Below are 45,411 nucleotides of genomic sequence, written 5' to 3'. Positions count from 1 at the left end.
TTGCAGCCACGGAATCAGCGGTGGGCGGCCACCAGTAGCATCATTGGGCGCTCAAGCTCTTCTGCAAGTGCGGGGCGGGCTTTCAGGTCCGCTTCGCTCGGGCCCCACTCGTCGACATGAGTCAGGGTAAACCCCGCCTGGATCAACAGCGTCAGCAACGTGCCTACGGTGCGATGTTGCTTGATCACACCCTCCGCCAGCCAGTTTGTCACCCGTGGTCCTTGCAACTGGTAGCTGTCCACCGGCCAGCTCTTGCGCCCTTGCTCATCAATCAGCCAGCCCGGCTGCCGTGGCGCCATGAAGATCGGATGCTCGATGGAAAATACCAACCGCCCGCCCGGGACCAAAGCCTGATGGATACGCGCGAACAGGCCCTTAAGATCGACGATGTAATGGAACGCCAATGAGCTATAGGCCAGGTCGAAAGCGGCGTCAGGCAGCTCGAGTTTTTCCAGGTCGGCAATGGCGTAGGTGATGGCCGACGACGAAGTCATCTCCTCTGCCCGCGCCAGCATTTTTTGCGAGACATCCAGCCCCAGCACCTGTTCGGCGCCCTGCTCCTGCGCCCAGCGACTGAACCAGCCGTAGCCGCAACCCAGGTCCACCACTTTCAACCCTGGCATCGGCGGCAGCATGGATTGCAACGCCGGCCACTCCGGCGCGCCGGCGAGGCCTTCTACCGAGCGGCCCATTTTGCTGTAGCCCTCGAAGAAAACCTCGGTGTCGTAGATGTTCTGAGTCATGACGCTGCTCCGTGCTGAATGGCGACTATTCTGCCGAATCAGCCCTCGCTCAACAACGCATCCACTTCAGCCGTGCCCGGTGAGGTGGCCGGCCCCCAGCGCGTGACCGCCAAGGCCGCCGCCGCGTTCGCGCGACGTGCCGCGACAGCTGGCGCCAAACCATTGGCCAGGCCGGCGATAAACACCCCGGCGTGAGCATCGCCGGCACCGTTGCTGTCCACCGCCTTGACCTTGAATCCCGGCACATGCTCGGCCTGGCCATTACGGCTGATCCAGCAGCCATTCGGCCCATCGCGCACCACCAGCAAGGTGTCGGCGGGCAAGTGCTCGTTGAGCTTGAGCAATGCCCCCGCCAGATCGCTCGCGCCGGTGAAGGCCAGCGCTTCCGGACCGTTGCTGGTCCAGATGTCGATACGCGGCAACAGGGCGACCATCAAGGCCGAGTCCGGTGCCTTCACCAGCGGGCCCGGATCGAACACCACCGTGATCTGGCGCGGCAATGCCAATAGCCAATCGAGCAACGCCTGCGCCTTGCCTTCCAGCAGCAGGCTGTAGCCACTGACGTACACGTAGTCGTCGTCGCGTGGTACCGCATTGGCCAGGTCTTGCGCCAGCAAGTCACCCTCAGCGCCGATATGGGAAATGAAGGTGCGCTCGGTAGTGGCTTCGGTCAGGGACACACACAGGCCTGTGTCCTTGTCGTCGCTGGCGGCCAGGGCCATTTCAATGCCCTCGGCCTGCATCGCCGCGCGCGCCAGGTCGCCGAAGCGGCCGGTGCCATGGCGGCCCAGGTAGACCACCGGCAAGCCGTTGCGTCGGGCCGCGGCCATCACGTTGAAGCCACCGCCGGCTTCGAAGCTGGCGGAGTTGGCCAATACATCGCCGCCGGTGGCGGGCAATGTGTCGAGGGACATGACCAGGTCGACGATGACCTGGCCGCTGTGCAGCAATCTAGACATTAGCGCTCTCTACCAAAGCCGGACGACGATCAGCCGCGCCACCCAGTACCGCATAAATCCCGCCGGCCACCAGGAAGGTGACGATCCAGCCCAGGCCGTTATGGCCCAGCCACGAATCGGACAGCGGCCCGGCGAACCAGATGTTCTCGGCCGTGGTGCCGATGGTGGTGAAGCTGAAGCCCAGCACGATCGCAATCGCCCAGGCGCCAAATGCACGCCATTCAACCCCGCCGCGGTACCAGTAGGCGCTGCTTGGCGTTACGTCCAGCAGGTCTTTGGGGCTGTAGTAGTGGCGATGAATCAGGTCGACGACAAAGATCCCGACCCAGGCGGTGATCGGTACCGCCAGCAGCGAGATGAAGGTGATGAACGGGCCGTAGAAACTGTCGGCGATCAGCATGAAGTAGATCGAACCGGCGAAGATCGCGACGATGTCGACGATCACTGCGTGCACGCGCTTGACCTTCAAGCCGAGGGTCAATGTGGTGAGGCCCGCCGAGTACACCGACAGGTTATTCGACAGCAACAGCCCGCCAAACGCGGTGATCAGGTACGGCACCGCCATCCAGGTCGGCAGCATGTCGCGGATCGCGATGATCGGGTCAGTGGCCGACGCCAGGTCATTGTTGCCCACCGACAGCAAGCCGCCGAGGGTGATCAACAGCACCAGCGGAATCCCCGCACCGAATGCCGCGGAGGCCACCAGGCGCACGGCCTTGACGCTGCGGTGCTGGTAGCGCGACATGTCGGCACCGGCGTTGGCCCAGCCGATACCGGTACCGGCGGCCATGGTGCCGACGCCGATGATCATCGCGCTCAACGGCGCAGGCGAGGCGTTGAATACCGCGCTCCAGTCGATGGTGGCGCAGAGGAAGCCGCCCACCAGGATATTCAGTGCGCCGAACACGTAGGTGGCCCACTTCTGGATCACCAGCAAGGTGGCATGGCCCAGGCCCGACACGGCGAGGGTCAGCAGCACGAAGATGCCGATGAACAGCAGGGTCAGTACCGGAGCGCTTTTGGCGGCAACCGGCGAGTTGAACAGGATCGAGCACAACGACAACAGCACGAACGCAGCCGTAGTGGTGTTGACGGTTTCCCAGCCGAGGCGCGACATCAGCGACACCAGCGTCGGGCCGATATTGCCGCGTACGCCAAAGATCGCCCGGGACAGGGTCAGGCTCGGTGCACGGCCACGACGGCCGGCGATGGAGATGATGCCCACCACCGCAAACGAGCCGGCGGCGCCGAGGATCGCCACGATGATTGCCTGCCAGATCGCCAAGCCGCGAAACGCTACGAGGGTCGCGCCCAGGGGCAAGCCGAGGATGCTGATGTTGGCCGCAAACCAGACCCAGAACAGTTGCAGCGGATGGCCGTTGCACTCGCCTTCCGGGACCGGCTCGATGCCGCGTGTTTCCAATTGCCCGGCGCTTTGGCCGGAAGAGGACGTACTCATGGTGGGGTGCTCCTGATGCCTGTTTTTTTGTGGTTGTGGCAGGTTGGCAAGTTGAATCTGTGTGCCGGTCTTCCTGACTCGACTGGATCAATGTGGGAGCGGGCTTGCTCGCGAAAGCGGTGTGTCAGGCAACGCATGTGTCACTGATGCACCGCTTTCGCGAGCAAGCCCGCTCCCACATTTTTTAATCTGCGGTGCTCAGCGCAGCTCGAGCAGGCCTTGGACCAAGGGTTCCAGGTCCAGGCGGTTAACCTGCTTGACCTGTTCGATCATCGCCTCAGGCCAGCACTGCATCCCCAGGCACGCACCGAGCATCGCGCCGAGAATCGCGGCGATGGTGTCGGTGTCGCCGCCGAGGCTGGCGGCCATGCACAGGGCTTCGATGGCGTTCATTTCACCCACCGCGACTTGCTGCGCGAGGGCAAACGACACGACCACCGATTCCTGGGACGCCACGGAGGTGCCGATCAATTCGTAAAGCAGGTCGGTAAACAGCGCCTTGTCGCCGCTGTCGACACTCAAGGTGCGCGCCCAACTGATGCGGGTGGCGATGCGCCCGCCGGCAATCCAGTGGCCGTGGTTTTCCGCCTGCTGGGCGATCTGCGTGCCGATGTTCAGCGCTTCGCCCAGATCGACGCCGTTGATCCCGGCGGAAACCACCGCCGCCACCGCCGCCGCGCTGGAGATGCCCAGGTTGGTGTTATGGGTGACCTGGCACGCCTGGATCACCGCCTGGATAAACTGCGCCGGGTCGTTGACGTCCGCCGCGATGCCCACCGGGGTGATACGCATGGCGGCGCCGTTGGTGGTGCCGTAGCGCCCGGACTCTTCCGGGGTATGGCCCGCCAGGATCATGTCGATCGCCCGTTTGGTTGACGGGCCCAGCAAATCCTGGGAGCCCTTGGCGCGCATCACCGCTTCCCAGTCGATCAAACGTTGGGCGAGTTCGGTGGGTTCAATCCTGCCCTGCCCGTCCACCAGCAACTGGCCGACGAGGATCGCCTGTTCGGTGTCATCGGTGATCGAGCCCTTGGGCATGTTCGGCGCGATCGGCTGATCGGCGTCGGCATCTTCCAGGCCGGTGATCGCGCCGAAACGCGCCTTGACCTGCTCGCGGCTCAGGGACTGGGTGGGCATGCCCAACGCATCGCCCAAGGCCAGGCCGTAGAAGGCGCCGAGGGCGCGGGTGGTGGCGGTCATGTCGGTGTTCCAAATTGAAGGTGCAAGCGGAAATGCAGAGGGTCGAGCAGGCTTTCGACGGATTCCATGAAGCGGTCCTGGCGGTCGTAGGTGGTGCGCAGGGCCTTGAGGAACACTGTGCCCACCGGGCGCCCCAGGAGTTGGGCGTCTTCTTCGTTCAGAGGCTCGGCACCGATCCATTGGTTGCCGGTGGCGCCGACATAGCCATAGGCCGCCAGGGTGATGGTCAGGGAATTATCGATCAGGCCGACTTGCGGCAGGCTTTCCAGGCCACCCGAGGCCGGCATCAGCGAGCGCTCCAAGGACACGAACGTGCCGTCGGCAGCGCGACGGCGGCGGTCGAGGGCGATGAATTGGTCGCTGCCGTGACGGCTGAGCAGGTCCGGGCGGGTGACCGCTTCCAGGCGCAGGATTTCGGAGGTCACCACCGCGCCGGTGTCGGCCAGGGCTTGGGCCCAGCCGCTGCGCTGGTCGAGCACCATGCCGTCGAAGGTGACGATGGAGCCGACACCGCTTTGGGTGGCGATGTAGCTGCGGCGCTTGAGTTCGGCCAGGGCTTCACGCAGGGTGCCGCGGCTGACAGAAAACTCTTCGGCCAGTTGGTGCTCGCCCGGCAGCAGGACACCGTCAGCCATCACTCCACCCTCGATACGGCGGATCAGCTCGTCGACGACGCGTTTTTTCTTATCAAATCGGACATGTCTAATCATGTACAAATTGATAACCGAAAGCGCCCGGCTACAGCAAGCGAATTATTTCAGGGAGAGCGAGAAATCAGCCTCAGGGCTCCAGGCCGATGGGGAAAAATACCCCGCCGCTCCAGACGCCAAGCCAGTTCTTACCGTTGATCGGACGGGTCACCGCCAGCTCCACCAGCTGGTAGAACGCATTGCGGTGAACCAGGGCTTCGAGGTTGGTGCGCACCCGCAGGTATGGCGAGGGTTCCTGGGTTTCCGGGTCAATCATCACCCGCAGCGGATGTTCGATACCGGCTTCGACCTGTTCATCGACATTGGTGGTAAAGCGCAGGACTTGGCTCTCGCCCTGCCCTTCGACTTCCAGGGTCACGGCGACAAAGGGCGCGTCATCGACCTTGATCCCGACCTTTTCCACCGGGGTGATCAGGAAATAATCATCGCCATCGCGGCGAATGATATTGGAGAACAGCTTGACCATCGGCTTGCGGCCAATCGGCGTGCCCATGTAGAACCAGGTGCCGTCGCGGGCGATGCGCATGTCGATATCGCCGCAAAACGCCGGGTTCCACAGATGCACCGGCGCGGGCCCCTTGCCCTTGGGCAATTGCGCCAACAACTCATTGGCCTTGGCCGAATCGGTCATGCTGCTCTCCTTGTGTCTTACTGATCGCTCATGCCCAACAGGCTGCGCGCGTAGTGCGCCAGGGGCTTGCCGATCAGGTCATCAGGCTTGTTGTCGTGGAACGTCAGTAAACCGCCACGGCTGTGAATCCGCACAGTATCAATCAAATACTGGGTGCTGGTCTCAATCAACATGACCTGAATGGTGCCGGTGTCGATACCCAGGCGATCCACCGCCTCCTGGTCAGACCATTCATCGGCGTTGCCGATACGGTCATCCGCCTGGGCGAAGCGGCAGTACAGCAGGTAATGCGCACCCGCCGCGCGGGCTTCCGACATCGCCTGCTCGAGGCCTTCCGGCTTGCGGGCGCGGCGGACCATCGGAAAATATTCGACAAAGCCGTTGAAGGCTTCCTCGGCCACCACGTTAGGCCGTGGATAAGCACTGCCCGGCGGGGTGAAGGCGCCCTGGGCGATGAAGACGAAGGAGTCCGGCTGTATGCGGACCGAATTGACGCGGCGAGTATCGCTGTGGTCCAGCAGCCCGGCATCGCTCATCTGATAGCGCGTGCCTTCGGCCATATCACTGACGGTCATGCAGCCACCCAGCGCGAGTGACGCCAGCACCAAAACCAGACTACGCATCCTAATTCTCCAAAGGCCGGTGACGGAAAACCGGCGAATGGGCACGAGATGCAGATTTTGCGCCAGCTTGCGGGACTAGCCGCCGATGATCTTCATGATGGTGGCGCCGCCGGAGAAGGCCACTTCCTGCTTGTCACCCAAGGCCTTGACCAACAAGCGCTGCAAGGCCGGCAGGGCCTGGTGGCGGGGTTTGTCCAGCAGGTCGCCGACGTAGTGGCGGTTGCTCGACGACAGGCAGCCATGCAGCCAGCCGGTGGACGACAGGCGCAAACGCGAACAGGTCCGGCAGAACGGCACGCTTTCGTTGGCGATGACACCGAAGAAACCTTTGCCGGGCACTTCGTAGCGCACGGCAGTGGCGTCCACCGGGGCGTTGGCTTGCAGGTATTCGTACTGTTCGCCGATCAGGCTGAGCAATTGCTGGAGGCTGACGAACTGCTGGAGGAATGCGTTGGAATCGGTGGCCAGATGGCCCATGCGCATCAATTCGATAAAGCGCAACTCGTAGCCACGCTCCAGGCAGTAGTCAAGCAGCGGCATCACCTGGTCGAGGTTCTGGCCGCGCAGCGGCACCATGTTGACCTTGATCTTGATTCCGGCGGCGCTCGCCTGGTCCATGCCATCGAGCACGGTGGCCAGGTCGCCACCGCGAGCGATGCTGCGGAAGGCGTCGGCGTCCAGGGTGTCGAGGGACACGTTGATCCGGCGAATCCCGGCGTCCACCAGCAGCGGCAGTTTGCGCGCCAGCAGTTGGCCGTTGGTGGTCAGGCTGATATCACTGAGCCCCATCTGCCCCACCGCGCCCATGAAGGCTTCCAGCTTGGGGCTGACCAACGGTTCACCGCCGGTAATCCGCAGGCGCTCGATGCCGGCGGCCTCGATCAGGTACTCGACACCCCGCGCCATCGCCTCGGCCGACAGTTCGTCCTGCGCAGCCACCAGCCGCTTGCCGTTGGGCACGCAGTAGGTACAGGCGTAATTGCAGGCTGAGGTCAGGCTGATCCGCAAATTGCGGAATCGCCTGCCTTGACGATCAACGATCATGGATCACTCCGGCAGAGGATAATTCGGGCGCACTAAAACCTGACTGAAAAATCAAGTTTTAGCAAGGTCCTTGCCTGAGTATATTCCTGGGTTACTGCGCTGGGCAGGAAATCATATCGCCATCACGCTGGCGAATGATTCAAGTGGCCGGCGTTTCGGCGTTCGGCAAATCAGTGCTGTGCTTGCGCTTGTTGCCCATGCGCACGCCGATGTCCATCAGGAACTGGAAGAAACCTTCCTGGTCTTCCAGCACATTGCTCCAGAACGGCGAGTGGTACAACGCCACCGCGCCGTGCACCAACGCCCAGGCGGCGCAGTAGTGGAAATACGGTGGCACGTCTTCGAGCTTGCCTTCGCTGATACGGCCCTTGATCAGCAGGGTCAGGCGTTCGAAGTTCGAGGCACGGATCTTGTGCAGCTCCTCGACCATTTCCGGCACCTGATGGCCCTTCACCACTTTTTCTTCCAGGCGATCAAACAAGCGGTAGCGCTGCGGGTCACGCATGCGGAACTCGAAGTAGGCGCGGGACAGCGCTTCCTTGTCCTTGTCGACATCGGCCGAGTGCAGCAGCTCGTTCAGGTCGCGCTCGTAGTCGAGCATCAGGCGCAGGTAGATCTCGGCCTTGGACTTGAAGTGCTTGTAGATGGTGCCTTTGCCGATACCCACGGCATCCGCAATCATCTCGACGGTGACGCTGTCTTCACCCTGGTCGAGGAACAGCTTGAGTGCGGTGTCGAGAATTTCCTGCTCGCGGCGGCGAAACTCACGGACCTTGCGGGGTTCTTTGTGCATAAGAAAAAGGTCTGCAGAGATGGATATTGGAAGGGCGTTCGCTCCCCAAGCCGTGCTTGTCGGAACGTTTTACCCGGTGCGCGGGATTATCCCGACTGAACGGTCGTTGGGCAACGCCTATATGAACAACCTTTGCACTTAACTTACAACACGCCAACGAATGTGCCGATTCGAGTCAGAAATAAAACAGGTGATTGGCGCGTGTGCATCGCATCCAATGAGAACTCAACCGAAGCGGGCGTATTCCAAATCTGTTTAAAAAACGATCAGATGTGGCTGGACTGAATCGGATACTGATCAATACTTGAAATGTCGGCGTGGCATCTCCCCCAAGTGACGCGTCGACCTGGGTACCGACGGACTGCGTACCCTTGTTTTACTCCTAATGGTCTTAGCCCGGATTCACCCCCCAGAACCCGGGTTTTTTTTGCCTGCGATTCAGTGGCCGACGTGGGCCAGCGGGAACAGGCGCTTGAAGTTCTCGGTGGTCTGCTCGGCAAAGCGCTCGTAGGACTCGCCCCGCAGCATCGCCAGGTAATCCGCCACATCCCGTACATATTCCGGCAGGTTGGGTTTGCCGCGATGAGGAATTGGCGCCAGGTACGGCGAATCGGTTTCCACCAGCAGGCGGTCTGCCGGGACCTGGCGTGCAACATCGCGCAGGGCATCGGCGTTGCGGAAGGTCACGATGCCCGACAAGGAAATGTAGAAACCAAGGTCCAGCGCGGCCTTGGCCATGTCCCAGTCTTCAGTGAAGCAATGCAGCACACCAGCCTGGGGCAGCGCGGCTTCGCGCAGCAGGGTCAGGGTGTCGGCACGGGCGCCACGGGTGTGGACGATCACCGGCTTGCCAGTCTGCTGGGCGGCTTGCAGGTGCAGACGGAACGACGCCTGCTGCAACTCGGCAGCTTCCGGTTCGTAGTGGTAATCCAGGCCGGTCTCACCGATGGCCACCACGCGCGGGTGATTGAGTTCACCGAGCAGCCAGTCGAGGGCCGGGGCTTCGCCGGGCTTGAGGTCCAGCGGGTGAATGCCCACCGAGCAGTCGACATCGGCATAACGATCGGCCAGGGCTTTGACGTCGGCGGCGTTTTCCGCGCTGACGCCGATGCACAGGAAGTGCCCTACCCCACGCTGGCGCGCAGCTTCAAGGGCGGCGTCGAGGGAGCCGCCGTGCTGGGCCAGGTCGAGGCGATCAAGGTGGCAATGGGAATCTACGAGCATAGGGATCTACAACTAGAGTCACGGAAAGTGTCTGGCCAACGATACACCCGTCGGCCACTGAAATTAACGGCGGCCGAGCAAACCGACCCACTGCACCAGCAAGGCCTCAAGCAACAGCACGCGATTGAGGTTGGCCTTGCCGAGGACCTTCTGGCGTTGGGCGAGGATCCAGTCCTGGATGTTCAGCACCTTGTCCTGGGCGCTCTTCTGCGCCAGGTATTGCACGACTTTGCGCATGTCCGGCAGCCCAAGGCCGTTTTCGTCCTGGGTCAGCTGGTAGCGCAGGATCAGGCTCGACCAGTCGCAAAACCAGTCGAACAGCAGCAGCAAGGGAATGTCTTTCCAGGCGCTTTCGGCCAGTTGCGTGGCCGACACTTCCTGCTTGAGCAGTTTCTTCACCCCGTCCACCACCAGCGCACGCTGTTCACGCACGCCCTGGGCCTGGAGCTTGACCGCCGCCAGAGGCGAACCGGCCGCCAGGGTCAGCAACTCGACGCGCTCCGCCTCGCCGCAGTCCGGCAACGCCTGGGCCAGCCACTGCAGGCTCATGGCTTCGCTCGGCAACGGGCAGGCCTGCTGCACGCAGCGGCTGCGGATGGTCGGCAGCAGGCGGCTGGACTGGTGGCTGACCAGCAGCAGTACGGTATCGCCGGACGGTTCTTCCAGGCTCTTGAGCAAGGCGTTGGCGGCGTTGATGTTCATCGACTCCACCGGTTCGATCAGCACCACCTTGCGCCCGCCCATCTGCGCGGTCTGCACCACGAAGCTGACCAGATCACGCACCTGGTCGACCTTGATCGCCTTGTCGGCCTCTTCCGGTTCCAGCAGATAGTTGTCCGGGTGGCTGCCGGCCTTGAGCAGCATGCAGGATTTACATTCGCCGCAGGCTTCCAGGCCGTTGGGCCGCTGGCACAACAAGCTGGCCATCAGCCGCTCGGCCAGGGCGCGCTTGCCGATGCCCACCGGGCCGTGGAGCAGGTAGGCGTGGGCGTGCTGGGCACGGCCCGCCAGTTGCTGCCAGAGGCTGTCCTGCCACGGGTAGGCTTCAGCCACGGACACGCTCCACAAGCTTCGGCAACAGGGCGTCAATGCACTGCTGAACCTGAGTCAACGGTTGTGCGGCGTCCAACAGGTAGTAACGAGCGGGGTCGGCTTCGGCGCGCTTGAGGAACGCGCTGCGCACAGCTTCAAAAAAGACTCGGGTTTCCAGTTCGAAACGATCGAGGCGACCCCGGGCGGTGGCACGGGCCATGCCGATTTCCACCGGGAGATCGAACACCAGGGTCAGGTCGGGCCGCAAATCGCCCTGGACGAAGGTTTCCAAGGCCGCAATGCGCTCCAGGGACAAGCCACGACCGCCGCCCTGATAGGCATAGGTGGAATCGGTAAACCGGTCACAAATCACCACGGCGCCCCGGGCCAGTGCCGGGCGAATGACTTCGGCCAGGTGCTGGGCGCGGGCGGCGAACACCAGCAACAGCTCGGTGTCGGGGTTCATCTGTTCGTCGCCCGGCGTCAGCAGCACTTCACGGATACGCTCGGCCAGTGGCGTGCCGCCAGGCTCACGGGTCAGCAGCACCTCGATACCTTCGGCGCGCAGGCGCTCGGCCAGGTATTCACGGTTGGTGCTCTTGCCGGCGCCTTCCGGGCCTTCCAGGGTAATAAACAAGCCAGTCACAGGCAGTCCTTAGTCAGAGTCATTGCGGGCTTTGCGGTGCGGCGTCATCGGGTGCCGGAGCCGGCTCGGCGGGCGTATCCAGCGGCGCGTCCGCAGGCTTTGCCGCCGGCGCCGGGCTGGAACGGTAATCGGCGCGGCGCTTCATCTGGAACTCACGCACTGCTGCGTTATGCGCATCCAGGTTATCCGAGAAAATATGGCTGCCATCGCCTCGGGCAACGAAATACAGGCTGCTGCCCGCCACCGGGTTCAGCGCAGCATGAATCGCCTCACGCCCGACCATGGCGATCGGCGTCGGCGGCAGGCCGGCGATCACGTAGGTGTTGTAGGGCGTGGCTTCCTTGAGGTGCGCGCGGGTCAGCTTGCCGGTGTAGCGCTCGCCGAGGCCGTAGATCACCGTCGGGTCGGTTTGCAGCAGCATGCCGATCTGCATGCGCCGCACGAATACCCCGGCGATCTGGCCGCGCTCTTCCGGCACGCCGGTTTCTTTCTCCACCAGCGAGGCCATGATCAGCGCTTGATAGGGGTCGGTGTACGGCGCATCGGCCGCGCGCTTGCTCCACTCCTGGGCGAGGACATCGTCCAGACGGTTGTAGGATTTTTTCAGTAGTTCAACGTCGCTCATGCCACGCACGAAGCGGTAGGTGTCCGGGAAGAAGCGCCCTTCAGGAAATACGCCCGGGTGGCCGAGTTTTTCCATCACCTCGCTGTCACTCAGGCCGGACAGGGTCTGCTCGATCTTTTCATGCTTGGCCAGGGCCGCGCGCACCTGGCGGAAGTTCCAGCCTTCCACCAGCGTAATGCTGTACTGCACCACTTCGCCACGCTGCCACAGGCCGATCAGGCCCTCGGCGGTGAGGCCCGGGGTCATGCGGTATTCGCCGCTGTGCAGCGGCTGGCCGTCGAGGTTGAAGCGCCAGTAGAGACGCAACCAGAACGCATCCTTGAGCACGCCGTCATTTTCCAGGCGATTGAAGGTGCCGGTGGGCGTCGCGCCAGCCGGTACATCCAGCAATTGCTCCTGGGTCAGACTCAGGGGCTGTTCAAGGGCCGAGTTCAGCTTCCAGGCCGAAGCGCCCAGCAGCAAACCCGCCAGGACCAGACCGATCTCCAGCAACAATACAAATTTACGTCTCAAATCAAATATCCAATAGTGCGCGAACAATGCCCTGCAGTTTACGGGTGAGCGGCCCAACCGGCCAGCTCATCGCAGCACATCCGCGCACCGGCCAAATGCCATATACGCTGTTGCACACCAAGACTTCATCGGCCTGTTGCAGCTGCTCAAGGCTGATATCGGCCACGCTTGTCGGGATGCCCAACGCCTGCGCCTGGGCCAACAGCTCGGCCCGCATGACGCCGGCGACGCCGCAGCGTTTCAGATCAGCGGTCAGCAACACGCCGTCACACACCAGGAACAGGTTGCTGAACACGCCTTCGATGACTCGACCGGACATATCCAGCATCAAACCTTCGGCGTGATCGGCATCCTGCCACTCGGCGCGGGCGAATACCTGTTCCAGGCGATTGAGGTGCTTGAGGCCGGCAAGCAACGGTTGCTCGGACAAACGCGTGGTACACGCAAACAGGCGAATGCCTGACGCTGCATGTTCCGGGGGATAAGTGGCAGGTGGACTGCCTTGCAGAATGCGCCGCGCCGGAGCGCCAGCACTGATGCCATAACCGCGCTGGCTGTCGCCACGGGTCAGGATCAACTTGAGTACACCGTCACCGAGGGCAGCGGCGTAGGCCAGCAATTCGCTGCGGATCAGGGGTTGATCCGCAACAATCGCCAACCGCCTGCAACCTTCTTCAAGGCGCTGCAGGTGGCGGTCAAGCAGCACGGGCTGCCCGGCCTTGACGGCAATGGTCTCGAACAGCCCATCACCGTATGCCAGGCCACGGTCTTTCAGGGGCACTGCGCCCGCCGGCTGACCGTCGACCCAGCTCTCCATCACTCGGCGAACCGGCGGAACACCAGGGAACCGTTGGTACCACCAAAACCGAACGAGTTGGACAGCACCACGTCGATCGGCATCTTCTGCGGCTCGTGAGGCACGAAGTTCAGGTCGCAGCCCTCATCCGGTTCATCGAGGTTGATGGTCGGCGGAGCGACCTGATCCTTGATGGCCAGCACGCTGAAGATTGCCTCGACCGCGCCCGCCGCACCCAACAGGTGCCCGGTCATGGACTTGGTGGAACTGACCGCCAGCTTGTAGGCATGCTCGCCGAACACCGACTTGATGGCCTCGGCTTCCGCCAGGTCGCCGGTCGGGGTCGAAGTGCCATGGGCATTGATGTACTGCACCTGGTCAACGTTGACCTTGGCATCACGCAACGCATTGGTGATGCAGCGTGCAGCACCCGCGCCGTCCGACGGAGGCGAGGTCATGTGGTACGCATCACCGCTCATGCCGAAACCAATCAGCTCGGCGTAGATGGTGGCGCCACGGGCCTTCGCGTGCTCCAGCTCTTCGAGTACCAGCGCACCGGCACCGTCGGCCAGAACAAAACCGTCACGGCCCTTGTCCCACGGACGGCTGGCACGGGTCGGCTCGTCATTGCGGGTCGACAACGCACGGGACGCGCCGAAGCCGCCCATGCCCAAACCGCAGGCGGCCATCTCGGCACCGCCAGCGATCATCACGTCGGCCTCGTCATAGGCGATATTGCGCGCCGCCATGCCGATGCAGTGAGTGCCCGTGGTGCACGCCGTGGAAATGGCGTAGTTGGGCCCCTGGGCACCCAAGTGGATGGACAGGAAACCGGAAATCATGTTGATGATCGAGCCAGGCACGAAGAACGGTGAAATTCTGCGAGGGCCGGACTCATGCAGGGTGCGGCTGGTTTCTTCGATATTGGTCAGACCGCCAATACCCGAACCCATGGCCACGCCGATGCGCTCACGGTTGGCGTCGGTGACTTCCAGGCCGGCATTACGCACCGCCTGAAAACCGGCTGCCAGGCCGTATTGAATGAACAGGTCGAGTTTGCGGGACTCTTTGACCGAGAGATATTCCTCGACATTGAAGTCCTTTACCGAGCCGCCAAAACGGGTGGAATAGGCAGAAAGGTCCGTGTGTTCGATCAGACCAATACCACTGCGGCCAGCCAGAATGCCCTGCCAACTGCTCGGCACATCCGTACCCAGTGGCGACAACATACCCATACCGGTGACTACGACGCGTCTACGCGACACAGCACTCTCCTTTTTCTAATGACGACACTTTGCATCAGGCTTAAAGGAAAAAACCGCACGCCATAGGGCAGTGCGGTTTTTCCATCACAGCAAGCGACGATTACAAACTATTACGCCTGGTGGCTAGTAACGTAGTCGATAGCAGCTTGAACGGTAGTGATTTTTTCAGCTTCTTCGTCCGGGATTTCGGTCTCGAATTCCTCTTCCAGAGCCATCACCAGCTCAACGGTGTCAAGGGAGTCGGCACCCAGGTCTTCAACGAAGGAAGCGCTGTTGGTCACTTCTTCTTCTTTAACGCCCAGTTGCTCGGCAACGATTTTCTTGACGCGCTCTTCGATGGTGCTCATACCTTGTTTTCACTCCTAATGGACAAATTCAGGCAGCTGGCCAGTGGGTAAGTGTATAGAAAGACTTTTCAGCTTTTCAACTGAAAGCTTCACCCTCGTACCCTATTGGCCATCTGCCTATAAATAGATTGCAGCTTTATAACGGATTTTAGACAGCTCGTATGACATTTTTTTGAAGCGATCCGTCACAATTTAACTCATGTACATCCCGCCGTTCACCGGGATTGTAGCCCCAGTCACGTATGCCGCACCGTCGGATGCCAGGAAAGCGACCACATTCGCGATCTCTTGAGCCTGGCCCAGACGGCCCAGCGGAATCTGCGTCAGCAACGCTTCACGCTGCGCTTCAGGCAATTCGCGGGTCATATCGGTGTCGATGAACCCTGGGGCCACCGAGTTGACCGTAATCGACCGCGAGCCTACTTCACGCGCCAATGCACGGCTGAAACCTTCCAGACCGGCCTTGGCGGCTGCGTAGTTTACTTGGCCTGCGTTGCCCATGGCACCCACAACAGAGCCAATATTGATAATTCGACCCCAACGAGCCTTGGTCATGCCGCGCAAAACACCCTTGGACAGGCGAAACAGACTGTTCAGGTTGGTATCAACGACGTCATGCCACTCGTCGTCTTTCATACGCATCATCAGGTTATCGCGAGTAATACCGGCATTGTTCACCAGAATAGCCGGTGCACCGAATTGCGCCGTGATTTCAGCCAATACGGCCGCCACGGACTCATCGCTGGTCACGTTAAGCTCAAGACCGGTGCCCTGGACGCCGTTTTCCTTCAGCGTCGCGGCAATACGTTCAGCGCCGGCGGCGGAGGTTGCGGTACCGATGACCACAGCGCCCAGACGGCCCAGCTCCAGGGCGATCGCCTGGCCAATGCCACGGCTTGCGCCGGTGACCAGTGCAACTTTACCTTGCAGACTCATGCAGGCTTCTCCTAGGTTCGGAAATTAACGTCAGGCCAGGGCTGCGCGAGCGGCAGCGAAGGCATCCGGGGTATTGAGGTTGGAAGTCGACACGCCTTCGGCGCAACGCTTGTTCAGGCCGGCGAGGACTTTGCCCGGGCCGCACTCTACCAATTGGGTGGCGCCGTTGGCGGCCAGGGTCTGCACCGACTCAACCCAGCGAACCGGCTTGTACAGCTGTTCCAGCAGATCGCGCTTGAGGGTTTCCAGGTCAGAGGCCACGGCGGCACTGACGTTCTGCACCAACGGAATCTGCGGCGCCTGCCAGTTGATCGCAGCGATCGACTCGGCGAAACGCTCGGCAGCCGGGCGCATCAGTTCGCAGTGGGACGGCACGCTGACCGGCAACGGCAACGCACGCTTGGCGCCACGGGCCTTGCAGCCTTCGATGGCGCGCTCTACCGCCGCCTTGGCGCCGGCGATCACCACCTGGCCAGGGGAGTTGAAGTTCACGGCGCTGACCACTTCGCCCTGGGCCGCTTCGGCGCAGGCGGCAATCACGTCAGCATCTTCCAGGCCGAGAATGGCAGCCATGCCGCCCTGCCCGGCAGGAACCGCTTCCTGCATCAACTGGCCACGACGCTCCACCAGCTTGACCGCTTCACCGAGGGTCAGGCTGCCAGCGGCCACCAGGGCGCTGTATTCGCCCAGGCTATGACCGGCAACGTAGGCCGGACGTGCGCCGCCTTCAGCCAGCCACAGGCGCCACAGGGCGATAGAGGCGGTGAGGATGGCGGGTTGGGTCTTGTCGGTTTGATTGAGCAGCTCTTCCGGCCCTTGCTGGGTCAGTGCCCACAGGTCGTAACCCAAGGCATCGGAGGCTTCCTTGAAAGTGTCCAGGACCAACTGATGTTCCGCGCCCAGCTCGGCCAACATGCCGAGGGACTGCGAACCCTGCCCTGGAAAGACGAATGCGAGGGATGTAGACATGTAACAAGCCCCTAATGATCTGGTCGTCGGAAATTGGCGCCCCACACGTGGGAGCGCAAGAAACTGACAGATTGGATGGTCAATTGAACTGGCCGGTCACATTTAAGCATTTCCGGCCCGATTCGCCTAAGGCAACAGATCCTCAAGGCGGCCGTGCAAGCGTTGCGGCAGGTTTTCCTGGATCTCGATCAAGGCGCGCTGGATGGCACTTTGAAAACCCTGCACCCCCGCCGAACCATGACTTTTCACCACGATGCCCTGCAACCCGAGGAAACTCGCACCATTGTGCCGCGCCGGTGCCAGGTCAGCCTGCAAGCGCCGCATCAAGGGCAGCGCCAGGGCGCCCACCAGGCGTGACGCCAGGTTGCGCTTGAACAAGGCCTCGATGCGCGCAGCAATCATCGTCGCCAGGCCCTCGCTGGACTTGAGCAGGATATTGCCGACAAAACCGTCGCACACCACCACGTCAGCTTCGCCGCGGTACAGACCGTCACCCTCGACAAAGCCGATGTAGTTCAGGCCTCGCGCGCTTTGCAACAGCGTCGCCGCCAGCTTGACCTGCTGGTTGCCCTTGATGTCTTCGGTGCCGATATTCAGCAGCGCCACCCGAGGCCGGGCCACGCCCAGCGCTTCGGCCGCCACCGAGCCCATCAGGGCAAAGTGCAGCAGATGCTCGGCACTGCAATCGACGTTCGCCCCCAGGTCCAGCAACTGGCAATAGCCCTGCTGGGTCGGAATAGCCGCAACCATCGCCGGCCGGTCAATGCCCGGCAGGGTTTTCAGCACATGCCGGGACAACGCCATCAACGCCCCGGTATTGCCGGCACTGACACAGGCCTGGGCCTTGCCGTCGCGTACCAGCTCAAGCGCCACCCGCATCGAAGAATCAGGCTTGCCGCGCAAGGCCTGCGCAGGCTTTTCATCCATGGTGATGGTTTCGCTGGCCGGTGTAATAGTCAGGCGCGCGCGATCCACCGCCGGATGGCTGGCAATCAGTTCTTCAAGTAAGGAGGGTTGACCGACGAGGGTCAGGTGCAGCGAGGGCGTGGCAGACAGGCAAGCAATGCAGGCCTGAACAATGCTGCGGGGACCGAAGTCCCCGCCCATTGCGTCAATCGCGATGACTTGAGCAGACAAGTGATTACTCGTCAGCGCCCTTGTCGATCACTTTACGGCCACGGTATACGCCTTCTGGCGATACGTGGTGACGCAGGTGAACTTCACCGGTGGTTTTTTCTACAGACAGAGTGCTTGCCGTCAGGGCGTCGTGCGAACGACGCATGTCACGGGCAGAGCGGGATTTTTTGTTCTGCTGAACAGCCATAATTGATTAACTCCTAAACGTTTGGGTCACGCTTTAACTGCGCCAATACACTGAACGGGTTGGACCGCGTTACCTCGTCCTCGCTCGGTTCGGGCTCATCGAGACCCGCCGGCTGCTGGCATTCTTCCGGATGATGAGCAGGCACAATGGGCAAGGCGAGCAAAAGCTCCTCCTCGATCAGTGACTGCAGATCCAAAGGATCTTCGCCCAGTTCCAGCACGTCATAACCTTTCGGCAACGACTGGGTATTCGCACCCTCTTTCACCACAGCATAACTGCATTCGCTGTGGATCGGCAGGGTGACCAGCTCAAGACAACGCTGGCAAACCATTTTGACTTCGGTGTCGATAAAGCTGTGGATTACCACAGACTTACGTTCATCTCGTTCAAAAACGAATTTAGCCTGCACCGTACCGACAGTGTCGGAAAGCGGGTCGCAGAGTCTCTCCAAATCGGCCAGGAGCAGCTCACCTTGAAGGGTGGTGCCACGATCAGCCAATTTGCGCGGGTCAACGTGAGGTGGAATCGGGTCATTCAACATAGGCGCAGCATTATAGGGATGCACCCGGCCATGTCAAAGGAAATTCAGCCCTGTCCGTCACCGGGCCTCCCCGCTAGAATCCGCGACTGCCTTGAGGAGACGCCCATGCTGCCTTTATTACTCGCTTCCAGCTCGGTTTATCGCCGGGAATTGTTGAACCGCCTGCACCTGCCGTTCATCTGCAGTTCGCCGGATATCGACGAAAGCCACCGCCCGGACGAGTCCGCCGTGGAGCTGGTCAAGCGCCTGGCCGAGGAAAAGGCCCGCGCCCTGGCTGACAGCCATCCGGGCCACCTGATCATCGGCTCGGACCAGGTCGCCGCGCTCGACGGCCAGATCATCGGCAAGCCCCACACCTTCGAGAAAGCCCGTGAGCAACTGCTGGCGGCCAGCGGCAAGCGCGTCAGCTTCCTGACCGGCCTGGCTGTACTGAACAGCGCCACCGGCCATTGCCAGGTCGACTGCATCCCCTTCACCGTACACATGCGCACGCTGGACGCCGCACGCATCGAACGCTACCTGCGCATCGAGCAGCCCTACGACTGCGCTGGCAGCTTCAAGGCCGAAGGCCTGGGGGTGAGCCTGTTTCAAAGCACCGAAGGGCCAGACGCCACCAGCCTGGTCGGACTGCCGCTGATCCGACTGGTGGACATGCTACTGGCCGAAGGCGTACAGATTCCCTGAGAACATCACAAACAAATGTGGGAGCTGGCTTGCCTGCGATGCAGACACCCCGGTACATCAGTCGCACCGAGGTGATGCTATCGCAGGCAAGCCAGCTCCCACATTTCGAGCCATGTCGCGCTCAAGCTCTCAGCGCAGGGTCGGACCCTGGAAGCCCATGTATAGCGCCAGCTTCTCAGCCACGCTGGCACCCAGCTTCTTGGAGAAACGGTCAAACGGCGATTCCTGAACAGTGAAGTCCACCAGTTCTTTCTCGCCAATCACGTCCCGCGCCACCGAACTGGCACTGCCCAGGCCATCGATCAAGCCCAATGGCAGCGCTTGCTCGCCAGACCAGACCAGACCGGAAAACAGCTCCGGATGTTCCTTATCCTTGAGCCGGTCACCGCGCCCCTGCTTCACACTGGCGATGAACTGCCGATGAGTGGTATCCAGCACACCCTGCCAGAACTGGGTTTCATCCGCCTTTTGCGGCTGGAACGGGTCCAGGAACGACTTATGCTCACCTGACGTGTAGGTACGACGCTCAACCCCGAGCTTCTCCATGGTGCCGACAAAGCCATAACCGGCCGCCGTCACACCAATCGAACCCACCAGACTGGCCTTATCGGCATAGATCTGGTCGGCAGCACTGGCGATGTAGTAGGCACCCGAGGCACCCAGGTCGGAAATCACTGCATACAGCTTGATGTCCGGGTGCAAGGCGCGCAGGCGACGAATCTCGTCGTACACGTAACCCGACTGCACCGGACTGCCGCCCGGGCTGTTGATGCGCAGGATCACAGCCTTGACCTTGGAGTCCTCGAAGGCCGCCCGCAGGCTGCTGACGATGTTGTCTGCACTGGCAGACTCCTTGTCGGCAATCACCCCGCGCACTTCGATCAACGCCGTGTAATTACCGCTTCGGGTGGCGCTCTTCTCCATGTCCATCAGCGGACTGAACAGCACCAGCATGCCCAACAGATAAATAAAGGTCAGAAGCTTGAAAAAGATCCCCCAACGCCGGGAGCGACGCTGCTCCTGGACACTGGCCAGCAGCGTCTTCTCCAGCAACTTCCAGCTTCTGTCATCGCCATTGTTATCGGCATTGGCCTTCTCAGGCGCTTTCCACTCATCGGTCATGCCATCTACCCCAGCAAAGACTTAATGGGCCCGGCTGAGCCAGGCCTGCAATTCAGAAAAACGGTCAATTGTCAGGCGCGGCTCGTAGGCCTGCAACGCCTGGGCAGATTGGGCGCCGTAGCTGACCGCCACGGAGTCCATGCCAGCATTACGCGCCATCATCAGGTCGAACGACGCATCACCCACCATCAACGCCTGCCGAGGCGACACGCCACATTGAGCGAGGATCTGCTCGAGCATCAGAGGGTGGGGCTTGCTGGCGGTTTCATCCGCCGCACGGGTGGCGTCGAAATAATCTTCCCAGCCATGGGCCTTGAGCACCCGGTCCAGGCCGCGACGGGCCTTGCCGGTCGCGACCGCAAGGTGATAACCGTCGGCGCGAAATGCTTCCATGGCCTGCGCCACGCCTTCAAACAGCGGCGAAGGCTGGGCGTCGAGCGCCATGTAGTGATCGGCATAGTGCTGACGAAACGCTATCAGCTCGTCATCACCAATCTCCGGGTACAGGGTGCGGATCGCTTCCGGCAGGCCCAGGCCAATAATGCCCTTGACCGCCAGGTCGTCGCACAATGCATAACCGGAACGGGTCGACGCCGCGTGCATCGACTCGACAATCCGACCAATGGAATTACACAGCGTGCCATCCCAGTCAAAGATCAACAGCTTGTAGTCAGGGTGCGACACTCAGGCGCTCCACGGTCTTGGCCCACATCTCATCGACAGGCGCTTGCAGCTTCAATTCGCCACCATCGGGCAGCGGCACGGTCAGCATGTAGGCGTGCAGGAACAGGCGTTTGCCACCCAGGTCGCGGATTTCCTTGGAGAAATCTTCATCGCCGTATTTGGTATCGCCGGCAATGCAGTGCCCCGCATGCAGGGTGTGCACACGAATCTGGTGGGTACGGCCAGTGACCGGCTTGGCCTCGACCATGGTGGCAAAGTCACCAAAGCGGCGCAGCACCTTGAACAGGGTCAGCGCCTCCTTGCCCTCCTCGTCCACCTCGACCATGCGCTCGCCGGAACGCAGGCTGCTCTTCTGCAACGGCGCGCGCACGCTCTTGATCGAGGTGGCCCAGTTGCCACGCACCAGCGCCATGTAGCGCTTGTCCACGCCATCACCTCGCAGGGCGGCATGCAGGTGGCGCAACATGCTACGTTTCTTGGCGATCATCAACAGGCCGGAGGTGTCACGGTCCAGACGGTGGACCAGCTCCAGCTCCTTGGCATCCGGGCGCAACTGACGAAAGGCTTCGATCACCCCGTAGTTGAGGCCACTGCCACCGTGGACCGCGATGCCACACGGCTTGTTGATCACGATCAGTGCCTTGTCTTCGAAGACAATCGACGCTTCAAGGCGCTGCAACAAGCCCTGGGCCAGTGGGACCGGTTCGTCACGCTCAGGCACCCGCACCGGCGGCACGCGGACGATGTCGCCCGCCTGCAGCTTGTACTCGGGCTTGATCCGGCCCTTGTTCACGCGCACTTCGCCTTTACGCAAAATGCGGTAAATCAAGGTCTTGGGCACGCCTTTGAGCCTGGCAAGAAGAAAGTTGTCGATGCGTTGGCCGGCATATTCCGGCGAGACCTCGAGCAGCTGGACGCTGGGGGTCTGGGGGGCGGTAGTCGTCATGGCGGCGATGATAACAATTTTTTATGGAATTGAAGCACTTAATCATTGCTGCTATAGTCGCGAACGCCGCCAAAAGCGGCCTGGACAGAGGACTAGCGGCAAACTGCCGGCCCTGACCATCGCAATTCATCAGGACGCGAGGCCGTCCTACGGGGCTTTCGCCACCCTGGAAGGCTCGAGATTGTAACAAGCGCAGGTGACATGAGGCCTGAAGCGAGTGCAAAAAGCAGAGTGATTACTCGCCTTTTGCGCCGATATTTACGGCCAGTTCACAAAGTGCAGTCAGTCTGGAGCCAGACCACGGCGAATGCTTCGGAAACAACGCCTGTTACGAGCTGAGTGAGAGCACAATCGCCCACACCCGGTCTTGTTTAGCCATGAGCGTGGACTCCCCATTGGAGAACACGGTAAATGCCAACCCGCTGCGGATTCTGCGCGCGGCAGCACCCGAATTATCAGGGATACGTGTAGGGTGGAGATGCACAACCGTCGGACTGTGTAGCACTAGGCTTATATTTAGACGCTTCATCTCGTCCACAGTCGCCGGTTGATTCCTCCTCCTGACTGAGTGCTTAAGTCACCACAGCAAGCAGGAAGCGTACGTCGCGATACCGCCCATTTTGGCGGGTATTGCTGGACACTGGAGTGGCCAACCACTCTTGACGCACCTGACACCGACCGTGAGAAGTCGTGTGTGCCGAACGCCGTTTCCGGCAGCCCGGAAACCGACGGTACAACATGAAAAGAATGCTGATTAACGCAACTCAACCCGAAGAGTTGCGTGTTGCACTGGTAGACGGCCAACGCCTCTACGACCTGGACATCGAGTCCGGTGCACGCGAGCAAAAGAAGGCCAACATCTATAAAGGCCGGATTACTCGCATCGAACCAAGCCTTGAGGCTGCCTTTGTCGATTTCGGCTCCGAGCGCCATGGCTTCCTGCCCCTCAAAGAAATCTCCCGCGAATACTTCAAGAAATCCCCTGAAGGCCGCGTGAACATCAAGGACGTCCTGAGCGAAGGCCAGGAAGTCATCGTTCAGGTAGAAAAAGAAGAACGTGGCAACAAGGGCGCCGCCCTGACCACCTTCATCAGCCTGGCTGGCCGCTATCTGGTCCTGATGCCGAACAACCCGCGTGCCGGCGGTATCTCCCGTCGCATCGAAGGCGAAGAGCGCAACGAACTGCGTGAAGCGCTGAACGGCTTGATCGCTCCGGCCGACATGGGCCTGATCGTGCGCACTGCCGGCCTGGGCCGCAGCAGCGAAGAAATGCAGTGGGACCTCGACTACCTGCTGCAACTGTGGACCGCTATCAAGGAAGCGTCCCTGGATCGTTCCGCGCCATTCCTGATCTACCAGGAAAGCAACGTGATCATCCGCGCCATCCGCGATTACCTGCGCCAGGACATCGGCGAAGTGCTGATCGACAGCGTCGAAGCCCAGGACGAAGCCCTGACCTTCATCCGCCAGGTGATGCCGCAGTACGCCAGCAAGATCAAGCTGTACGAAGACAGCGTTCCGCTGTTCAACCGTTTCCAGATCGAAAGCCAGATCGAAACCGCTTTCCAGCGCGTCGTCGAACTGCCTTCCGGCGGCTCCATCGTGATCGACCCGACCGAAGCCCTGGTGTCCATCGACATCAACTCGGCGCGTGCCACCAAGGGTAGCGACATCGAAGAAACCGCCCTGCAGACCAACCTGGAAGCGGCTGAAGAAATCGCCCGCCAGCTGCGCCTGCGTGACATCGGCGGCCTGATCGTGATCGACTTCATCGACATGACCCCGGCCAAGAACCAGCGCGCCGTGGAAGAGAAAGTCCGCGAATGCCTGGAAGCTGACCGTGCCCGCGTACAGGTCGGCCGCATCTCGCGCTTCGGCCTGCTGGAAATGTCCCGTCAGCGCCTGCGTCCATCCTTGGGTGAAAGCAGCGGCATCGTCTGCCCGCGTTGCAACGGCACCGGCATCATCCGTGACGTTGAATCGCTGTCGCTGGCGATCCTGCGCCTGATCGAAGAAGAAGCCCTGAAAGACCGCACTGCCGAAGTGCGCGCCCAGGTGCCGATCCCGGTCGCTGCGTTCCTGCTCAACGAAAAACGCAACTCGATCACCAAGATCGAACTGCGCACCCGTGCCCGCATCGTCATCCTGCCGAACGATCACCTCGAGACGCCGCACTTCGAAGTGCAGCGCCTGCGTGATGACAGCCCGGAAGCCCACGTCAACCAGTCCAGCTACGAAATCGCTGCTGCCGCTGCCGAAGTGGAAGAAGTCCAGCCAGCCGCTGCGACCCGCACCCTGGTTCGCCAGGAAGCCGCCGTCAAGACCGCGCCAGCCCGTGCCAACGCACCGGTTCCGGTCGAGGCAGCTGCGCCGGTTGCCGCACCAGCTGCCCTGCCTGAGCCAAGCCTGTTCAAGGGTCTGGTGAAGTCGCTGGTCAGCCTGTTCGCCACCAAGGAAGAGCCAGTGGCTCCAGTTGTGGTCGAGAAGCCTGTGACTGAACGTCCTGCACGCAATGAAGAGCGTCGCAACGGTCGCCAGCAGAGCCGCAATCGCAACGGTCGCCGTGACGAAGAGCGCAAGCCTCGTGAAGAACGTGCACCCCGCGAAGAACGCGCCCCACGTGAAGAGCGCCAACCGCGCGAAGCCCGTGAAGAAACACCAACCGTAGCCCGTGAAGAGCGTGCACCACGCGAAGAACGTGCACCGCGTGCTCCACGCGCTCCACGTGAAGACCGCAAGCCACGTGGCGAGCGTGAAGAACGCGTGCGTGAATTGCGCGAGCCGTTGGATGCCGCTCCAGCCGTAGCCGCTGCTGCTGCCACCGCTGCCACTGCTGAAGAGCGTCCAGCTCGTCAGCCGCGTGAAGAACGTGCGCCACGCCCTCCTCGTGAAGAGCGTCAACCACGTGCCGAGCAAGCGGCTCCAGCCGGTGAAGAAGAAGAGCTGCTGTCCAACGAAGACCAGCAACAGGAAGACGGCCAGGACAACGCCGAAGGCGATCGTCCACGCCGCCGCTCCCGTGGCCAGCGTCGTCGCAGCAACCGTCGTGAGCGTCAACGTGATGCCAACGGCAACGAAATCGAAGGCTCGGAAGAGACCGGCGAAGCCAACGCAGCCGCTACCGGCGAACCGACTGGCGCCGAACTGGCTGCCGGCCTGGCCGTTACCGCTGCTGTCGCCAGCTCGGTCATCAGCGCACCTGCTGAAGCCCAGGCCAACGAGCAAGCTGAAGCAGCCACCGCTGCCATCCAGGAAAACACTGTTGTAGAGACGCCAGCCGTCGAAGCGCCAGTGGTTGAAGCAACGACCCCGGTCGAAGCCCCGGTTGTTCCGGAAGTGGAAGTAGCTCCGGCTCGTCACGTTCGTGAAGTTCGTGAAGTTCGCGAGCCTCAGCCTGAAATCGACGTGGTTGCCGAGCCTGCCGTGGTTGTTGAACAACCGCCCGTGGTTGAAGCTGCCGTTGAAGCACCGGTAGCCGAGCCAACCCCTGAAGTGCGTGAAGTTCGCGAAGAACAGACCGCCTTCCAGTGGGCTGCCGAACCTGCCCCGGTGGTTGAAGCGGTCGAAGCTCCAGCGCCTGCGCCAGTGGTCGAAGAAGCTCCAGCGCCAGTCGCTGAAGTGGTGGTCGCTGCTGAACCTGTTGCCGTTGTTGCCGAGCCTGCGCCAGTGTTTGAAGCGCCAGTGGTTGCCGAAGTGGCAGCCCCGGTGGTTGAAGCCGCTCCGGCCAGCGCCCTGACCGAAAATGGCCGTGCGCCGAACGACCCACGCGAAGTGCGTCGTCGTCGCAAGGAAGCTGAAGCGGCTGCCGCGGCTGCCAAGGCCGCTGCCGAAGCCGCTCCAGCCGTCGCTGAAGTTGCCCACGCAACCCCTGCTCAGGTCACCGAAGCCGTGGTTGAGCACAGTGCCCCTGCCATCGACGAGAACGTACGTTCCGTCGAGGAAGTGGTAGAGCACCACCCTAAGGCCCTGGAAGAAGAGCACGAGCCTAAACCCCTCGTCTGATTCCATCGGCCACTAAAAAGCCCCGCCTGAGTGATCAGGCGGGGCTTTTTTATGCCCGTTACATCAGTTAGCGGTAGTCCAACAACCCTGGCACATCGACGTCCCACAACACACCGGGATCATCGACTACGACTTCCTGCACCGAAGCCTTGGCAAATAACGGTTTTGCCCCGCGGTCTCCGGTCAGCGCGATCAAGGCCGAGCCGAATGAACGGCCAAACCCCACGGGGTGCCCGTACTGACCTGCATGCACCGGGGCGCTGATACCGTCTTCCTCCAGGCCTGCCATCACTTGCTCGATACTTGCCGGCAGGATAAACGGCATATCCCCCAACACCACCAGCCAACCAGCCGACGGCCCACTGGCCGCCACCGCTGCGGCGATGCTGTCACCCATGCCCGGCGAGCGCAAAAGCAATACTTCGCAACCGTGCACCTTAGCCAACCGAATCACTTCGGTGCGATCCGGTGACGTCACCAGCCAACGTCTCGTAGCCACAGGCGGCAAATTCACCAATACCTGCTCGATCACCGACCGCGTGATGCCATCCCGGCCCACGCAGGGCGCCAGCAACTTGTCCTGATCGGCACCCGCCTCGGCCCGAAAACGACTGCCCTGCCCCGCCGCCAGGATGATTACGGCGATGCCCGTCAACTGACCGCTGCCTGCAACGGCTTTTTCTGCAGCAGATCGATCCCGTTCTTGATGGCGACGATTTCAGCCATCAACGACAAGGCGATTTCCGCCGGCGTATGGCTGCCGATATGCAGGCCAATCGGCCCATGCAGCCGCGCAATGGCGTCCGCACTGAGCCCCAGTGCCGCGAGGTTTTCCCGGCGCTTCTGGCTGTTGACCCGCGAACCCAGCGCGCCTATGTAGAACGCCCGGGAATTGAGGGCCGTCAGCAACGCCATGTCATCCAGGCGCGGGTCATGGGTGAGCGCGACAATGGCGGTGCGTTCATCGGTCTGGATATTCAACACCGCTTCATCCGGCATACCCGGCACAAAGCGCCCGTGCTGCTCCTCCCAGCCATAAACAAACTCTTGGCGCGGGTCGCAGATCAGCACTTCGAAATCCAGCAACCGAGCCATTTCCGCTACATAACGTGACAGCTGGCCCGCGCCGATCAGCAGCAGGCGCCAGCGCGGACCGTAGATCGCGCGCAAACGCTCGCCGTTGAAGCTGACCACATCGGTCTTGCTCGCACCGCTCAACACCACCTCGCCGGTGGCCAGGTCCAACTCACGGGCGACAATCTCATGGGCCTCACAGCGCGCCAGCAGTTCAGCTACCCAACCCGGATCACTCACCCGCTCTTCGGTGAGACGCAAGGTGCCGCCACACGGCAGGCCAAAACGCGCCGCTTCGTCCCGGGTGACACCGTAGGTGACAAGCTGCACCGGCGGCCCGTCGTCAGGCAGCCGACCGTCCTGCAACCGGGCGATCAAGTCGTCCTCGATACAGCCGCCGGACACCGAGCCAATCACCACCCCGTCGCCGCGCAAGGCCAGCATCGCCCCCGGCGGACGCGGGGCGCTGCCCCAGGTCTGGACCACGCTGTACAGCACCACTCGCTGCCCGGCGAGGCGCCATTCCAGCACGCTGCGTAATACATTCAGATCAACACTGTCCATCAGGCTTTCGCCTCCCGCCAACCTTGCAACTGATTTTGATAAACAGCATCTATGGGTTGATCAAAAATATCGGTAGTCAGCCAAGTTAACTCACCGGCAATAAAAAAGCCCTGCAATGCAGGGCTTGGTGCGTCAAAAAACAAGCTTAGTTCAATAGCGATTCGGCTCCATTTCCAGCACCACCTTGAAGCGCTTTTCGATGTCCTGCTGGATACGCAGCGCGAGCCCGGCAATGTCCTGGCCGCTGGCCGCGCCGTAGTTCACCAATACCAGTGCCTGCAAGCGATGCACGCCGGCATCGCCATCGCGAAAGCCTTTCCAGCCGGCCTTGTCGATCAGCCAGCCGGCGGCCAGTTTCATCTGCCCGTCGGCCTGGGGGTAAGCCACCAGGTCCGGGTATTGACACTGCAACTCGGCAGCCAGTGCCTGGGACACCAGCGGGTTCTTGAAGAAACTCCCCGCATTGCCGAGCACCGCCGGGTCGGGCAGTTTCTCGCTACGAATGCTGCAAATCGCGCGGCTGACATCGCTGGGCGTGGCCTGCGCGATGCCTTGCTCGGTCAGGCGCTGTCGCACCGGCCCGTATTCAAGTTTCAGATGCACGGCACGGCTCAGGGCAAAACGCACCCGCAGGATCAGCCAGCGCCCCACTTCGTGCTTGAACAGGCTGTCGCGGTAGGCAAAGTTGCACTCGGCCAGGCTGAAATCCCGCAGTTCGCCGGTCTGGCGATCAAGGGCGGTCAGGCCGCTGAATACATCCTTGATCTCTACACCGTAGGCGCCGATGTTCTGCATCGGTGCGGCGCCGACCGTTCCGGGAATCAGGCTGAGGTTTTCCAGGCCGGAAAAGCCCTGGGCCAGGGTCCACAGCACAAACGGATGCCAGGCTTCGCCCGCTTCGGCCTCAACCACGACCTGCACGCCATCGTCGTGCAACACCCGGATGCCCTGGCTGGCCATGCGCAGCACCAGTGCGTCAATATCCTGGGTCAACAGCAAGTTGCTGCCACCGCCAATCACCAGCAACGGCAGTTGTTGCTCGGCGGCACAGGCCAGGGCCTCACGCACGTCGGCGTCATTGTGGGCCTCGGCAAACAGCCGGGCACGCACGTCGATACCAAAGCTGTTGAACGGCTTGAGCGAAACCTGTGCCCGTACCTGCAAAGTCATAACCGGCCCTTCAATTCAATCACCAACAGGTCACAGGCGCGCTCGATCAGGTCGAGGACAGTTTCAAAGCCCTGGTCACCTTCGTAGTACGGGTCCGGCACGTCATCCACCACCGAGTCGTAGCGGCGCAGGAACAGGTCCAGGTCCGCCTTGCCCTGAGCCGGCTGCATGGCCTTGAGGTTGCGCAGGTTGCTCTGGTCCATGGCGAGGATCAGGTCGTAGCGGGAAAAGTCGGCACGCGACACCTGTTGTGCACGCTGGGCCGACAGGTCGTAGCCGCGTTGCAGCGCTGCACGCTGGCTGCGCTTGTCCGGTGGGTTGCCGACGTGCCAATCACCGGTACCGGCAGAGGCCACTTCAACCTGATCGGCCAGGCCGGCTTCGCGCAATTTGTGGCGCAGAACGCCTTCTGCCGTGGGCGAACGGCAGATGTTGCCCAGGCAGACGAACAGAACCTGCATCAGGCCCCCAGCAGGCGACGGACGCGCTCGAGGTCTTCAGGGGTGTCGACGCCCGCCGGCGGCGCTTCCAGGGCATCGCCCACATGAATGCGCACGCCGTGCCACAGGGCACGCAGTTGTTCCAGGGATTCGGTATTTTCCAGCCAGCACGGGCCCCAGCTCACGAAGTCGTGCAGGAAACCGGCGCGGTAGGCGTAGATGCCGATGTGGCGACGGTACGGCACGCCAGCCGGCAGCACGTCAGGCTGTTTGGCGAACGCATCCCGCGCCCACGGCAAGGTGGAGCGGCTGAAGGTCAGCGCCAGGCCATTGATGTCGCTGACCACTTTCACCACGTTGGGGTTGAACAGGGTCTCGATGTCTTCAATCGGCTCGGCCAGGGTCGCCATGCGCGCTTCGCCATGGGCTGCCAGGTTGGCCGCCACCTGGTCGATCACGCTGGGCGGAATCAACGGCTCGTCACCTTGCACGTTGACCACGATGGCGTCCGCCGCCAGGCCCAGCTTGGTGGCCACTTCGGCCAGGCGGTCGGTACCGGAATTGTGGTCTTCACGGGTCAGCACCGCTTCGGCACCAAAGCCTTTGCAGGCCTCGATGATGCGCGGATCGTCGGTGGCCACCACTACCCTTTCGGCGCTGCTTTTGCAGGCCTGTTCCCACACCAGCTGGATCATCGGCTTGTTGCCGATCAGCTGCAGCGGCTTGCCGGGCAGGCGGGTGGAGGCGTAGCGGGACGGGATGACAACGGTGAAGGCGGTGGTCATTTATCCAGGCGCTCGTCGGTGGTCAGGGTGCGGGCTTCGCTTTCGAGCATTACCGGAATGCCATCACGAATCGGGTACGCCAGGCCGGCGCCCTTGCTGATCAGCTCGGTTTTGTCGGCGCTGAGCTTGAGCGGCCCCTTGCAGATCGGGCAAGCGAGGATATCGAGCAGTTTGGTGTCCATGAGTATGTCCTGGAGAGCAGCGTTTTAAGGCAAAAGGCGAGCGGGCAGCAAGCGCATCAACTGCGTGTCGAACCAGGCGATAAACGCCGGTGACGGTGCCGCGTCCACCGCAAGGTACCACCAGTCGGGCCTGGCAAAGGCGCGGCACTTCACCGCGTCCTTTTCAGTCATGACCAACGGCAGTGCCGGTGTGAAATTCAAGACCTCGGCGCTGTACGGCGCGTGGTCGGCAAAAGCATGGGGTATTGGGCGCCAGTGTAGCGTTTCAAGGGTATTGAAGAAACGTTGCGGGTTGCCGATGCCGGCCACCGCATGTACCTGCTGCCCCACCGGGAAGTGTTCGACGGGTTTACGCTCGCCGGTATGCAGGTTGACCAGCGCGGCAGGCAACAGACGGAAGGCATAGCCGTCGTCACGGTCAGAACCTGCGCCGTTGTAAAGCAGCGCATCGACGCTCTGCAAACGCTCGACCGGCTCACGCAACGGCCCCGCCGGCAGGCAGCGACGGTTACCCAGCCCGCGGGCGGCGTCAATCAACACCAGTTCCAGGTCACGGGCCAGGCGGTAATGTTGCAGGCCGTCGTCGGAGAGGATCAGGTCGAGGGTTTCGCTGGCCAACAGCGCCTTCACGGCGCGGCTGCGGTCGGGGTCGATCATCAGCGGCACGCCGCTGCGCTGCACGATCAGCAGGGGTTCGTCCCCCGCCACCGCAGCGGTTTGATCAGCCTCTACGCGCCATGGAAACTGTGGCGGCTTGGCGCCATAACCGCGGCTGACCACACCGACGCGCAAACCGCTGCGCTGGCAATGGTCGATCAGCCAGAGAATCATGGGCGTCTTGCCGGTGCCACCCACCGTGATATTGCCTACCACCACGACCGGCACCGGCGACTGATAGATCTCGCCCTCGCCCGCCAGGAACCGTGCGCGCTTGCGCTGCACCACCCGGCGATAGAGGGATTCCAGCGGCTGCAACAACGCGAGCGCCGGATGGCCTTCGTACCAGGCCTTGAGCAAACGATCAGTCATGGCCATCAGGGTTGGCTCGCCGCCTCGACGGTGGTCATGCGCAAATGGCTGAAGCCGAGCTTGCCGGCAGCGTCCATCGCCGTGATCACGGCCTGGTGCTTGGTGTTGCCATCGGCGCTGATGGACAGTGGCAAGTTAGTGTCGCCACCGGACTCCTTCTGCAGTGCTTCCATCAGGCTGGCCAGGTCGTTTTTCTCCAGCAACTGGTTATTCACCGAGAACACGCCATCGGCGCTGATGGCGATGTCCAGTTGCTTGGCCTGCTGGTCTTCCGCCGGCGAACCGCTGACGGCTTCCGGCAGGTCGACGCGCAGCTGGGTTTCCCGGGTAAAGGTGGTGGTGACGACAAAAAACAGCAGCAGGATAAACACCACGTCGATCAACGACGCCAGGTTGATATCGACGTTTTCCCGTTGCTTGCGACGAAATTTCACGCGTTGCCCTCAACCAGGTCCACGTCACGGTCGCCCTGTACCACTTCCACCAGCTTGATGGCTTCCTGCTCCATGCCCACCACCAGTTCGTCGATGCGCCGTTGCAGGAAACGGTGGAAGAACACCGAAGGAATACCGACCATCAGGCCCGCCGCCGTGGTGATCAATGCCTTGGAAATACCACCGGCCAGCACTGCGGCGTTGGTGGTCATGCCCGACCCCATGAATGAGCTGAAAATATCGATCATGCCCAGTACCGTACCGAGCAGGCCGAGCAACGGTGCCATGGCGGCGATGGTGCCCAGGGCATTGATGTAGCGCTCCAGCTCATGGATGACCCGGGCGGCGGCCTCTTCGATGCACTCCTTCATGATCTCGCGACCGTGCTTGGAGTTGGCGAGGCCGGCGGCGAGGATTTCACCCAGGGGCGAGTTGGCGCGCAGTTCCTTGAGCTTTATCTTGTCGAGCTGCTTGTTCTTGATCCAGCCCCAGACCTGGCCCAGCAGGTGGTCAGGCGTTACACGGCTGGCACGCAGGGTCCATAGGCGTTCGGCGATGATGCCGAGTGCGGCGATGGAACTCAAAATGATCGGCAACATCATCCAGCCGCCGGATTTGACCAATTCCCACACAGTGAATGTCCCCTCGAAAAAGTGCGCCACTTTACCATAAGGGTCCGGTGGAAGGGCTGGCCTGCCCCAGAGCATCCTGTCGCAGGGGCCGCTCTTTGGTAACGCTGTTTTGCGGTGGGCGCTCGCGCCAGAAACGCCGCTGGCTGCGCGCGGCCAGCGGCGGCTGGAAGGTGCCCAGTTGCAGGCGGAGTGCGCCTTGCTCGGCACTGTCATAAATCGCGCTGCCCATGGCCTGGTAACGCTCCAGCACATGTGGATGCGGGTGGCCAAACCCATTGCTGCGCCCCCGGGAAATCAACACGGCCTTGGGTGCCAGGCGCTGTAGAAAGGCCCATGACGACGAGCTGCGGCTGCCGTGGTGCGGCGCTTGCAGCCAATCGACAGGAGCGCCCATGGGAGTGGCCAGCAATGCCCGCTCGGCGTCATGGTCAATATCCCCGGTCAGCAACAAGCGCTCGCCATTGGCCTGCACCCGCAACACGCAGGACATCTGGTTACCGTCCGTCGCATCAGGCCATTGCCATAGCTCGAACCTCACGCCATCCCACTCCCACTGCTCGCCGCTGACACACGCTTGGGTACCGAGCGAGGCCGGCAGCCGTGCCGTCTCACCGCCCACCACACGCTTGACCGGCAACCCTTGGGCGACGGCCAACGCGCCGCCGGCATGATCGGCATCGGCATGACTGAGCAGCATCACGTCCAGCTCTGCGACACCCAGCTTGCGCAACGCAGGCAATACGACACGCGCGCCAAGATCGAACTCACCGGAGCGCGGCCCGGCGTCATACAGCAGTACATGGTTGCGGGTACGCAGGATGATCGCCAACCCCTGGCCGACGTCCAGTTGCACCACCTCGACCAGCCCATGAGGTATCGACTCCCGCGGCGGGAACACTGCCAGCAGCAACATCGGCCAACCCAGCAGCCGAAACGGGACGCCCTTGGGCAGCAATAACAGCACTGCCCCCAGCAGGCTCACCAGCCAATAGCCAATGGGCACTTGCGCCGGTATCCAGGCCGGCAAGTACTGCGCCAGCAGCGCCAGTGCCTTGAACAGCCCGTCCAGCGTGCCGCCCGCCAGCCATAACAACCCCTCTCCTATATAAGGCAGCGGCAATAACACCGTACCCAGCAAGGCCAGGGGCAGCACCACCAGACTGATCCACGGCACCGCAACCAGGTTGGCCAGCGGCCCGCTCAGGCTGATGGGCAGGCCGAGCACCAGCAGCAGCGGAAACAGGCCGATGGCAATCAACCATTGGGCGCGGGTCCAGGCTTGCCACAAGGGCCAGGGGCCCAATCGGCCACTGAACGCCAAAATCAGCACCGCAACAGCCGCAAAAGACAACCAGAACCCCGGCTGCAGGCTGGCCAGCGGTTCGAGGATCAGCACCGCGTCCAGCGCCAGCAACAGCGGCCACCAGATTCCCAGGTGACGAAACCGCAGACGCCACAGCAACACCAGGCCCACCATCACGCAGGCCCGTTGCACCGGCACCTCGAAACCTGCCAGCAGGCCGTAGCCCAGCGCTGCAGCAAACGCCAGGCCGCAGGCCCAGGGCAGCCACGGCAAAGGTTTCGGCCAACCCCCGTAGCGCGCAAGACCGGCGACCAGGCCATAGATCAACCCCGCCAGCAGGCCGATGTGCTGCCCGGATATCACCAGTAAATGCACGGTGCCAGTGGCTTGCAGGACCCGCCAATCCTCGGCGGCCAACCCGGAACCATCGCCGAGCACCAGCGCCGCCAGGCCCGCCTCTCGCCCCTGGGCATCCACTGCCAGCAGCCGCTGGCGAATCCCGTCGCGCCAGGCATGTCGTGCCGGTGCCAGCAGTTGGCCGTCCTTGACCGAGCCGGTGGCGCCAATCCGCTGGGCCAGCAGCCAGGCTTCATAGTCAAAGCCATCGGCATTGAGCAATCCGGAAGGACGCTTGAGAGTCACCGCCAGTCGCCAGCGCTCACCGCTCTTAACCGGTGGGCCGCCGCGCCAGGACACGCGAATGCGCTTGGGAAGCAGGTCCTTGCGTGACCGGCTGTCGGTCAGTTCGAAGCGCACACCGTCGCCCATCTGCTGCGGTAACCCGCTGACACGCCCCTCCACCCAGCGGGTCTGGCCATCCAGATGCGGGGCCAACCGGTCATCCAGCGCCCACTGCGCGCTGAGGCATGCCCAGCCCAGGCCAAGCAGGAAAAACCCCAGCGGATAGGTACGAAAAGGCAACAGCATCAGGGCCAGCACCGGCATCAGCAACAGCCAGCCGCCGGACGGCAACGCGGGTAAAAAACGCAAGGCGAGCAGCCCCAGCGCGAGTGCGAACATCCCTGTTCTCATGGATCTTTCCTTGAAAGCGACCCATTGAGTCTTAGCCGGGCTAGCGGTGTGGCCTATTATTATTTGTCACAAAGTCTAAATTTCACGTTCGTGGAATGCGGGCATACTTGCCCCTCGAACTGACCTGGACCCCTTATGCCACGGCGCTTATTCAAACGGTACATGCCCGATCCGACCAGCATTCGGGAACACAAGTCCTTACGCTTTCTCGGCAAGTTGCTGCATGACCCGAATCTCTGGCACCTCAATCGGCACTCGGTCGCGCGGGCCATGGCCGTTGGCCTGTTCGCGGCATTCATCCCCATTCCCTTGCAGATGCTGCTGGCAGCGGTCCTCGCCATCAGCGTGCGCGGCAACATGCCGATTGCCGTGAGCCTGGTCTGGCTGACCAACCCGATTACCATGCCGCCGGTGTTTTTCTGCACCTACATGACCGGGGCCTGGCTGATGAATGTGCCACCCCGCAGCATGCCCGACGAGCTGACCTGGGAATGGATCAGCGGGCAGTTGTCGACGCTGTGGCAACCGTTCCTGCTGGGCTCGGTAGTACTGGGGCTGGTGATGGCGGTGCTGGGTTATTGCCTGACCATGGGCTATTGGCGCTGGTGGGTGGCCCGCCAGTGGAAAAAACGCAAACAGCGCAGGTTGTAACCGTTAGCGCGCCAGCAAGCGCATGTGCACACGCAAACCCTGGCCGGTATTTTCCGCCCACAGGCTGCCGTCCTGACGCTGCACGGCGTTGCGCGCAATACTCAAGCCCAGGCCAAAGCCGCCGTCGCCGGGCCGTGAACCGTCCAGCCGGGTGAATGGCGCAAAGATTCGCTCCAACTCCACCTCATCGATCCCGCCGCCCTGGTCTTCCAGCCACAAGTGCCAGTGATCCCCCTCACGCTGCCCGCCCAATTGCACCGTTCCGTCTTGCGCAGAGTGCCGGATGGCATTGCGCAGGATGTTCTCCAATGCCTGGGCCAGCAGGTTCAGATGACCGCGCACCCAGCAGTCGGCCCCCAGCTCGCACTGCAAGCGTGAAGCCGGCCAGCCACTTTCAAAACAGGCGTTTTCCCGGAGCATGTCCCACAGCGCCTGCACCTGGATGTCTTCCTTGGGCAACGGCGCGCGTTCGGTGTCGAGCCAGGCCAGTTGCAGGGTGTCGTCCACCAGGCGCTGCATGCCGTCGATTTCCCTCCCCAGGCGCTCGCGCAGCTGGGTCAGGTCCTGCTCGCTGTCACTGGCCACACGCAGGCGGCTCAACGGTGTGCGCAACTCATGGGACAAATCCCGCAGCAGTTGCTGTTGCAGGGCCACGGTGCCTTGCAGGCGTTCAGACATCTGGTCAAACGCTCGGCCCAATTCCCCCAGTTCATCCTGGCGGCTGGTGGTGTCGCGGGAAAGCCGGGTGCCCAGTTGATCGGCACGCCAGGCGTTGGCCTGCTCTCGCAGGTGGTTGAGGGGCATGATCAACAGCCGGTAGAGGCCGATGCACAGCAGCAGGGTGAACAGGCCGGGAATCACGCCATTGGTGACGATCCGCCAGAACAGCTGGTTTTGCCCGGGCATGAAACGCCGCGGCAACTCGATCACCAGGGAGCCCGCACCCGGGTCGAGCGGGAACGGGATTTTCAACCACGGCAGGCCCTTGGCATGCCGGCTGACGGGCCAGTCCAGGCCGCGCAGGAAGGTCAGGCGCTGGCTCTCCTTGTCCGTCAGTGGGTAGCTGCTCAGGGATTGCAGGTCGTTGCCGATGACCCCCACCCAGGTGCGCTCGCGCTGGCCCAGGGTGTGCAACCATTCGTCCACACCGGCGTTGCCGCCCTTGTTCCAGGCCAGCTCCGCACCAGCCGCATAACCGCTCAGGGTGGCGCGGGCCTCGCTGGACAGAAAGGCATTCTGCTCTTCCATATACCGGCCCCATGACCAACTGAGCCAGATCATCAGCAAGCAGAACGCGATCAGCAGGCAGGCCAGTTTCCAGAATAACGAATGCTTGCCCGGCAGCCGTTTGAACGCGGCTTTAAAGCCCGTCATCGTGACCGCTCAACACATAGCCCTTGCCCCACACCGTGCGCACTTCCCGCTCGCTGTAGCCGACAGCCTTGAGCTTGCGACGAATCTGGCTGATGTGCATGTCCAGGCTGCGGTCATGGGGCGCATAGCCGCGCTGGAACACATGCTGGTAGAGGAAGGCTTTGCTGAGGACTTCTTCGGCGTTGCGGTGCAGGGTTTCCAACAGGCGATATTCGCTGCGGGTCAGGCCGGCCCACTGCTCCCGGTGAAACACATCACACAGCTCGTCATCGAAACGCAGGCTGCGGGCATCGCCGCGCACCGCCGCCAGGGCCGGCAACGGCCGCCGGTCCAGGGCGACCCGGCGCAGGATCGCTTCGATGCGCACCCGCAACTCGGCCATGCTGAACGGCTTGGGCAGGTAATCGTCGGCCCCCAGGCGAAAACCGCTGATGCGATCGGCTTCGGCCCCCAGGGCCGACATCAGGATCACCGGCATCGAATGGCTCTGGCGCAAATGCGTGAGCACCGACAACCCGTCCATGCCCGGCAGCAGGATGTCCATCAACACCACGTCGAAGCGCTGATCGCGGGCCATTTGCAGGCCCTGCTGGCCATTCTGGCACCAGGTCACCTGGAAGCCACAGAGGCCCAATTGCTCATGGACATAGGCGCCAAGCACAGGATCGTCTTCAATCGCCAGGATACTGGGTAAGCCAAGTGCTGCGGGATTCATTAGCGTCTGCAAGTCATTCTCAATGACTGATTATTCAAGATTGCCCCCCCATGAGCAACCGCCGCCGGGCGTCCGGCGGCCCAAGGTTTGCCTCAGGTCATTAATTTTGCAAGATTCCCCGCCGCGCAAATGGCTACACTGCGCAGGTGGCGCGGGCCGGATGCCTGCGTGGAATTCGACAACAGTGTGGTAGCAGGAGAGTGGCGTGCTTAAAAGAATGGGGATAAAAGGCCGCGTACTGTTGCTGACCTTATTGCCTACCAGCCTGATGGCGTTGCTGCTGGGCGGGTACTTCACCTGGATGCAGCTTTCGGAGTTGCAGTCGCAGTTGCTGCAACGCGGCGAGATGATCGCCGAGCAACTGGCGCCGCTGGTGGCCCCGGCCCTCGGCACCAGGAACACCGACCTGCTGGAACGCATCGCCACCCAGTCCCTGGAACAAACCGATGTGCGCGCCGTATCGTTCCTCGGGCCCGACCGCACGCCCCTGGCCCACGCCGGGCCGACCATGCTCAACCAGCCGCCCATCGGCAACAGTTCGCACCTGCTGCAGCGCACCGGCAATGACGCCACCCGTTATCTGCTGCCGGTGTTCGGCCGCCATCGCAACCTCGCCGGTGAACTGATCCCGGATGAATCCGACCGCCTGCTGGGCTGGGTCGAGCTGGAACTGTCCCACAACGGCATGTTGCTGCGTGGCTACCGCAGCCTGTTCGCCAGCCTGTTGCTGATCGCCATCGGCCTGATCTGCACGGCGGCCCTCGCCTTGCGCATCAGCCGTACGATCAACTCACCGATCGGCCTGATCAAACAGGCCGTCGCACAGCTCAAGGACGGCAATCTCGAAACCCGCTTGCCACCCCTGGGTAGCCAGGAGCTGGATCACCTGGCCTCGGGCATCAACCGCATGGCCGAGACCCTGCAAAACGCCCAGGAAGAATTGCAACACAGCATCGACCAGGCCACCGAAGACGTGCGGCAAAACCTCGAAACCATCGAGATCCAGAACATCGAGTTGGACTTGGCCCGCAAGGAAGCCCTGGAAGCCAGCCGCATCAAGTCGGAGTTTCTGGCCAACATGAGCCATGAAATCCGCACGCCGTTGAACGGCATCCTTGGTTTCACCCATTTGTTGCAGAAAAGCGAACTGTCACCGCGCCAGCTGGATTACCTGGGCACCATCGAAAAATCCGCCGACAACCTGCTGGGCATCATCAACGAAATCCTCGACTTCTCGAAAATCGAGGCCGGCAAGCTGGTGCTCGACAGCATCCCGTTCAACCTGCGGGACTTGCTGCAAGACACCCTGACCATCCTCGCCCCGGCCGCCCACGCCAAACAGCTGGAGCTGGTGAGCCTGGTCTACCGCGACACGCCGCTCGCCTTGGTGGGTGACCCGCTGCGGCTCAAGCAGATCCTCACGAACCTGGTGAGCAACGCGATCAAGTTCACCCGCGAAGGCACCATCGTTGCCCGCGCCATGATTGAAGACGAACAGGAAGACAGCGTACAACTGCGCATCAGCGTGCAGGACACCGGCATCGGCCTGTCGAACCAGGATGTGCGGGCGCTGTTCCAGGCGTTCAGCCAGGCGGACAATTCGCTGTCACGCCAACCCGGCGGGACCGGCCTTGGCCTGGTGATTTCCAAGCGCCTGATCGAACAGATGGGCGGTGAGATCGGCGTCGACAGCACGCCGGGAGAAGGCTCGGAATTCTGGATCAGCCTGAACCTGCCGAAAACCCGTGACGATATCGAAGACCTGCCCTCCGCGCCGCTGCTGGGCCGGCGCGTGGCGGTGCTGGAAAACCACGAGCTGGCGCGCCAGGCCCTGCAACATCAGCTGGAAGACTGCGGCCTGGAAGTCACCCCGTTCAACAGCCTGGAAAGCCTGACCAACGGCATCACCAGCGCCCACCAGACCGAACAGGCGATTGACCTGGCCGTGCTGGGCATCACCGCCAACGACATTCCGCCGGAGCGTTTGAACCAGCACCTGTGGGACCTCGAACACCTGGGCTGCAAGGTACTGGTGTTGTGCCCGACCACCGAACAGCTGCTGTTCAACCCCTCGGTGCCCAACCCCAACAGCCAGTTGCAGGCCAAGCCCGCGTGCACCCGCAAACTGCGTCGCGCCCTGGCCGACCTGATCAGCCCGCGCCCGCTGCGCAGCGAACCCGGCGAGCCCCTGTCCAGCCGCGCGCCGCGGGTGCTGTGTGTCGACGACAACCCGGCCAACCTGCTGCTGGTGCAAACCCTGCTGGAAGACATGGGCGCCAAGGTCCAGGCGGTGGAAAGCGGTTACTCGGCCATCGAGGCAGTGAAGCAGGAAGCCTTCGACCTGGTGCTGATGGACGTGCAGATGCCGGGGATGGACGGTCGCCAGAGCACCGAGGCAATCCGCACGTGGGAAAGCGAACGCCATGGCACACCGCTGCCCATCGTCGCGCTGACGGCCCATGCGATGGCCAACGAAAAACGCGCCCTGCTGCAAAGCGGCATGGATGATTACCTGACCAAACCCATCAGCGAACGGCAACTGGCCCAGGTGGTGTTGAAATGGACCGGGCTGGCCCTGCGCAACCAGGGCCCGGAACGCGGCACCGAAAGTTTCGGGCATGCCACGCAATTGCCGGTACTGGACCATGAAGAAGGTTTGCGCCTGGCGGCCGGCAAGGCGGATCTGGCGGCAGACATGCTCGCGATGCTGCTGGCCTCGCTGGAAGCGGACCGTGAAGCGATTCGCGTCGCCCGTGACGCCAATGACCGCAACGCCCTGATCGAACGGGTGCACCGCCTGCACGGCGCCACCCGGTATTGCGGCGTGCCGCAACTGCGTGCGGCCTGCCAACGGGCCGAGACCCTGCTCAAGCAGGACGACGCCAAGGCCATGCCGGCCCTGGATGAACTGGACATGGCGATTGCCCGGCTGGCCAGCGAGGCGCGGGTCAGCGCGTAAACTTTCGGGGCAATGTGGACAGGGAGGCTTGCTGTGGCGAGGGAGCTTGCTCCCGCTGGAGTGCGAAGCGCTCCAAGGATTTTGGGGCCGCTGCGCAGCCCAGCGGGAGCAAGCTCCCTCGCCACAGCAAGCTCACTCACCACAGACAAGCCCCCTCGCCACAAAATCAGCTTTCCATCATCAAGAAGGAATATTTGATGCGCATCATCCTCTTCAGCAGCCAGACCTACGACCGCGACAGCTTTCTCGCCCAACCGCTGCCCGAAAGCATGCAGCTGCAATTCCAGCCGGCCCGGCTGAACCTCGACACCGTGGCCCTGGCCGAACACCACGAAGTGGTCTGCGCCTTTATCAACGATGACCTCAGCGCTCCGGTGCTGGAGCAGTTGGCCAGCGGCGGCACCCGCCTGATCGCCCTGCGTTCCGCCGGCTACAACCATGTCGACCTGCCCGCCGCCAAGCGCCTGGGCCTGACCATCGTGCGGGTGCCGGCCTACTCGCCCCATGCGGTGGCCGAACATGCGGTCGCGTTGATCCTGGCCCTCAATCGCCGCCTGCACCGCGCCTACAACCGCACCCGCGACGGTGACTTCAGCCTGCACGGCCTGACCGGGTTCGACCTGGTGGGCAAGACCGTCGGCGTGGTCGGCACCGGGCAGATCGGCGCCACATTCGCCAAGATCATGGCCGGGTTCGGCTGCCAGCTGCTGGCCTACGACCCCTACCCCAATCCGCAGGTCGAGGCCCTTGGCGCCCGGTATGTGAGCCTGCCGCAGTTGCTGGGCGAGTCACAGGTCATCAGCCTGCATTGCCCGCTGACGGCGGACAGCAAACACCTGATCAACGCCCAAAGCCTCGCTCATATGCAGCCCGGCGCGATGCTCATCAACACCGGGCGCGGCGGCCTGGTGGACACCCCGGCGCTGATCGACGCACTCAAGGACGGCCAGCTCGGCTATCTGGGGCTGGATGTGTATGAAGAAGAGGCCCAGCTGTTTTTCGAAGACCGCTCGGACCTGCCCCTGCAAGACGACGTATTGGCGCGCCTGCTGACCTTCCCCAATGTGATCATCACCGCGCACCAGGCCTTCCTGACCCGCGAGGCGCTGGGGGCGATTGCCGGCACCACCCTGGCCAACATCGCGGCGTGGGCTGGCGGGCAGGCGCAAAACCTCGTCGAAGGATGATCAGCGGTCACATAGCCGCGCCATGATGGGTGGCGGCGCATGATAGGATGCCGCGCCTATTTGGAGGATCCATGGCCGAACACGATTTCCGCTTCAGCTTGCTGAGCCCGCAACACACCCTGATCGAATGCCGGGCCCTGGTGCCGGGCCGTTATCAAGTCACCGGCAACGGTGGCTCGATCAAGAACGGCGACGTTCTGATCGTCACCCTGCGCGGCAGCAAAACCCTGTCGATGCGCCTGACCGTCGAAGGCGATGCGCGCTACTCCATCCGCCCGGCGGGCCAGTGGGTCGCCATGGCCCAGGGGCCGAAATTCGGCGAACTGGAGATTCACACCTGGAAGGTCAACTGCGACAGCTGCGACAACGTGCTGGAGTTTGAATTCGCGGTGGAAACCAAGCTGACCAAGGAGCCGCTGCAACCGGCCGCCACTGCACGGGTTACCGAGTTGGGCTGGGCCACCCTGGGTGACAAGCACCGCTGCCCGAAATGCCAGCAGGCCGCGCAATGAAAGCCTTGCTGATGCTGGCCGTGCTGGGTGCAGGCCTTGCGGGCTGCGCCAGCGACGAGGTCAAGCTCAAGCAGGATCACAGCTACGTGGTGGAATGGATCGGTGAGCGGCCGCTGATGGATTACGCCCACCTGACCGTGACCCTCGGCGCCGATGGCCGGGCCTATGGCAATGGTGGCTGCAACCATTGGTTTGCGCCCTACACCCTGGACGGCGACAAGCTGAGCTTCGGCAAGGTCGGCAGCACCCGCAAACTCTGCGCCGAAGCGCTGATGGAGCAGGAGCACCGCTTCTTCCAGGCCCTGCAGGGCGTGCAGCGCTGGGACATTTCGCCGATCGAACAGACCCGCTTCTGGCCGGCGGATGGCAAGCCGTTGCGGTTGTGGCTGGAAGAAGGCTGATCTGTAAGGCGCAGCAGGTCTAAATGTGGGAGCGGGCTTGCTCGCGAAAGCGGTGGATCAGTCGATGTATCCGGTGACTGTCACACCGCATTCGCGAGCAAGCCCGCTCCCACATTTTTTATCCGCGCAACGCCTTGAGCTTGGCCAACACCCCGTCCGCCGTCTGCTCACCCATCAGTTGCTCACGCACCTTGCCCTTGTCATCAATGATGTAGGTCACCGGCAGGGCTTCACTGCGGGGAATGTCGAAGATCCCGTCCGGGTTCTGCGCCAGTACGGTGAACTTGATGCCCAGCTTCTCGCTGGCGCTCTTGAGCTCTTCACCCTGGACGTTGTCGAAATTCACCCCGAACACCCCCACCGACTGGCCCTTGAGCTGTTCGGCCAAGGCGTTGAGTTCCGGGATTTCGGTACGGCAAGGGCCACACCATTCGGCCCAGTAGTTAACCACCAGCCATTGCTTGTCCAGGCGTTCGGCGGCCACTTTCTGACCATATTGGTCAACGCCATAATCATTGCCACAGCCGCTGAGCAGCAGTGTGCCGATGATTGCCAATGCGCCTAACAGTCGCCTCGTCATGGGGTAATCCTTCGTAAAAATGAACGTTGGCTGCGGCCTATCGCCTCTCATGGTTTAAGGACGCGGCGCAGCGCGGGTAGAATACCCGCCACCTTACGCAAGATGCGACCCGCACATGACCGATCTGACGCTTTATCACAACCCGCGCTGCTCGAAATCCCGCGGTGCGCTCGAACTGCTGGAAGCCCGTGGCCTCACACCGACGGTGGTGCGCTACCTGGAAACCCCGCTCGACGCCGCGCAATTGCAGGCCCTGCTGGGCAAGCTGAACATCAGCGCGCGGCAACTGCTGCGTACCGGCGAGGACGAATATAAAACCCTCAACCTGGCTGACACCAGCCTCAGCGAAGCACAGTTGATCGCTGCCATCGCCGCTCATCCGAAACTGATGGAGCGCCCGATCCTCGCCACCGCCGACAAGGCCGTGATCGGCCGCCCACCGGAGAACATCCTGGAGCTGGTTTCGTGAGTGCGCCGTATGTGCTGGTGTTGTATTACAGCCGCAACGGTTCAGTCAGCGAAATGGCCCGGCAGATTGCCCGGGGCATCGAGCAAGCCGGGCTTGAGGCGCGGCTGCGCACCGTGCCGGCCATCTCCAGTGAATGCGAGGCCGTGGTGCCGGACATTCCGGTCGACGGCCCGCTGTACTGCAGCCTCGACGACCTGAAGAACTGCGCAGGCCTGGCGCTGGGCAGCCCGACCCGTTTCGGCAACATGGCCGCGCCGCTCAAGTACTTTCTCGACGGCACCAGCAACCTGTGGCTGACCGGCGCCCTGGTCGGCAAGCCGGCGGGTGTGTTCACCTCCACCGCCAGCCTGCACGGCGGCCAGGAGACCACGCTGATGTCGATGCTGCTGCCGCTGCTGCACCACGGCATGCTGATCACCGGACTGCCCTACAGTGAACAGGCGCTGCTCGACACCAAGGGCGGTGGTACGCCTTATGGCGCCAGCCACCATTCCGGTGCCGACGGCAAGCGCGCACTGGATCAACACGAGATCGCCCTGTGCCGCGCCCTCGGCCTGCGCCTGGCGAAGACCGCTGCGCTACTGGAGAACGGCCGTGGCAAGGAAGCCTAAGCTACTGCCGCCCCAGGCCTGGCTGGAGCCACGGGTCAAGGCGATGCGGGCGTTGAGCCTGCTGGCGTTCCTGGGATTGGTGGGGCTGCTGTGTGCCTACTACCTGGCGTTCGCCGATCTGCATGGCGCGCGGCCGTGGGTGATTCTGCTGATCGAATTGGTGCCGCTGCTGTTGCTGGCGCCGGGGATGATCCTGGGCAGCGCGCGCGGGCATTCATGGATGTGCTTTGTGGTGAACCTGTATTTCATCAAGGGCGCGCTGGCGGCCTATGACCCGAACCGGCAGTGGTTTGGTGTGCTCGAGATGCTGGCGAGCCTGGCGGTGTTCTGCACGGCGTTGATGTATGTACGGTACCGGCATCAGCTGAATCGGCGGTTGGCGGGGGAAGGATTGCCTGTCTGATGCTTTTGTAGTGCCTGACCTGCCGCTATCGCAGGCAAGCCAGCTCCCACAGAGGAATGCATTCCAAGTGTGGGAGCTGGCTTGCCTGCGATAGCATCAACCCGGTATCAATGATTCACGGTGTAAGCCAGCATCATCGACAACTGGCACATCGGCCGCCCGCTCTCGGCATGCCACTGGTTGAATGCGCCCTGCACCGTGGCCAGGTCCCGCAGGCTGGTGGGCACCTTGTCGACGATCTTCTGCGCATTCAGCGCCGCCACCACGTCATAGCTCGGCACGAACGTGTCCTTGCCCACCATCCGCAAAAAGCGCGGCGCCGACAGCCCGCCCAACTGGTGGCCGTGCTTGCTCAGGTACTTCCACAGGCCGACGATATCGGTCACTGGCCAGTCGGCAATAAACCCGCCGAAGCTGCCTTTTTCCTTCTCGATATCCAGAATCATCTGCGCATTGCGCGGCACGCTCTTGAGCTTGCCCAAGTGACGGATGATGCGCGTGTCCTGCATCAGCCGCTCCAGGTGCTCGGCGCCCATGAGCACGACTTTTTCCGGGTCAAACCCAAAGAACACCTGCTCGAAGGCCGGCCACTTGGCGTCCACCACGCTGTGCTTCAGGCCGGCGCGAAACACCCGCAGCGACAGGGTCGACAGGTAGCGGTCATCGCTGATCTTGCGCAGTTTCGCCGGGGTCAGGGGCACAGGCAGGTGGGCTTCCAGCTCGGCCGCCGAACCAAACCGGTTCAGACAATATTCGTGCAGCCACTTGTAATCGCGCATGCCCTCTCCTAAGGATTGAAATGAAAACGGCGCCCAGGAGCGCCGTCTGTCAGAGCGGTGAAAACACTCAGAGGTTCACTACGTTGACGAAGCGCGACGCCGCACTTTCGTCGATACGCAAGCTGGTGAAGTCGAACAGGTTACGGTCAGCCAACTGCGACGGCTGCACGTTCTGCAGACTGCGGAAGATGCTGTCGACGCGGCCCGGGGTCTTGCGGTCCCAATCCTGGAGCATGTCCTTGACCACCTGGCGCTGCAGGTTTTCCTGGGAGCCGCAGAGGTTGCACGGGATGATCGGGAATTGCTT

50 protein-coding genes (1 of these 50 cut by a window edge) are annotated in these 45,411 nt (G+C 62.3%); 10 read left to right on the top strand and 40 right to left on the bottom strand.

What is annotated here, in order from left to right; all coding sequences use genetic code 11:
• Positions 1-14 precede the first annotated feature (14 nt).
• From HX839_RS10010 to HX839_RS09910, 21 genes are all read right to left on the bottom strand, one after another.
• Positions 15-743, bottom strand: coding sequence for a class I SAM-dependent methyltransferase (locus HX839_RS10010; protein WP_177067003.1), 729 nt, complete (start codon positions 741-743; stop codon positions 15-17).
• 38 nt (positions 744-781) lie between these two features.
• Positions 782-1,702: a PfkB family carbohydrate kinase gene (locus HX839_RS10005; protein ID WP_023659250.1), complete on the bottom strand. Its 921-nt coding sequence runs from the start codon at positions 1,700-1,702 to the stop codon at positions 782-784.
• Positions 1,695-3,161 carry a cytosine permease gene (locus HX839_RS10000; protein WP_177067002.1) on the bottom strand — a complete coding sequence of 489 codons (1,467 nt, stop codon included), beginning with the start codon at positions 3,159-3,161 and terminating at the stop codon, positions 1,695-1,697. The genes HX839_RS10005 and HX839_RS10000 overlap by 8 nt, the downstream gene beginning before the upstream one ends.
• A gap of 198 nt (positions 3,162-3,359) precedes the next feature.
• Positions 3,360-4,361 (bottom strand): ADP-ribosylglycohydrolase family protein, encoded by a 1,002-nt coding sequence (locus HX839_RS09995; protein WP_004371263.1) that lies wholly within the window; start codon positions 4,359-4,361, stop codon positions 3,360-3,362.
• Complete coding sequence (locus tag HX839_RS09990; RefSeq protein WP_080673275.1) at positions 4,358-5,071, bottom strand: GntR family transcriptional regulator; 714 nt, start codon at positions 5,069-5,071, stop codon at positions 4,358-4,360. The genes HX839_RS09995 and HX839_RS09990 overlap by 4 nt, the downstream gene beginning before the upstream one ends.
• Positions 5,072-5,141: 70 nt before the next feature.
• Positions 5,142-5,702 (bottom strand): DUF1285 domain-containing protein, encoded by a 561-nt coding sequence (locus tag HX839_RS09985; protein WP_102604967.1) that lies wholly within the window; start codon positions 5,700-5,702, stop codon positions 5,142-5,144.
• Between the two features lie 17 nt (positions 5,703-5,719).
• Complete coding sequence (locus HX839_RS09980) at positions 5,720-6,325, bottom strand: DUF4823 domain-containing protein (RefSeq protein WP_063027950.1); 606 nt, start codon at positions 6,323-6,325, stop codon at positions 5,720-5,722.
• Positions 6,326-6,400: 75 nt separating this feature from the next.
• A complete protein-coding gene (locus HX839_RS09975; protein ID WP_102369698.1) occupies positions 6,401-7,369 on the bottom strand; it encodes a GTP 3',8-cyclase MoaA in 969 nt (322 codons plus the stop codon).
• Positions 7,370-7,508: 139 nt separating this feature from the next.
• Positions 7,509-8,162, bottom strand: a complete 654-nt coding sequence (locus tag HX839_RS09970; RefSeq protein ID WP_004371278.1) for a TetR/AcrR family transcriptional regulator — start codon at positions 8,160-8,162, stop codon at positions 7,509-7,511.
• A 438-nt stretch (positions 8,163-8,600) separates the two neighbouring features.
• Positions 8,601-9,386, bottom strand: a complete 786-nt coding sequence (locus HX839_RS09965; protein ID WP_017475806.1) for a TatD family hydrolase — start codon at positions 9,384-9,386, stop codon at positions 8,601-8,603.
• Between the two features lie 63 nt (positions 9,387-9,449).
• Positions 9,450-10,439 (bottom strand): DNA polymerase III subunit delta', encoded by a 990-nt coding sequence (locus tag HX839_RS09960; RefSeq protein WP_004371282.1) that lies wholly within the window; start codon positions 10,437-10,439, stop codon positions 9,450-9,452.
• Positions 10,432-11,064, bottom strand: coding sequence for a dTMP kinase (gene tmk / locus HX839_RS09955; protein WP_177067001.1), 633 nt, complete (start codon positions 11,062-11,064; stop codon positions 10,432-10,434). Before tmk ends, HX839_RS09960 begins: the two co-directional genes overlap by 8 nt.
• 19 nt (positions 11,065-11,083) lie before the next feature.
• Positions 11,084-12,202, bottom strand: a complete 1,119-nt coding sequence (gene mltG, locus HX839_RS09950; RefSeq protein ID WP_177067000.1) for an endolytic transglycosylase MltG — start codon at positions 12,200-12,202, stop codon at positions 11,084-11,086.
• Between the two features lies 1 nt (position 12,203).
• On the bottom strand, positions 12,204-13,019 hold the full coding sequence (gene pabC, locus HX839_RS09945) for an aminodeoxychorismate lyase (protein WP_177066999.1): 816 nt from the start codon (positions 13,017-13,019) through the stop codon (positions 12,204-12,206).
• On the bottom strand, positions 13,019-14,263 hold the full coding sequence (gene fabF / locus HX839_RS09940; protein ID WP_004371291.1) for a beta-ketoacyl-ACP synthase II: 1,245 nt from the start codon (positions 14,261-14,263) through the stop codon (positions 13,019-13,021). The genes pabC and fabF overlap by 1 nt, the downstream gene beginning before the upstream one ends.
• Before the next feature lie 110 nt (positions 14,264-14,373).
• Positions 14,374-14,610, bottom strand: a complete 237-nt coding sequence (gene acpP / locus HX839_RS09935) for an acyl carrier protein (protein WP_004371293.1) — start codon at positions 14,608-14,610, stop codon at positions 14,374-14,376.
• A 192-nt stretch (positions 14,611-14,802) separates the two neighbouring features.
• Positions 14,803-15,546, bottom strand: a complete 744-nt coding sequence (fabG, locus tag HX839_RS09930; RefSeq protein ID WP_004371297.1) for a 3-oxoacyl-ACP reductase FabG — start codon at positions 15,544-15,546, stop codon at positions 14,803-14,805.
• Positions 15,547-15,576: 30 nt separating this feature from the next.
• Positions 15,577-16,515, bottom strand: a complete 939-nt coding sequence (gene fabD, locus HX839_RS09925; protein WP_023659248.1) for an ACP S-malonyltransferase — start codon at positions 16,513-16,515, stop codon at positions 15,577-15,579.
• Positions 16,516-16,641: 126 nt separating this feature from the next.
• Positions 16,642-17,652, bottom strand: a complete 1,011-nt coding sequence (gene plsX, locus HX839_RS09920; protein ID WP_080673274.1) for a phosphate acyltransferase PlsX — start codon at positions 17,650-17,652, stop codon at positions 16,642-16,644.
• Positions 17,653-17,656: 4 nt separating this feature from the next.
• Entirely contained in the window at positions 17,657-17,839 is a 183-nt protein-coding gene (gene rpmF / locus HX839_RS09915) for a 50S ribosomal protein L32 (RefSeq protein WP_004371305.1), read from the bottom strand.
• A gap of 13 nt (positions 17,840-17,852) precedes the next feature.
• Positions 17,853-18,380 carry a YceD family protein gene (locus tag HX839_RS09910; RefSeq protein WP_004371317.1) on the bottom strand — a complete coding sequence of 176 codons (528 nt, stop codon included), beginning with the start codon at positions 18,378-18,380 and terminating at the stop codon, positions 17,853-17,855.
• Between the two features lie 105 nt (positions 18,381-18,485).
• Between HX839_RS09910 and HX839_RS09905 the strand changes: the two genes are divergently transcribed.
• The gene (locus tag HX839_RS09905) at positions 18,486-19,064 is read left to right on the top strand and encodes a nucleoside triphosphate pyrophosphatase (RefSeq protein WP_004371319.1); all 579 of its coding nucleotides are present in this window, start codon (positions 18,486-18,488) and stop codon (positions 19,062-19,064) included.
• A gap of 129 nt (positions 19,065-19,193) precedes the next feature.
• Here the strand turns inward: HX839_RS09905 and HX839_RS09900 are convergent, their stop codons facing one another.
• Genes HX839_RS09900 through rluC form a run of 3 tightly spaced genes read right to left on the bottom strand, consistent with a single transcriptional unit; the run spans position 19,194 to position 21,816 of the window.
• On the bottom strand, positions 19,194-20,186 hold the full coding sequence (locus HX839_RS09900) for a S49 family peptidase (protein ID WP_008434971.1): 993 nt from the start codon (positions 20,184-20,186) through the stop codon (positions 19,194-19,196).
• A 21-nt stretch (positions 20,187-20,207) separates the two neighbouring features.
• Complete coding sequence (locus HX839_RS09895; protein WP_004371323.1) at positions 20,208-20,870, bottom strand: HAD-IA family hydrolase; 663 nt, start codon at positions 20,868-20,870, stop codon at positions 20,208-20,210.
• Entirely contained in the window at positions 20,857-21,816 is a 960-nt protein-coding gene (gene rluC, locus HX839_RS09890) for a 23S rRNA pseudouridine(955/2504/2580) synthase RluC (RefSeq protein ID WP_177066998.1), read from the bottom strand. The genes HX839_RS09895 and rluC overlap by 14 nt, the downstream gene beginning before the upstream one ends.
• 738 nt (positions 21,817-22,554) lie before the next feature.
• Here rluC and rne point away from each other — a divergent pair.
• Complete coding sequence (gene rne, locus HX839_RS09885) at positions 22,555-25,818, top strand: ribonuclease E (protein WP_177066997.1); 3,264 nt, start codon at positions 22,555-22,557, stop codon at positions 25,816-25,818.
• A gap of 67 nt (positions 25,819-25,885) precedes the next feature.
• Here the strand turns inward: rne and HX839_RS09880 are convergent, their stop codons facing one another.
• Genes HX839_RS09880 through HX839_RS09830 form a run of 11 tightly spaced genes read right to left on the bottom strand, consistent with a single transcriptional unit; the run spans position 25,886 to position 34,451 of the window.
• Positions 25,886-26,473: an NTP transferase domain-containing protein gene (locus HX839_RS09880; RefSeq protein WP_177066996.1), complete on the bottom strand. Its 588-nt coding sequence runs from the start codon at positions 26,471-26,473 to the stop codon at positions 25,886-25,888.
• Positions 26,470-27,456, bottom strand: a complete 987-nt coding sequence (locus tag HX839_RS09875) for an XdhC family protein (protein WP_008434978.1) — start codon at positions 27,454-27,456, stop codon at positions 26,470-26,472. The genes HX839_RS09880 and HX839_RS09875 overlap by 4 nt, the downstream gene beginning before the upstream one ends.
• Positions 27,456-27,599: a hypothetical protein gene (locus HX839_RS09870; protein WP_177041366.1), complete on the bottom strand. Its 144-nt coding sequence runs from the start codon at positions 27,597-27,599 to the stop codon at positions 27,456-27,458. The genes HX839_RS09875 and HX839_RS09870 overlap by 1 nt, the downstream gene beginning before the upstream one ends.
• Positions 27,600-27,606: 7 nt before the next feature.
• Positions 27,607-28,626, bottom strand: a complete 1,020-nt coding sequence (murB, locus tag HX839_RS09865) for a UDP-N-acetylmuramate dehydrogenase (protein ID WP_177066995.1) — start codon at positions 28,624-28,626, stop codon at positions 27,607-27,609.
• Positions 28,623-29,087: a low molecular weight protein-tyrosine-phosphatase gene (locus tag HX839_RS09860; RefSeq protein WP_177066994.1), complete on the bottom strand. Its 465-nt coding sequence runs from the start codon at positions 29,085-29,087 to the stop codon at positions 28,623-28,625. The genes murB and HX839_RS09860 overlap by 4 nt, the downstream gene beginning before the upstream one ends.
• The gene (gene kdsB / locus HX839_RS09855; RefSeq protein WP_008434982.1) at positions 29,087-29,851 is read right to left on the bottom strand and encodes a 3-deoxy-manno-octulosonate cytidylyltransferase; all 765 of its coding nucleotides are present in this window, start codon (positions 29,849-29,851) and stop codon (positions 29,087-29,089) included. The genes HX839_RS09860 and kdsB overlap by 1 nt, the downstream gene beginning before the upstream one ends.
• On the bottom strand, positions 29,848-30,033 hold the full coding sequence (locus tag HX839_RS09850; protein WP_003174668.1) for a Trm112 family protein: 186 nt from the start codon (positions 30,031-30,033) through the stop codon (positions 29,848-29,850). Before HX839_RS09850 ends, kdsB begins: the two co-directional genes overlap by 4 nt.
• 24 nt (positions 30,034-30,057) lie before the next feature.
• A complete protein-coding gene (gene lpxK / locus HX839_RS09845; RefSeq protein WP_008434985.1) occupies positions 30,058-31,068 on the bottom strand; it encodes a tetraacyldisaccharide 4'-kinase in 1,011 nt (336 codons plus the stop codon).
• Positions 31,068-31,496 carry a biopolymer transporter ExbD gene (locus HX839_RS09840; RefSeq protein WP_004371361.1) on the bottom strand — a complete coding sequence of 143 codons (429 nt, stop codon included), beginning with the start codon at positions 31,494-31,496 and terminating at the stop codon, positions 31,068-31,070. Before HX839_RS09840 ends, lpxK begins: the two co-directional genes overlap by 1 nt.
• Positions 31,493-32,128, bottom strand: coding sequence for a MotA/TolQ/ExbB proton channel family protein (locus HX839_RS09835; protein ID WP_177066993.1), 636 nt, complete (start codon positions 32,126-32,128; stop codon positions 31,493-31,495). The genes HX839_RS09840 and HX839_RS09835 overlap by 4 nt, the downstream gene beginning before the upstream one ends.
• A 31-nt stretch (positions 32,129-32,159) precedes the next feature.
• Positions 32,160-34,451 (bottom strand): DNA internalization-related competence protein ComEC/Rec2, encoded by a 2,292-nt coding sequence (locus tag HX839_RS09830; RefSeq protein WP_177066992.1) that lies wholly within the window; start codon positions 34,449-34,451, stop codon positions 32,160-32,162.
• A 147-nt stretch (positions 34,452-34,598) separates the two neighbouring features.
• Between HX839_RS09830 and HX839_RS09825 the strand changes: the two genes are divergently transcribed.
• Complete coding sequence (locus tag HX839_RS09825) at positions 34,599-35,114, top strand: DUF2062 domain-containing protein (protein WP_004371367.1); 516 nt, start codon at positions 34,599-34,601, stop codon at positions 35,112-35,114.
• Positions 35,115-35,117: 3 nt separating this feature from the next.
• Here HX839_RS09825 and HX839_RS09820 read toward each other — a convergent pair whose 3' ends face one another.
• Both HX839_RS09820 and HX839_RS09815 read right to left on the bottom strand, forming a co-directional pair.
• Positions 35,118-36,488, bottom strand: coding sequence for a sensor histidine kinase (locus HX839_RS09820; RefSeq protein ID WP_008434990.1), 1,371 nt, complete (start codon positions 36,486-36,488; stop codon positions 35,118-35,120).
• A complete protein-coding gene (locus tag HX839_RS09815; RefSeq protein ID WP_004371371.1) occupies positions 36,475-37,203 on the bottom strand; it encodes a response regulator transcription factor in 729 nt (242 codons plus the stop codon). Before HX839_RS09815 ends, HX839_RS09820 begins: the two co-directional genes overlap by 14 nt.
• A gap of 205 nt (positions 37,204-37,408) precedes the next feature.
• Between HX839_RS09815 and HX839_RS09810 the strand changes: the two genes are divergently transcribed.
• From HX839_RS09810 to HX839_RS09795, 4 genes are all read left to right on the top strand, one after another.
• Entirely contained in the window at positions 37,409-40,162 is a 2,754-nt protein-coding gene (locus HX839_RS09810) for a response regulator (protein WP_102369709.1), read from the top strand.
• A 197-nt stretch (positions 40,163-40,359) separates the two neighbouring features.
• On the top strand, positions 40,360-41,349 hold the full coding sequence (locus HX839_RS09805; RefSeq protein ID WP_177066991.1) for a 2-hydroxyacid dehydrogenase: 990 nt from the start codon (positions 40,360-40,362) through the stop codon (positions 41,347-41,349).
• 71 nt (positions 41,350-41,420) lie between these two features.
• Positions 41,421-41,861 (top strand): hypothetical protein, encoded by a 441-nt coding sequence (locus tag HX839_RS09800; protein WP_004371378.1) that lies wholly within the window; start codon positions 41,421-41,423, stop codon positions 41,859-41,861.
• Positions 41,858-42,262 carry an META domain-containing protein gene (locus HX839_RS09795; protein ID WP_004371380.1) on the top strand — a complete coding sequence of 135 codons (405 nt, stop codon included), beginning with the start codon at positions 41,858-41,860 and terminating at the stop codon, positions 42,260-42,262. Before HX839_RS09800 ends, HX839_RS09795 begins: the two co-directional genes overlap by 4 nt.
• A gap of 118 nt (positions 42,263-42,380) precedes the next feature.
• Here the strand turns inward: HX839_RS09795 and HX839_RS09790 are convergent, their stop codons facing one another.
• Entirely contained in the window at positions 42,381-42,842 is a 462-nt protein-coding gene (locus tag HX839_RS09790) for a TlpA disulfide reductase family protein (protein ID WP_177066990.1), read from the bottom strand.
• Positions 42,843-42,957: 115 nt separating this feature from the next.
• Here HX839_RS09790 and arsC point away from each other — a divergent pair, with 115 nt between their 5' ends.
• From arsC to HX839_RS09775, 3 genes are read left to right on the top strand one after another with little or no spacing between them, the layout of a single operon-like run.
• Positions 42,958-43,311 carry an arsenate reductase (glutaredoxin) gene (arsC, locus tag HX839_RS09785; RefSeq protein ID WP_004371385.1) on the top strand — a complete coding sequence of 118 codons (354 nt, stop codon included), beginning with the start codon at positions 42,958-42,960 and terminating at the stop codon, positions 43,309-43,311.
• Complete coding sequence (gene wrbA, locus HX839_RS09780) at positions 43,308-43,922, top strand: NAD(P)H:quinone oxidoreductase (RefSeq protein ID WP_177066989.1); 615 nt, start codon at positions 43,308-43,310, stop codon at positions 43,920-43,922. The genes arsC and wrbA overlap by 4 nt, the downstream gene beginning before the upstream one ends.
• The gene (locus HX839_RS09775; protein ID WP_087692782.1) at positions 43,906-44,325 is read left to right on the top strand and encodes a DUF2069 domain-containing protein; all 420 of its coding nucleotides are present in this window, start codon (positions 43,906-43,908) and stop codon (positions 44,323-44,325) included. Before wrbA ends, HX839_RS09775 begins: the two co-directional genes overlap by 17 nt.
• A 107-nt stretch (positions 44,326-44,432) precedes the next feature.
• Here the strand turns inward: HX839_RS09775 and HX839_RS09770 are convergent, their stop codons facing one another.
• Both HX839_RS09770 and ttcA read right to left on the bottom strand, forming a co-directional pair.
• Entirely contained in the window at positions 44,433-45,104 is a 672-nt protein-coding gene (locus HX839_RS09770) for a DNA-3-methyladenine glycosylase I (protein ID WP_004371396.1), read from the bottom strand.
• A 67-nt stretch (positions 45,105-45,171) separates the two neighbouring features.
• Positions 45,172-45,411 carry the final stretch of a tRNA 2-thiocytidine(32) synthetase TtcA gene (gene ttcA, locus HX839_RS09765; RefSeq protein WP_008435321.1) on the bottom strand. It continues 585 nt past the right edge of the window, so 240 of the gene's 825 nt are visible here — the last part of the coding sequence; its start codon lies off the right edge, out of view — the gene reads right to left on this strand; the stop codon is at positions 45,172-45,174.

Source organism: Pseudomonas sp. I8001 (assembly GCF_013385345.1).
Classification (GTDB): domain Bacteria; phylum Pseudomonadota; class Gammaproteobacteria; order Pseudomonadales; family Pseudomonadaceae; genus Aquipseudomonas.
This window is presented reverse-complemented; position numbering and strand designations above follow the sequence as displayed.

What these genes read in the sequence shown, in the direction of transcription:
- HX839_RS09995 (WP_004371263.1), bottom strand. Translation starts at nt 4,361, where the DNA reads ATGACCGCCACCACCCGCGCCCTCGGCGCCTTCTACGGCCTGGCCTTG.
- rne (WP_177066997.1), top strand. Translation starts at nt 22,555, where the DNA reads ATGAAAAGAATGCTGATTAACGCAACTCAACCCGAAGAGTTGCGTGTT.
- HX839_RS09990 (WP_080673275.1), bottom strand. Translation starts at nt 5,071, where the DNA reads ATGATTAGACATGTCCGATTTGATAAGAAAAAACGCGTCGTCGACGAG.
- HX839_RS10005 (WP_023659250.1), bottom strand. Translation starts at nt 1,702, where the DNA reads ATGTCTAGATTGCTGCACAGCGGCCAGGTCATCGTCGACCTGGTCATG.
- HX839_RS09900 (WP_008434971.1), bottom strand. Translation starts at nt 20,186, where the DNA reads ATGACCGATGAGTGGAAAGCGCCTGAGAAGGCCAATGCCGATAACAAT.
- HX839_RS09820 (WP_008434990.1), bottom strand. Translation starts at nt 36,488, where the DNA reads ATGACGGGCTTTAAAGCCGCGTTCAAACGGCTGCCGGGCAAGCATTCG.
- HX839_RS10000 (WP_177067002.1), bottom strand. Translation starts at nt 3,161, where the DNA reads ATGAGTACGTCCTCTTCCGGCCAAAGCGCCGGGCAATTGGAAACACGC.
- lpxK (WP_008434985.1), bottom strand. Translation starts at nt 31,068, where the DNA reads ATGGCCATGACTGATCGTTTGCTCAAGGCCTGGTACGAAGGCCATCCG.
- kdsB (WP_008434982.1), bottom strand. Translation starts at nt 29,851, where the DNA reads ATGACCACCGCCTTCACCGTTGTCATCCCGTCCCGCTACGCCTCCACC.
- rluC (WP_177066998.1), bottom strand. Translation starts at nt 21,816, where the DNA reads ATGACGACTACCGCCCCCCAGACCCCCAGCGTCCAGCTGCTCGAGGTC.
- HX839_RS09985 (WP_102604967.1), bottom strand. Translation starts at nt 5,702, where the DNA reads ATGACCGATTCGGCCAAGGCCAATGAGTTGTTGGCGCAATTGCCCAAG.
- fabD (WP_023659248.1), bottom strand. Translation starts at nt 16,515, where the DNA reads ATGTCTACATCCCTCGCATTCGTCTTTCCAGGGCAGGGTTCGCAGTCC.
- HX839_RS09905 (WP_004371319.1), top strand. Translation starts at nt 18,486, where the DNA reads ATGCTGCCTTTATTACTCGCTTCCAGCTCGGTTTATCGCCGGGAATTG.
- HX839_RS09830 (WP_177066992.1), bottom strand. Translation starts at nt 34,451, where the DNA reads ATGTTCGCACTCGCGCTGGGGCTGCTCGCCTTGCGTTTTTTACCCGCG.
- HX839_RS09805 (WP_177066991.1), top strand. Translation starts at nt 40,360, where the DNA reads ATGCGCATCATCCTCTTCAGCAGCCAGACCTACGACCGCGACAGCTTT.
- HX839_RS09970 (WP_004371278.1), bottom strand. Translation starts at nt 8,162, where the DNA reads ATGCACAAAGAACCCCGCAAGGTCCGTGAGTTTCGCCGCCGCGAGCAG.
- fabG (WP_004371297.1), bottom strand. Translation starts at nt 15,546, where the DNA reads ATGAGTCTGCAAGGTAAAGTTGCACTGGTCACCGGCGCAAGCCGTGGC.
- HX839_RS09975 (WP_102369698.1), bottom strand. Translation starts at nt 7,369, where the DNA reads ATGATCGTTGATCGTCAAGGCAGGCGATTCCGCAATTTGCGGATCAGC.
- HX839_RS09795 (WP_004371380.1), top strand. Translation starts at nt 41,858, where the DNA reads ATGAAAGCCTTGCTGATGCTGGCCGTGCTGGGTGCAGGCCTTGCGGGC.
- HX839_RS10010 (WP_177067003.1), bottom strand. Translation starts at nt 743, where the DNA reads ATGACTCAGAACATCTACGACACCGAGGTTTTCTTCGAGGGCTACAGC.
- HX839_RS09980 (WP_063027950.1), bottom strand. Translation starts at nt 6,325, where the DNA reads ATGCGTAGTCTGGTTTTGGTGCTGGCGTCACTCGCGCTGGGTGGCTGC.
- pabC (WP_177066999.1), bottom strand. Translation starts at nt 13,019, where the DNA reads ATGGAGAGCTGGGTCGACGGTCAGCCGGCGGGCGCAGTGCCCCTGAAA.
- HX839_RS09965 (WP_017475806.1), bottom strand. Translation starts at nt 9,386, where the DNA reads ATGCTCGTAGATTCCCATTGCCACCTTGATCGCCTCGACCTGGCCCAG.
- murB (WP_177066995.1), bottom strand. Translation starts at nt 28,626, where the DNA reads ATGACTTTGCAGGTACGGGCACAGGTTTCGCTCAAGCCGTTCAACAGC.
- HX839_RS09875 (WP_008434978.1), bottom strand. Translation starts at nt 27,456, where the DNA reads ATGGACAGTGTTGATCTGAATGTATTACGCAGCGTGCTGGAATGGCGC.
- HX839_RS09815 (WP_004371371.1), bottom strand. Translation starts at nt 37,203, where the DNA reads ATGAATCCCGCAGCACTTGGCTTACCCAGTATCCTGGCGATTGAAGAC.
- HX839_RS09850 (WP_003174668.1), bottom strand. Translation starts at nt 30,033, where the DNA reads ATGGACACCAAACTGCTCGATATCCTCGCTTGCCCGATCTGCAAGGGG.
- HX839_RS09800 (WP_004371378.1), top strand. Translation starts at nt 41,421, where the DNA reads ATGGCCGAACACGATTTCCGCTTCAGCTTGCTGAGCCCGCAACACACC.
- rpmF (WP_004371305.1), bottom strand. Translation starts at nt 17,839, where the DNA reads ATGGCTGTTCAGCAGAACAAAAAATCCCGCTCTGCCCGTGACATGCGT.
- HX839_RS09860 (WP_177066994.1), bottom strand. Translation starts at nt 29,087, where the DNA reads ATGCAGGTTCTGTTCGTCTGCCTGGGCAACATCTGCCGTTCGCCCACG.
- HX839_RS09770 (WP_004371396.1), bottom strand. Translation starts at nt 45,104, where the DNA reads ATGCGCGATTACAAGTGGCTGCACGAATATTGTCTGAACCGGTTTGGT.
- acpP (WP_004371293.1), bottom strand. Translation starts at nt 14,610, where the DNA reads ATGAGCACCATCGAAGAGCGCGTCAAGAAAATCGTTGCCGAGCAACTG.
- HX839_RS09825 (WP_004371367.1), top strand. Translation starts at nt 34,599, where the DNA reads ATGCCACGGCGCTTATTCAAACGGTACATGCCCGATCCGACCAGCATT.
- HX839_RS09910 (WP_004371317.1), bottom strand. Translation starts at nt 18,380, where the DNA reads ATGTTGAATGACCCGATTCCACCTCACGTTGACCCGCGCAAATTGGCT.
- HX839_RS09790 (WP_177066990.1), bottom strand. Translation starts at nt 42,842, where the DNA reads ATGACGAGGCGACTGTTAGGCGCATTGGCAATCATCGGCACACTGCTG.
- arsC (WP_004371385.1), top strand. Translation starts at nt 42,958, where the DNA reads ATGACCGATCTGACGCTTTATCACAACCCGCGCTGCTCGAAATCCCGC.